Source organism: Paraburkholderia silvatlantica, assembly GCF_003096715.1.
Taxonomy (GTDB): Bacteria; Pseudomonadota; Gammaproteobacteria; order Burkholderiales; family Burkholderiaceae; genus Paraburkholderia; species Paraburkholderia silvatlantica.
This window is the reverse complement of the sequence record NZ_QEOL01000006.1, coordinates 227,115-283,564: the sequence shown is the minus strand read 5'-3', so window position 1 is coordinate 283,564 and position 56,450 is coordinate 227,115. Positions and strand designations below refer to the sequence as shown.

General features: G+C 63.5%; 52 protein-coding genes, 1 tRNA gene, 2 pseudogenes and 1 riboswitch (2 of these 56 cut by a window edge). Of the genes and pseudogenes, 24 read left to right on the top strand and 31 right to left on the bottom strand.

The annotated features are described in order from the left end of the window. The 3 genes in view from C7411_RS11255 to rsmA are tightly spaced (at most 21 nt apart) and all read left to right on the top strand, a layout consistent with a single transcriptional unit that may run on beyond the window. Positions 1–880: the 3' portion of a peptidylprolyl isomerase gene (locus tag C7411_RS11255; protein ID WP_110384381.1), read on the top strand. It extends 482 nt beyond the left edge of the window; the window shows 880 of its 1,362 coding nt (coding positions 483–1,362); the start codon falls outside the window, past its left edge; the stop codon is at positions 878–880. Positions 881–901: 21 nt separating this feature from the next. Beyond that, positions 902–1,924 (top strand): 4-hydroxythreonine-4-phosphate dehydrogenase PdxA, encoded by a 1,023-nt coding sequence (pdxA, locus tag C7411_RS11250; RefSeq protein ID WP_110384380.1) that lies wholly within the window; start codon positions 902–904, stop codon positions 1,922–1,924. Between the two features lie 15 nt (positions 1,925–1,939). Then, positions 1,940–2,767: a 16S rRNA (adenine(1518)-N(6)/adenine(1519)-N(6))-dimethyltransferase RsmA gene (gene rsmA, locus C7411_RS11245; RefSeq protein WP_110384379.1), complete on the top strand. Its 828-nt coding sequence runs from the start codon at positions 1,940–1,942 to the stop codon at positions 2,765–2,767. 42 nt (positions 2,768–2,809) lie between these two features. Here rsmA and panE read toward each other — a convergent pair whose 3' ends face one another. Continuing rightward, complete coding sequence (gene panE, locus C7411_RS11240; RefSeq protein WP_110384378.1) at positions 2,810–3,760, bottom strand: 2-dehydropantoate 2-reductase; 951 nt, start codon at positions 3,758–3,760, stop codon at positions 2,810–2,812. A gap of 197 nt (positions 3,761–3,957) precedes the next feature. On the opposite strand from panE, the gene gloA reads away from it, so the two are divergent. Continuing rightward, positions 3,958–4,344 (top strand): lactoylglutathione lyase, encoded by a 387-nt coding sequence (gloA, locus tag C7411_RS11235; RefSeq protein ID WP_042266363.1) that lies wholly within the window; start codon positions 3,958–3,960, stop codon positions 4,342–4,344. Positions 4,345–4,450: 106 nt separating this feature from the next. Here gloA and C7411_RS11230 read toward each other — a convergent pair whose 3' ends face one another. The 12 genes from C7411_RS11230 to C7411_RS11175 all read right to left on the bottom strand — a co-directional run bounded on the left by C7411_RS11230 (position 4,451) and on the right by C7411_RS11175 (position 18,307). Continuing rightward, the gene (locus tag C7411_RS11230) at positions 4,451–5,350 is read right to left on the bottom strand and encodes a M48 family metallopeptidase (RefSeq protein WP_110384420.1); all 900 of its coding nucleotides are present in this window, start codon (positions 5,348–5,350) and stop codon (positions 4,451–4,453) included. Positions 5,351–5,495: 145 nt separating this feature from the next. Next, positions 5,496–6,257 (bottom strand): lysophospholipid acyltransferase family protein, encoded by a 762-nt coding sequence (locus C7411_RS11225; RefSeq protein WP_110384377.1) that lies wholly within the window; start codon positions 6,255–6,257, stop codon positions 5,496–5,498. A gap of 41 nt (positions 6,258–6,298) precedes the next feature. Continuing rightward, the gene (gene gmhB, locus C7411_RS11220) at positions 6,299–6,862 is read right to left on the bottom strand and encodes a D-glycero-beta-D-manno-heptose 1,7-bisphosphate 7-phosphatase (protein ID WP_110384376.1); all 564 of its coding nucleotides are present in this window, start codon (positions 6,860–6,862) and stop codon (positions 6,299–6,301) included. Positions 6,863–6,902: 40 nt separating this feature from the next. Continuing rightward, a complete protein-coding gene (gene glyS, locus C7411_RS11215) occupies positions 6,903–9,002 on the bottom strand; it encodes a glycine--tRNA ligase subunit beta (RefSeq protein WP_110384375.1) in 2,100 nt (699 codons plus the stop codon). A gap of 16 nt (positions 9,003–9,018) precedes the next feature. Further along, positions 9,019–10,026, bottom strand: coding sequence for a glycine--tRNA ligase subunit alpha (gene glyQ / locus C7411_RS11210; protein ID WP_084068976.1), 1,008 nt, complete (start codon positions 10,024–10,026; stop codon positions 9,019–9,021). A 250-nt stretch (positions 10,027–10,276) separates the two neighbouring features. Next, on the bottom strand, positions 10,277–11,974 hold the full coding sequence (gene lnt, locus C7411_RS11205; protein WP_110384374.1) for an apolipoprotein N-acyltransferase: 1,698 nt from the start codon (positions 11,972–11,974) through the stop codon (positions 10,277–10,279). Between the two features lie 193 nt (positions 11,975–12,167). Then, complete coding sequence (locus C7411_RS11200) at positions 12,168–13,061, bottom strand: HlyC/CorC family transporter (protein WP_110384373.1); 894 nt, start codon at positions 13,059–13,061, stop codon at positions 12,168–12,170. Positions 13,062–13,252: 191 nt separating this feature from the next. Next, a complete protein-coding gene (locus C7411_RS11195; RefSeq protein ID WP_110384372.1) occupies positions 13,253–13,942 on the bottom strand; it encodes a gamma-glutamylcyclotransferase in 690 nt (229 codons plus the stop codon). 9 nt (positions 13,943–13,951) lie between these two features. Then, complete coding sequence (ybeY, locus tag C7411_RS11190) at positions 13,952–14,413, bottom strand: rRNA maturation RNase YbeY (RefSeq protein WP_110384371.1); 462 nt, start codon at positions 14,411–14,413, stop codon at positions 13,952–13,954. 35 nt (positions 14,414–14,448) lie between these two features. Continuing rightward, the gene (locus C7411_RS11185) at positions 14,449–15,579 is read right to left on the bottom strand and encodes a PhoH family protein (protein ID WP_110384370.1); all 1,131 of its coding nucleotides are present in this window, start codon (positions 15,577–15,579) and stop codon (positions 14,449–14,451) included. A 45-nt stretch (positions 15,580–15,624) separates the two neighbouring features. Beyond that, positions 15,625–17,010: a tRNA (N6-isopentenyl adenosine(37)-C2)-methylthiotransferase MiaB gene (gene miaB, locus C7411_RS11180; protein WP_110384369.1), complete on the bottom strand. Its 1,386-nt coding sequence runs from the start codon at positions 17,008–17,010 to the stop codon at positions 15,625–15,627. A gap of 301 nt (positions 17,011–17,311) precedes the next feature. Further along, positions 17,312–18,307 carry a LysR family transcriptional regulator gene (locus C7411_RS11175; protein WP_110384368.1) on the bottom strand — a complete coding sequence of 332 codons (996 nt, stop codon included), beginning with the start codon at positions 18,305–18,307 and terminating at the stop codon, positions 17,312–17,314. 113 nt (positions 18,308–18,420) lie between these two features. Here C7411_RS11175 and C7411_RS11170 point away from each other — a divergent pair, with 113 nt between their 5' ends. From C7411_RS11170 to ribB, 4 genes and pseudogenes are all read left to right on the top strand, one after another. Next, positions 18,421–18,825: a VOC family protein gene (locus C7411_RS11170; RefSeq protein ID WP_110384367.1), complete on the top strand. Its 405-nt coding sequence runs from the start codon at positions 18,421–18,423 to the stop codon at positions 18,823–18,825. Positions 18,826–18,882: 57 nt separating this feature from the next. Further along, positions 18,883–20,070, top strand: a complete 1,188-nt coding sequence (locus C7411_RS11165; protein ID WP_110384366.1) for an MFS transporter — start codon at positions 18,883–18,885, stop codon at positions 20,068–20,070. 178 nt (positions 20,071–20,248) lie between these two features. Further along, a pseudogene (locus C7411_RS11160) lies at positions 20,249–20,899 on the top strand (helix-turn-helix domain-containing protein); the annotation flags it as partial. Between the two features lie 212 nt (positions 20,900–21,111). Beyond that, positions 21,112–21,285: riboswitch (FMN riboswitch) on the top strand. A gap of 163 nt (positions 21,286–21,448) precedes the next feature. Continuing rightward, a complete protein-coding gene (ribB, locus tag C7411_RS11155; RefSeq protein ID WP_110384364.1) occupies positions 21,449–22,177 on the top strand; it encodes a 3,4-dihydroxy-2-butanone-4-phosphate synthase in 729 nt (242 codons plus the stop codon). A gap of 109 nt (positions 22,178–22,286) precedes the next feature. On the opposite strand, the gene C7411_RS11150 is transcribed toward ribB, so the two are convergent. Beyond that, positions 22,287–22,973, bottom strand: coding sequence for an HAD family hydrolase (locus C7411_RS11150; RefSeq protein ID WP_110384363.1), 687 nt, complete (start codon positions 22,971–22,973; stop codon positions 22,287–22,289). A gap of 136 nt (positions 22,974–23,109) precedes the next feature. After that, positions 23,110–24,645 carry a glycerol kinase GlpK gene (gene glpK, locus C7411_RS11145; protein ID WP_110384419.1) on the bottom strand — a complete coding sequence of 512 codons (1,536 nt, stop codon included), beginning with the start codon at positions 24,643–24,645 and terminating at the stop codon, positions 23,110–23,112. 227 nt (positions 24,646–24,872) lie between these two features. Here glpK and C7411_RS11140 point away from each other — a divergent pair, with 227 nt between their 5' ends. Next, the gene (locus tag C7411_RS11140) at positions 24,873–25,250 is read left to right on the top strand and encodes a hypothetical protein (RefSeq protein WP_165822780.1); all 378 of its coding nucleotides are present in this window, start codon (positions 24,873–24,875) and stop codon (positions 25,248–25,250) included. Positions 25,251–25,507: 257 nt separating this feature from the next. Here the strand turns inward: C7411_RS11140 and C7411_RS11135 are convergent, their stop codons facing one another. Beyond that, positions 25,508–25,705, bottom strand: coding sequence for a hypothetical protein (locus tag C7411_RS11135; RefSeq protein WP_028205977.1), 198 nt, complete (start codon positions 25,703–25,705; stop codon positions 25,508–25,510). A gap of 630 nt (positions 25,706–26,335) precedes the next feature. Here C7411_RS11135 and C7411_RS11125 point away from each other — a divergent pair. Further along, positions 26,336–27,169, top strand: a complete 834-nt coding sequence (locus C7411_RS11125) for a ferritin-like domain-containing protein (protein ID WP_309147578.1) — start codon at positions 26,336–26,338, stop codon at positions 27,167–27,169. A 66-nt stretch (positions 27,170–27,235) separates the two neighbouring features. Here the strand turns inward: C7411_RS11125 and C7411_RS11120 are convergent, their stop codons facing one another. The 4 genes from C7411_RS11120 to C7411_RS11105 form a co-directional block, all read right to left on the bottom strand. Next, on the bottom strand, positions 27,236–28,924 hold the full coding sequence (locus C7411_RS11120) for a DEAD/DEAH box helicase (protein ID WP_110384361.1): 1,689 nt from the start codon (positions 28,922–28,924) through the stop codon (positions 27,236–27,238). A 256-nt stretch (positions 28,925–29,180) separates the two neighbouring features. Continuing rightward, positions 29,181–29,801 carry a PAQR family membrane homeostasis protein TrhA gene (trhA, locus tag C7411_RS11115; protein WP_110384360.1) on the bottom strand — a complete coding sequence of 207 codons (621 nt, stop codon included), beginning with the start codon at positions 29,799–29,801 and terminating at the stop codon, positions 29,181–29,183. A gap of 218 nt (positions 29,802–30,019) precedes the next feature. Beyond that, on the bottom strand, positions 30,020–31,315 hold the full coding sequence (locus C7411_RS11110) for a c-type cytochrome (protein ID WP_110384359.1): 1,296 nt from the start codon (positions 31,313–31,315) through the stop codon (positions 30,020–30,022). A 22-nt stretch (positions 31,316–31,337) separates the two neighbouring features. Continuing rightward, complete coding sequence (locus C7411_RS11105; protein ID WP_110384358.1) at positions 31,338–32,105, bottom strand: c-type cytochrome; 768 nt, start codon at positions 32,103–32,105, stop codon at positions 31,338–31,340. A gap of 610 nt (positions 32,106–32,715) precedes the next feature. On the opposite strand from C7411_RS11105, the gene C7411_RS11100 reads away from it, so the two are divergent. Next, complete coding sequence (locus C7411_RS11100; protein ID WP_110384357.1) at positions 32,716–33,642, top strand: copper resistance D family protein; 927 nt, start codon at positions 32,716–32,718, stop codon at positions 33,640–33,642. Between the two features lie 17 nt (positions 33,643–33,659). Here the strand turns inward: C7411_RS11100 and C7411_RS11095 are convergent, their stop codons facing one another. After that, complete coding sequence (locus C7411_RS11095) at positions 33,660–33,959, bottom strand: hypothetical protein (RefSeq protein WP_110384356.1); 300 nt, start codon at positions 33,957–33,959, stop codon at positions 33,660–33,662. Positions 33,960–34,242: 283 nt separating this feature from the next. Beyond that, on the bottom strand, positions 34,243–35,391 hold the full coding sequence (dgoD, locus tag C7411_RS11090) for a galactonate dehydratase (RefSeq protein ID WP_110384355.1): 1,149 nt from the start codon (positions 35,389–35,391) through the stop codon (positions 34,243–34,245). Positions 35,392–35,505: 114 nt separating this feature from the next. On the opposite strand from dgoD, the gene C7411_RS11085 reads away from it, so the two are divergent. From C7411_RS11085 to C7411_RS11055, 7 genes are all read left to right on the top strand, one after another. Beyond that, complete coding sequence (locus C7411_RS11085; protein WP_243413123.1) at positions 35,506–36,219, top strand: FadR/GntR family transcriptional regulator; 714 nt, start codon at positions 35,506–35,508, stop codon at positions 36,217–36,219. A gap of 679 nt (positions 36,220–36,898) precedes the next feature. Beyond that, positions 36,899–37,270, top strand: coding sequence for a hypothetical protein (locus tag C7411_RS11080; protein WP_133253638.1), 372 nt, complete (start codon positions 36,899–36,901; stop codon positions 37,268–37,270). 184 nt (positions 37,271–37,454) lie between these two features. Further along, positions 37,455–39,185 carry an ATP-binding protein gene (locus tag C7411_RS11075; protein WP_110384352.1) on the top strand — a complete coding sequence of 577 codons (1,731 nt, stop codon included), beginning with the start codon at positions 37,455–37,457 and terminating at the stop codon, positions 39,183–39,185. After that, entirely contained in the window at positions 39,151–39,834 is a 684-nt protein-coding gene (locus tag C7411_RS11070) for a response regulator transcription factor (protein ID WP_110384351.1), read from the top strand. The genes C7411_RS11075 and C7411_RS11070 overlap by 35 nt, the downstream gene beginning before the upstream one ends. Before the next feature lie 99 nt (positions 39,835–39,933). Continuing rightward, complete coding sequence (locus tag C7411_RS11065; RefSeq protein ID WP_116603283.1) at positions 39,934–40,914, top strand: hypothetical protein; 981 nt, start codon at positions 39,934–39,936, stop codon at positions 40,912–40,914. A gap of 76 nt (positions 40,915–40,990) precedes the next feature. Then, positions 40,991–41,842 (top strand): hypothetical protein, encoded by an 852-nt coding sequence (locus C7411_RS11060; RefSeq protein ID WP_133253637.1) that lies wholly within the window; start codon positions 40,991–40,993, stop codon positions 41,840–41,842. 98 nt (positions 41,843–41,940) lie between these two features. Then, positions 41,941–42,663, top strand: coding sequence for a hypothetical protein (locus C7411_RS11055; protein WP_110384348.1), 723 nt, complete (start codon positions 41,941–41,943; stop codon positions 42,661–42,663). An 88-nt stretch (positions 42,664–42,751) separates the two neighbouring features. On the opposite strand, the gene C7411_RS11050 is transcribed toward C7411_RS11055, so the two are convergent. The 9 genes and pseudogenes from C7411_RS11050 to C7411_RS11015 all read right to left on the bottom strand — a co-directional run bounded on the left by C7411_RS11050 (position 42,752) and on the right by C7411_RS11015 (position 50,916). Further along, the gene (locus tag C7411_RS11050; RefSeq protein ID WP_110384347.1) at positions 42,752–44,152 is read right to left on the bottom strand and encodes a relaxase/mobilization nuclease domain-containing protein; all 1,401 of its coding nucleotides are present in this window, start codon (positions 44,150–44,152) and stop codon (positions 42,752–42,754) included. Continuing rightward, the gene (locus tag C7411_RS11045) at positions 44,149–44,529 is read right to left on the bottom strand and encodes a hypothetical protein (protein WP_110384346.1); all 381 of its coding nucleotides are present in this window, start codon (positions 44,527–44,529) and stop codon (positions 44,149–44,151) included. The genes C7411_RS11050 and C7411_RS11045 overlap by 4 nt, the downstream gene beginning before the upstream one ends. Before the next feature lie 108 nt (positions 44,530–44,637). Next, entirely contained in the window at positions 44,638–44,970 is a 333-nt protein-coding gene (locus C7411_RS11040; protein ID WP_133253636.1) for a hypothetical protein, read from the bottom strand. A 343-nt stretch (positions 44,971–45,313) separates the two neighbouring features. Continuing rightward, positions 45,314–46,096, bottom strand: coding sequence for a site-specific integrase (locus tag C7411_RS11035; RefSeq protein ID WP_110384344.1), 783 nt, complete (start codon positions 46,094–46,096; stop codon positions 45,314–45,316). 46 nt (positions 46,097–46,142) lie between these two features. Beyond that, positions 46,143–46,304, bottom strand: a pseudogene (locus tag C7411_RS38895) (DUF6538 domain-containing protein); the annotation flags it as partial. A gap of 75 nt (positions 46,305–46,379) precedes the next feature. Beyond that, positions 46,380–46,456 (bottom strand) — tRNA-Met (locus C7411_RS11030). Positions 46,457–46,567: 111 nt separating this feature from the next. Continuing rightward, positions 46,568–48,226: an MFS transporter gene (locus C7411_RS11025; protein WP_110384343.1), complete on the bottom strand. Its 1,659-nt coding sequence runs from the start codon at positions 48,224–48,226 to the stop codon at positions 46,568–46,570. Between the two features lie 275 nt (positions 48,227–48,501). After that, positions 48,502–50,139, bottom strand: coding sequence for a sensor histidine kinase (locus C7411_RS11020; RefSeq protein ID WP_110384342.1), 1,638 nt, complete (start codon positions 50,137–50,139; stop codon positions 48,502–48,504). A gap of 12 nt (positions 50,140–50,151) precedes the next feature. Continuing rightward, on the bottom strand, positions 50,152–50,916 hold the full coding sequence (locus C7411_RS11015) for a response regulator transcription factor (protein ID WP_110384341.1): 765 nt from the start codon (positions 50,914–50,916) through the stop codon (positions 50,152–50,154). 236 nt (positions 50,917–51,152) lie between these two features. Between C7411_RS11015 and recA the strand changes: the two genes are divergently transcribed. From recA to C7411_RS10985, 6 genes are all read left to right on the top strand, one after another. Next, entirely contained in the window at positions 51,153–52,229 is a 1,077-nt protein-coding gene (gene recA, locus C7411_RS11010; RefSeq protein ID WP_042266320.1) for a recombinase RecA, read from the top strand. A 32-nt stretch (positions 52,230–52,261) separates the two neighbouring features. Then, complete coding sequence (gene recX / locus C7411_RS11005; RefSeq protein ID WP_110384340.1) at positions 52,262–53,191, top strand: recombination regulator RecX; 930 nt, start codon at positions 52,262–52,264, stop codon at positions 53,189–53,191. Between the two features lie 119 nt (positions 53,192–53,310). Then, positions 53,311–54,006, top strand: a complete 696-nt coding sequence (locus C7411_RS11000; protein ID WP_110384339.1) for a DUF2889 domain-containing protein — start codon at positions 53,311–53,313, stop codon at positions 54,004–54,006. Positions 54,007–54,056: 50 nt separating this feature from the next. Further along, positions 54,057–55,223 (top strand): ADP-forming succinate--CoA ligase subunit beta, encoded by a 1,167-nt coding sequence (gene sucC, locus C7411_RS10995; RefSeq protein ID WP_042266318.1) that lies wholly within the window; start codon positions 54,057–54,059, stop codon positions 55,221–55,223. Positions 55,224–55,314: 91 nt separating this feature from the next. Further along, positions 55,315–56,196 (top strand): succinate--CoA ligase subunit alpha, encoded by an 882-nt coding sequence (sucD, locus tag C7411_RS10990; protein ID WP_028211771.1) that lies wholly within the window; start codon positions 55,315–55,317, stop codon positions 56,194–56,196. A 185-nt stretch (positions 56,197–56,381) separates the two neighbouring features. Further along, positions 56,382–56,450, top strand: the 5' portion of a protein-coding gene (locus tag C7411_RS10985; RefSeq protein WP_110384338.1) for a TerC family protein. Its footprint extends 654 nt past the window's final position; the window shows 69 of its 723 coding nt (coding positions 1–69); its start codon is at positions 56,382–56,384; its stop codon lies off the right edge, out of view.

Genomic DNA, 56,450 nt, shown 5'->3' with positions numbered 1-56,450 from the left:
CAGCAAGGTCACCGTGTCCGACGCCGAAGTCGCGAACTACATCGCGAGCCAGCGCGGACCGAACGCCGGCCAGTCGAGCGACCTGCATTTCCAGCACATCTTCATCAAGGCGCCGCTGAACGCCTCGGAAACCGACATCGAAGCCGCGCAGGCGAAGGCCAATGCGCTGCTCAAGGAAGCCCAGTCGGGCAGCAAGTTCGAGAGCCTCGCGAAGTCGAACTCGCAGGCGAGCGATGCGGGCAAGGGCGGCGACATGGGCTTCCTGGCGCAGTCGAAGCTGCCGCCCGAATTCGTGACCGCCGCTTCCACGCTGCGTCCGGGCGAGGTGAGCCCCTCGGTGATCCGCACCAACGACGGCTTCGAAATCGTGCGCCTCGTCGAGCGCCGTCAGGGCCAGGGCACAGCCGCCGACGCGCCCAAGCTCGTGCAAACGCACGTGCGCCACATCCTGCTGCGTGTGGGCGACGGCATGTCCGAGCCCCAGGCACGCCAGAAGCTGCTGGAAATCCGCCAGGAAATCGCGGCGGGCGGCGACTTCGCCAAGTTCGCGCGCACCTACTCGCAGGACGGCTCGGCCTCGCAGGGCGGCGACCTCGGCTGGATCAGCCCGGGTGAAACCGTGCCTGAATTCGAGCGCGCCATGAATACGCTGCAGGACGGCCAGTTGAGCGAGCCGGTACGCACCGAGTACGGCTACCACCTGATCCAGGTGCTGGGCCGCCGCGACGCCGAAGGCTCGGTCGCGCAGCAAATGGAACTCGCGCGCCAGGCCATCGGCCAGCGCAAGGCGGAGCAGGCCTACGCCGACTGGCTGCGTCAGCTGCGCGACAGCGCCTACGTCGATTACAAGATTGCGGGCATGACGCCGCCGCACAACTAAGCGTCATCGAGGGATCGAGCCATGAATGCCTCCGCATCGTCGTCGCCGGCTCCGCGGAGGGCGGGGCCGGTCCGCATTGCCATCACCACGGGTGAGCCGGCCGGCGTCGGCCCCGAGCTGACCGCCGCCGCGCTGGCGGGCGCTTCGGCGCACTGGCCCGACGCGCAGTTCGTCGTGCTCGGCGACAGCGCGCTGCTCGAAGCGCGCGCACAGGCCGCGAACGTCGACTGGGCTGCCGTGCTGGCGAACCAGCCCGTGCAGGTCGAACATGTCGCGCTCGCGACGCCCGCCAGGCCCGGCAAGCTCGACGCCGCCAACGGCCGCTATGTGCTGGCGCTGCTGGACCGCGCCATCGACGGCGCACTGGCTGGCGAATTCGACGCCATCGTCACCGCGCCGCTGCAAAAGAGCACCATCAACGACGCCGGCGTGCCCTTCACCGGCCACACCGAATACCTCGCCGAACGCACGCACACGCCGCGCGTGGTCATGATGCTGGCGGGCACTGGCGCGCGCCCGCTGCGCGTCGCGCTCGCCACCACGCATTTGCCGCTCAAGGACGTTGCGGCGGCGCTCACCGTCGAGGGGCTCGTCGAAACCCTGGGCATCATCGACCATGACTTGCGCCATCATTTCGGCGTGCCGCTGCCGCGCATCCTCGTGACCGGCCTGAACCCGCATGCGGGCGAGAATGGCTACCTGGGGCGCGAGGAGATCGACGTGATTGCGCCGGCGCTGGCCGCCGCCGCCGCGCAAGGCATCGACGCGCGCGGCCCGTATCCCGCCGACACGCTGTTCCAGCCGCGCTACCTCAAGGACGCCGACTGCGTGCTGGCGATGTTCCACGACCAGGGCCTGCCGGTCCTGAAATACGCGACGTTCGGCGAAGGCATCAACGTCACGCTCGGCTTGCCGATCGTGCGCACTTCGGTCGATCATGGCACCGCGCTCGACCTCGCCGGCACCGGCCGCGCGGACGCGGGCAGCCTGATCGCCGCCCTCGATACCGCCGTTTCGATGGCGCGCCACCGGCGCGCCATCTGATTGATTCCAGAGAAGATGTCCAACAGCAGCAGACAACACCAGGGCCACTTCGCGCGCAAGCGCTTCGGCCAGAACTTCCTCGTCGACACGGGCGTGATCGATTCGATCGTCGACGTCATCCGCCCACAGCGCGGCGAGCGCATGGTCGAGATCGGGCCGGGTCTCGGCGCGCTCACCGAGCCGCTCATCGACCGGCTCGCCACGCCCGAGTCGCCGCTGCACGCGGTCGAACTGGACCGCGACCTGATCGCGCGCCTCACGAAGAAGTTCGGCGCGCTGCTCGAACTGCACGCGGGCGACGCGCTCGCGTTCGACTTCGGCTCGCTCGCGGCGCCGGGCGAGAAGCCTTCGCTGCGCATTGTCGGCAACCTGCCGTACAACATTTCGAGCCCGCTGCTGTTTCACCTCGTGACGTTCGCCGAGCGCGTGATCGACCAGCACTTCATGCTGCAGAACGAGGTGGTCGAGCGCATGGTGGCGGAGCCCGGCAGCAAGGCGTTCGGCCGTCTCACAGTGATGCTGCAGTACCGCTACGTGATCGACAAGCTGATCGACGTGCCGCCCGAATCGTTCCAGCCGCCACCCAAGGTGGATTCGGCGATCGTGCGCATGATTCCCTACGCGCCGCACGAACTGCCGAAGGTGAACGACGCCTTGCTCGGCGAACTCGTGACGGCCGCCTTCTCGCAACGCCGCAAGATGCTGCGCAACACGCTCGGCGATTACCGCGAGCGCCTCGATTTCGACGCGCTAGGCTTCGATCTGGCGCGCCGTGCCGAGGAAGTGCCCGTCGAGGAATACGTGAGCCTCGCGCAGGCGCTGGAAGGGGCTGGCGGCGCTTGATGCGTGGGCGGTGCGCCGCCTTGCCGGTGCGCTGGCCGTCGCTTACGCCGCCTCGGCGCGCTGCGCCTCGTAGGCCTTGAGCTGGCTGTAGACGACGCGCAGCACCGAAAGCTCGTTCGACGCTTGCTGTGCCGCGCCGCCGCGCTCGATCAGGTCGCCGAGCACGTGATCGGCCTCGATGCGCGAACCGTTCTGCACGTCGCGCAACATCGACGCCGTGAGCGGCGAACCCTTGGCGAACAGCATCGCGCGCGAACGCTCGAGGAAGCTGTCGCGCACGGCGTGGCCGTGTCCGGCTGCGATCGCACGGCATTCGGCGAACAGCCGCTCGATGATCGCGGCGCCGTCGGGCGTGGCGAGAATCGCGCCAATGGGCGCGCGGAAAAGACACGTGCTGCCCGCAAGCGACGCGAGGAACACCCACTTCTCCCACATCTCCTGAAGGATGTGATCGCTCGCCTTCACATTGAAACCGGCATTGCCGAACTGATCCGCCACGGCTTGCATGCGCGCCGTGACGCCGCCGCCGAGTTCGCCGAACGTAATGGCCTGCACGTCGTTCAGTTGCACGATCTCGCGCTTGTCGTTGAGCGTGGACGCGATCAGGCACACGCCGCCCAGCACCGCCTGCGTGCCGAAGCGCGCCTGCAGGACTTCGAGATGACGCATGCCGTTGAGCAGCGGCAGGATCAGCGTGTCGGGGCCGACGGCCGCCGCAAACGAATCGATGGCGTTGTCGAGGTCGTAGGCCTTGCAGCTCAGCAGTACGAGATCGAACGGTTGGCCGCCTTGTGACTCGAGCGCTTCGCGCGTGATGGTCTTGAGCTCGCGCAGCGTGAGATCGCCCGCCGGACTGCGGATGACGAGGCCGGCTTCGCGCAGTTGCGCGGCGCGCGCCTCGCGTACCAGAAACGTCACGTCACGCCCCGCAGCGGCGAGCCGGCCGCCGAAATAGCCGCCCGTCGCACCCGCACCGACTACCAGAATTCGCATGTCTGCTCCTCGTTTCTCACGTTCATTGCTTGCGCGCTTTGCTTACGCGCTTTGCTTACACTTAGCTGGCGAAATTGCCGAAGCCATTTCGGGATGGCGTCCATGCTAGAGCAAATCGGCACATCTTGCCGGCGCCGGCAGGGCCGGCGCGTTTTTGGTACAGTCCGTTTTTTGACGACGGCAAAACGGAGTACACCATGCGCCTGCTGCACACGATGATCCGGGTCGGCGACCTCGATCGCTCGATCAAGTTCTATACCGAACTGCTCGGCATGAAACTGCTGCGCCGCGAGGACTATCCCGACGGCAAGTTCACGCTGGCCTTCGTCGGGTATACGGACGAGCGCGACGGCACCGTGATCGAACTGACGCATAACTGGGATACGGCTTCGTACGATCTCGGGACGGGCTTCGGCCATCTGGCGGTCGAGGTGGAGGATGCCTACGCTGCCTGCGCGAAGATCAAGGAGCAGGGCGGCACGGTGGTGCGCGAAGCCGGCCCGATGAAGCATGGGACGACGGTGATCGCGTTCGTGACCGATCCGGACGGATACAAGATCGAGTTTATTCAGCGCAAGCAGTAAGGACGCGGCACAGGCTGGCGAAATCCGGCCTGTTGCTTCGGGGAATTGTTTCGAACTGCGAATGAACTGGAGTGCGGCTGATATTCGCGGACTCGCAATGGGGATATCACATCCCCGGCACCATCTCGGGCGGATGCTGCTTGAGCTGCTTCCTCGCCTCGCGGAACTCCGGAAAAATCGACTCCACCGTCTGCCAGAACCTTGGGCTGTGATTCATCTCCCGCAAGTGCGCGAGCTCATGAGCGACCACATAGTCGACGACAGAGAGCGGAAAATGAATCAACCGCCAGTTCAGGCGAATTCTCCCTTCGCTTGAACAGCTGCCCCAGCGCGTCGCCGCCGAAGAAAGCGCATAAGACCGGAACGAGACACCGAGCTTGCCGGCATACGCCTCGAGCCGCTCACCGAATATCCGCGTCGCTTCCCCCTGGAGCCATCCAGTCACGCGGTCCTTGATCTGCTGCGCGTCGGCATGCGGCGGCAGCGGCAACGCAAGCACACGCGTCTCCTGATCGAACGCGAGCAAGGAAGCCCCCAGCTTCACCGTAACCGGCTTGCCAAGAAAGGGCAGCTCGGCCCCATCGCGCCATTGCACGCGCGGCAAGGCGCGCTGTTCCGTGCGCGTCTGCCATTCTGCGAGCTTGGCGAAGATCCACCGCTGCTTCTCGGCGATCGCCGTCTCGATATCGGCGATCGTGACCCACCTGGGCGCCGTGATGCCAAGCCCGCTGCCGTCGATCACGAACCCGATCGATTTGCGCGACGAGCGCTTGAGCCGGTAATGCAGCGTGCGCGCACCCAGCACGACAATACGCAGCCGCGTGCCGTCGGGCGCAAGCGGCGCCCTGCCGGGCTTTGCAGGCGAGGGCGGAGTCGCCGGCTGCGGTGTGAGAGAGGGGGAGGAAGCATCAGGCGCCACGGCAGGCGCCGGTTCAGCAAAGAGCGGCAAGTCGAGTTGCCGGTTGTCGAGTGCCGCGTTGGGGCGCGGCGTGGGGGACTTCTGCATCGTCAGGCCTGGTGCGGATGGGCGTGCGCGGCGTGTGCGCGGGGCTTCTGGCGCCATGTTGCGCGGCGCGTCCAGCCGTGCGGCGAGCAGCGCCCACAGCCGCGCTGCAACGCTTCGCGCGCGCCCGAAGAGCACGCTCTGCGCCTCAAATCCGTGCCGCTTTCGCCGCTGCGCCATCCGTTTCGCGATACGCCTCAGGATCGATCCGCCGCATTTCCGTTTCGATCCACGTTTGCACGCGCGTGTTCACTTCGTCGGGCGTGAGTCCGGTCGTCTCGATCGGCTTGCCGATCGACACCGTGACTATACCCGGATATTTGATGAACGAGTTTCGAGGCCAGACGCGGCCCGCGTTGTGTGCGATCGGCACCACGGGCGCACCCGTTTCGATGGCGAAGCGCGGGCCACCGGTCTTGTACTTGCCCTGCTTGCCCACCGGTATGCGCGTGCCTTCGGGGAACATGATCACCCATGCGCCTTCGGCCATGCGCTGCTTGCCCTGGCGGATCACCGAGGTGAACGCGTTCTTGCCTTCCTTGCGGTTGATGTGAACCATCTTCAGCATGCCGAGCGCCCAGCCGAAGAACGGCACGAACAGCAGTTCGCGCTTGAACACGTAGCACAGCGGCTGCGGCATGAGCGCGGGGAACGCCAGCGTCTCCCATGCCGACTGGTGCTTCGCGAGGAGCACGGCTGGCCCGTTGGGCAGGTTCTCCATGCCCTCGATGCGGTAGCGAATGCCATTGAGGTGGCGCGCAACGAAGAGGGTGGAGCGGCACCAGCCCACGGCCATCCAGTAGCGCCGCGTTGCGTTCATGAACGGGAACGCGATAAAGCACGCCGTCGCGTACGGCATGGTGTAGACGATGAAGTAGATGAACAGCAGCAGGGAGCGGAGAAAGCGCATCGGTCGAGCCGGTTGAATGTTCGCGTGTACCGCCTGCGCCTTCACGCAGGGGCGTTCGCGAGAAAGTCGAGCGCGAAAGCGCGCAGGTCGTCGTGGATCATCGTGCCTTCGGGCAAGCCGCCGGCCGCAAGCGTCTTCTCGCCCTTGCCCGAACGCACGAGGTGCGTGCGAAAGCCGAGCGCCGCGCCTGCCTGCAGGTCGCGCAGCGAGTCGCCCACGACCGGGGTATCGGCCGGTTCGATCTCGAAGCGTTCCGCGATCATCTTGAGCATGCCCGGCTGCGGCTTGCGGCACTCGCAGTGGTCCTGCGCCGTGTGCGGGCAGAAGAACACGGCGTCGATGCGGCCGCCCACGGCTGCTGCCTGGCGGTGCATCTTCGCGTGCATGGCGTTGAGCGCGGCCATGTCGAACAGTCCGCGACCGATGCCCGACTGGTTCGACGCCACCGCGACGCGATAGCCCGCCTGGTTCAGGCGCGCGATGGCTTCGAGGCTGCCGGGTATCGCGACCCATTCGTCCGGCGACTTGATGAACGCGTCGGAGTCGACGTTGATCACGCCGTCGCGGTCGAGGATCACGAGTTTTCTGGTGGTGCTGGTCGGCATGGCGTTTCGCTCAGTTCCGCTTCTTTCCGCTTGTTTGCGCTTATGCAGCCAGCCGCGAGATGTCCGCGACGCTGTTCATCTGGCGATGCAGCGCCTTGAGCAGCGCGAGGCGGTTCGCACGCAGCGCCGGGTCTTCGGCGTTGACCATCACGTCGTTGAAGAACGTGTCCACGGTTTCGCGCAGCGCCGCGAGCGCGGTGAGCGCGCCCGTGTACTCGCGCGCGGCGAGTTGCGTTTCCACGCGCGGCGCGACCTGCTCGAGCTGCGCGAAGAGCGCCTTCTCGGCGGATTCGACGAAAAGGGCGATCTGCACGCCGGCGTCTTGCGCACCTTCGGACTTCTTGAGGATGTTCGAGATGCGCTTGTTGGCCGCCGCGAGCGAGGCCGCTTCCGCGAGCGCTGCGAATTCGCGCACCGCGTCCAGACGCGAGACGATGTCGTCGAACCGCGTGGGATTCAGCGCGAGCACTGCGTCGACTTCGGTGGCCGCGAAGCCGCGTTCGCGCAGCATGCCGCGCAGGCGGTCCATGCAGAACTCGTAGATGGCCTGGGTCGATTCCGTCACGGCCTCGATGCCTGCGAATTGCGCGTAGGTGGCGCGCAGCAGCTCGACGAGGTCGAGCGGCAGTTGCTTCTCGACGAGAATGCGCAGCACGCCCAGCGCGTGACGGCGCAGCGCGAACGGATCCTTTTCGCCGGTGGGCGCGAGGCCGATGCCCCAGATCCCGACGAGCGTTTCCAGCTTGTCCGCGAGCGCGACGATCGTGCCCGTCGTGGTGGCGGGCAGGGCGTCGCCGGAGAAGCGCGGCTGATAGTGCTCCGAGCACGCAATCGCCACTTCTTCGGGCTCGCCGTCGTGGCGCGCGTAGTAGGTGCCCATCGTGCCTTGCAGCTCGGGGAACTCGCCCACCATGTCGGTCAGGAGGTCGGCCTTCGCGAGGCGCGCACCGCGTTGCGCGAGCGCGATATTGGCGCTGCACATCAAGGCGATCTGGCCGGCGAGCGCTTCGAGACGCTCCACGCGCTGCAGCTGCGAGCCGAGCTTGTTGTGATACACCACGTTCGCGAGCAGCGGCACCCGGTCGGCCAGCGGCTTCTTCTTGTCCTGCTCGAAGAAGAACTTCGCGTCGGCCAGACGCGGGCGCACCACGCGCTCGTTGCCCTCGACGATCTCGCTCGGCGTTTGCGTCGCGATGTTCGAGACGATCAGGAAGCGCGAGCGCAGGCGGCCCTGGTCGTCGGTGAGCGCGAAGTACTTCTGGTTCGTCTGCATCGTGAGGATCAGGCATTCCTGCGGCACTTGCAGGAATTCGTCCTCGAACCTGCACGCGTAGACGACCGGCCATTCGACGAGCGAATTCACTTCGTCGAGCAGCGGCTCGGGCATGACGACCTTGTCGCTGCCGGCCTGTTCGACGAGTTGCGCGCGAATCGACTCGCGGCGGTCGGCGTAGCTCGCGATCACAAAACCCCTGTGCTGCAGCGTGTGCGCGTACTCGTCGGCGTGCTGGATGGCGATCAGGCCTTCGGAAAGGAAGCGATGGCCGCGCGTGGTGTCGTCGGCGTCGACGCCGAATGCCGTGACCGGCACGATCTGGTCGCCGTGCAGCACCGTCAGGCGATGCACTGGGCGCACGAACTGGACGTTGCTGCCGTCCGGACGCTGGTAAGTCATGACCTTCGGGATCGGCAGCTTGCCGAGCGCTTCGTCGAGCACGGCTTGCAGGCCATCGGCGAGCGTGGCGCCCGGCGCCGCGTAGCGCAGGAAGAACGCTTCGTTCTTGCCGTCGCTTGCGCGCTCGAGGTCGCTCACGGGGAAGTCGGGGAAGCCGAGCGCCGCGAGCTTCTTCGCGAGCGGCGCGGTGGGCTGGCCGCTCGCGTCGAGCGCGACCGACACGGGCAGCACTTTTTCGCGCACCTGCTTTTCGGGCGCGACGCTGCGCACGTTCCTGATCGTGACGGCGAGGCGGCGCGGCGTCGCGTAACGTTCGAACGAGAGATCGCCTTCGATCAGGTCGCGCGCGGCGAGGCGCTGCGCGATGCCTTCGGCGAACGCGTCGCCGAGGCGCGCGAGGGCCTTCGGCGGCAGTTCCTCGGTCAGCAGTTCGACGAGGAGAGTGGCGTGATGAGCTTGCGTCATTGTTCTTGAGATCCGGTCATGCCTCGTCGAACTTGCGTTCGACCTTCAGCGGCGGCGCCCAGGCGGGCATCGCGGCGTCCTGTTCGTCGGTGGTGAGGCCCGGCACGCCGTGCACGGGGTTGCCGAGCATCGGGAAGCCGAGCTTCTCGCGCGAGTCGTAGTACGACTGCGCCACGCTGCGCGAAAGCGCGCGAATGCGGCCGATGTACGCCGCGCGCTCCGTCACGGAGATCGCGCCGCGCGCGTCGAGCAGGTTGAACGTGTGGCCGGCCTTGAGCACGAGCTCGTAGGCGGGCAGCGCGAGCTGCAGATCGATCATGCGCTTCGCTTCGGCTTCGTACGCGTTGAAGAACGTGAACAGCAGGTCGACGTTCGCGTGCTCGAAGTTGTAGGTCGATTGCTCGACTTCGTTCTGGTGGTAGACGTCGCCATAGGTGAGGCGGCGCATTTCCGGGCCGTTCGGGCCCGGCTCTTCCCACTCGGTCCAGACGAGGTCGTAGACGTTCTCGACCTTCTGCAGATACATCGCGAGACGCTCGAGACCGTAGGTGATTTCGCCGAGCACCGGCTTGCAGTCGAGGCCGCCCACCTGCTGGAAGTAAGTGAACTGCGTGACTTCCATGCCGTTGAGCCACACTTCCCAGCCGAGGCCCCAGGCGCCGAGCGTGGGGTTCTCCCAGTCGTCTTCGACGAAGCGCACGTCGTTCTGCTTCAGGTCGAAGCCGAGCGCCTCGAGCGAGCCGAGGTACAGGTCGAGAATGTTCTCCGGCGCGGGCTTGAGCACCACCTGGTACTGGTAGTAGTGCTGCAGACGGTTCGGGTTCTCGCCGTAGCGGCCGTCTTTCGGGCGGCGCGAGGGCTGCACGTAGGCCGCGCGCCACGGCTCGGGGCCGATTGCGCGCAGGAAGGTGTGGACGTGCGAGGTGCCGGCGCCGACTTCCATGTCGATCGGCTGGAGCAGTGCGCAGCCCTGCTTGTCCCAGTAAGACTGGAGCGTCAGGATGATTTGCTGAAACGTGAGCATGTGTGCCTGCAGTGTCTTTCGGGCTTTCGGGGGCGGAATGCGGCGGCCGGAGCCAGACGAGCGCGCCGGCGCGGCGGCCACAGCCTGGCGGTTCTCCGCCTTGCCCCTTGCCCTTGTGTGGCCCGGGCCGTGAGGCGGCCAGGTGCTAAAACGTCGAATTTTACCGGATTGCCGGAGCCTTGAGACCTGGACGGGGTTCGGGCGGCCGGCAGCGGGGGGGTTGCGTCGTTGGCGCGACGTCGCGCATGGCTTACTTTCCGTTCGTCCGCTTGCGCGCTTTCGCGCCCTTGAAGGCCGGTCCGAACGCAAAGCCGAGCGCCAGCAGCAGCAACGAAACGGCGATCACCGTATTGTTGCCGCTCGTGACGTAGGGCGTGAAGCCGCTCGTGCCTTCCACTTTCACGTCGAGCGAGCCCACCGTGAACGTGGGCAAACGCGCGATCACGCGGCCTTTTGCGTCGATGGCGGCGGTGGCGCCCGTGTTGGTCGCGCGCAGCATCGGGCGGCCGGTTTCGAGCGAGCGCATGCGTGCGATCTGCAGGTGCTGGTCGAGCGCGATCGTGTCGCCGAACCACGCGAGGTTCGTCGAGTTGATGAGGATGCCCGGCGAGGCCGGACTCTCGCGCACGGTGCGCGCGATTTCCTCGCCAAAGATGTCCTCGTAGCAGATGTTCACGGCCACCAGTTCGCCATGCACGCGCAAGGGCGGCTGCACGGGCGCCCCGCGCGCGAAGTCGCCGAGCGGGATGTTCATGAGATTGACGAACCAGCGGAAGCCCCACGGCACGAATTCGCCAAAGGGCACGAGATGGTGCTTGTCGTAGCGATAGAGGCCGTTCTGGCCCGGCGTGATGCCGAAGAGGCTGTTGGTGTAGTCGACCACGCGGCCGTCGGACGTGATCGTGCCGCCCACGGCGCCAAACAGGATGGCCGTGTGGGTGCCGTCGGCGAAGGCGCGGATATCGCGGCCGAACTTCTGGGGAATTTCCTGCACGAGCACCGGCACCGCGGTTTCGGGCGTGACGACGAGATCGGCGGGTTTTTCGGTGATCAGCTTCTGGAACTCGTTGAGGGCGTCGATCATGCCCTGCTCGGAAAACTTCATGTCCTGCTTGACGTTGCCTTGCAGGAGCCGCACGTCGAGCGGCGTGCCGGAGGGTTGCGTCCACGAGACGAGCGAGAGCAGCAGGCCGGCGGCGATCACGGCGAGCGCGAGCAGCGCGGGTGTTGCCACCGCGCCGCGCCGCGGCGACGCGCCGTGCCCCTTCGTGCCGCCTGCACGCAAAACCGCCTGTGCGACGAGTGCCGCGACGAGCGCGAGCACCCAGCCCACGCCATACACGCCCACGATCGGCGCAAAACCGGCGAGCGGACCGTCCACTTGTGCGTAGCCGCTCGCAAGCCAGGGAAAGCCGGTGAACACATAGCCGCGCGCCCATTCGCCGAGCGCCCACGCACTCGCGAATGCGAACGCGCCGTGCCACGTCGGCGAGAACGGCAGCTCGCCGCTGCTTCCCTGCTTCGCGTGTCCCGCGCAAAACGACCAGACGAGTGCGGCGAGCGCCGGATACAGGCCGAGGTAAAGCGAGAACAGCACGAGCGCGGCGCCCGCGAGCACCGCGGGCATGCCGCCGTAGAAGTGCATGCTCACGTAGAGCCACCACACGCCGCTCACGAAGTTGCCGAAGCCGAACGCCCAGCCCGTGAAGAGCGCGCTCTTCCAGCCGGTGGTGCGCGTGAGCCAGAAGTAGAACAGCGCAAAGATCGCAATGGCGAGCCAGCCGCCGTGCGGCGTGGGCGCGAACGACAGCGTGTTGAGCGCGCCCAGCGCGGCGGCGGCGAGATAGTGCCAGAAGGGCAGCGCGCGGCGCGCGGCGCCGTTGGTGGCGTGGGTGGTTTCCGTCGCGCGCGTCTCGGTGTGCGTGCGGTTATCGATCGGTTCGGCCATGCGGTGCTGTGGAATGCGATGGAAAGCGCGCTGAACAGCGCGAGCGCGAATTGCGCGACGAGCGCAACGATAGCACTTTCGTGCGACGGTACCGGGATGCTCTCCTGGGGACGGATCGAAGCTTCGGCGCGCTCGAAGCAAAAACGCCAGCCCGGAGGCTGGCGTCGTCTGCACGCAGGTGCGTCAGGTTGCCTCAGGTGCCCGGCGGCTGCAGCGCGGCTTCGCGCTGGCCGGCCAACGGGTCGCGCCGCACCAGCAGCATGTGAACCTGGCGCGCGTCGGCGCGCAGCACCTCGAAGATCAGGTCGTCGATGCGCACCTTCTCCCCGCGATGCGGCACGTGCCCGAAGTGATTCGTGACGAAGCCGCCGATCGTGTCGACTTCCTCGTCGGAGTAATGGGTGCCGAACGCCTCGTTGAACTGCTCGATTTCGGTGAGTGCGCGCACGCGGAAGCGCCCGTCGGGCGACGCGATGATGTTGCCGCTTTCCTCGTCGAAGTCGTACTCGTCCTCGATGTCGCCCACGATCTGCTCCAGCACGTCCTCGATCGTGATGAGACCGGCCACGCCGCCGTATTCGTCCACGACGATGGCGATGTGATTGCGGTTCTGGCGAAAGTCGTGCAGCAGCACATTCAGGCGCTTGGACTCGGGGATGAACACGGCCGGGCGCAGCATGCCGCGCACGTCGAATTCCTCTTCGGCGTAGTAGCGCAGCAGATCTTTGGCGAGCAGCACGCCGATCACGTTGTCGCGGTTGCCGTCGTACACCGGGTAGCGCGAGTGCGCTTTCTCCAGCACGAACGGAATGAATTCGTCAGGACTTTCGGCGATGTTGAGCGCGTCCATCTGGGCGCGCGGGATCATGATGTCGCGCGCGCATAGCTCGGATACCTGGAACACGCCTTCGATCATCGAAAGCGAATCGGCGTCGATCAGGTTGCGCGCGTGCGCGTCCTGGAGGATTTCGAGAAGCTCGCTGCGAGAGTCGGGCTCGGGCGAGATGAAGTCGGTCAGCCGCTCGAGCAGGGAGCGCTTTTCCTGCGGTTTGTCGGTCTGGCGTCGACTGGGATAAGAGTCGTTCATGGTGGTGCGCCCTTTGCCGCTGGGGGGCAGGGCGCGCTGTTGCGGAGAGTTAAGGATACAACATGCTTGTGGCGCGACCGTGTAATGCCACACGCAGGGCACACGCGGGACACACAGCGGCAGATCAATCCTAACGCAGATGCGGCGTGGCCGCCCGGTGGACGAAAAAGCCGCTCGCCGTGAGTCCGGACTCAAGCGCAGCGCGCAAGCAGCCGCTCCAGCGCGCGGTCGCGCATCCCGCTCTCGCGCAGTGCATCGACGGTACGGCGCACGTAGTCGAGCGTCGTGCCGTAGCGGCCCGACGCGCAGCCGAACACGGTGCGCACCGTGGCTTCGGAAAGCTTGCCGGTGTAAGACGCCACATCGCGCCGCATGACGAATGCGAGCGCCGCGACGCGGCGCCCGTCTGCGAGCACGCAAGGCAGCCAGGCGGGGCGGTACGAGCCCATCGGCATTTCGCGCTGCCAAAGCGCTTCGAGGTGCGGCATCACGCCCTCGGCCGCAAGACGGAACGCGACGCCCGCGCACGAGCCGCCGCGGTCGAGCGCGAGCACGAGTCCGGGCTGCTCGGGCGTGCCGCGGTTCACGCGCGACCACAGGTAAAGCCCGCGATGGTAGCCGTGCACACGCGAACGTACGTTCTCCACCGTGGGCAGCCCGGGGTTCCAGATCAGCGAGCCATAGCCGAACAGCCAGATGTCGCTCGCGCCGTCCCAGCCTCGCGCTTTCAGCGTGCAGGCGAGCGAGGCCTGCAACTCGTCGTCGCTCAGGAGCCGCGACTCGCCGAGCGCCGGCGGGTAGCCGGGGCAGGGCACGCCCGCATCGCCCGCCTCGGGCGGTGCTGAGGGTTCGGCGAAACCGGGCGTGCGTTTGTCGTTCATGGCGTGGGCTTACTTGTACGGATCGGGAAAGCCTAGCGAGTTGAGCACCTCGGTCTCGATGCCTTCCATCTCTTCGGCTTCGGCCTCGTCTTCGTGATCGTAGCCCTGCGCGTGCAGCGCGCCGTGCACGAGCAGATGCGCGTAGTGCGCGGCGAGCGGCTTGCCCTGCTCGGCGGCTTCCTTTTCCACCACGGGGCAGCAGAGGATCAGGTCGCCCGTGACCGGGTCGTCCTCGCTCTCCGCATAGGCGAAGGTGAGCACGTTGGTCGCGTAGTCCTTGCCGCGATAAGTGCGGTTGAGCGTGCGGCCTTCCTCGGCGTCGACGAAGCGCACGGCCAGTTCCGCGTCCGCGAAGAGCGCGGCCTTGAGCCACGCCGCCACGGTGGCGCGCGGCAGCGCGGCCTTGTGCTCGGGGAACGCCTTCGCGGCGGGGAACTGCACGGTCAGTTTGAGTTTTGGTGCGCGGGGCATGGGGCTGAAGCTATGAAACGACGCAGGCGGCGGCGTCAGCGCGCGTCGCCAGCGCCTTCGTCCTTTTTCGAATGCGCGTCATAAGCCTCGACGATACGCGCGACGAGCGGATGGCGCACGACGTCCGCACTCGTGAAGTGCGTGACGGCGATGCCGCGCACGTCCTTCAGCACATGCTGCGCCTCGATCAGGCCGCTCTTGTGGCCGCGCGGCAAGTCGATCTGCGTGGTGTCGCCGGTCACGACCGCCTTCGAGCCGAAGCCGATACGCGTGAGGAACATCTTCATCTGCTCGGGCGTGGTGTTCTGCGCCTCGTCGAGAATGATGAACGCGTGATTGAGCGTGCGCCCGCGCATGTAGGCGAGCGGCGCGATTTCGATCATCTGGCGCTCGAACATCTTCGCCGTCTTGTCGAAGCCGAGCAGATCGTAAAGCGCATCGTAGAGCGGGCGCAGATACGGATCGACCTTCTGCGACAGATCGCCGGGCAGGAAGCCCAGACGCTCGCCCGCTTCCACGGCCGGACGCGTGAGCACGATGCGCTTGACCTGGTCGCGCTCGAGCGCGTCCACGGCGCAGGCCACGGCGAGATAGGTCTTGCCCGTGCCCGCGGGCCCGATGCCGAACGTCACGTCGTGCGAGACGATCTGCTTCAGGTATTCGCGCTGCGCGGGCGTGCGGCCGCGCAGGTCGGCGCGCCGCGTGTAGAGCTTCGGGCCCAGTTCCTCGACATCGGCGCCTTCGCGTGCGGGCTCGTCGAACGGATGATCGGGGTCGCCGCGGAATCTCACATCCCGCGCGTCGATCCCGGCGGCGTCGTTGCCGCCGTCCACATTGCCGCGCACGCCGCCGTTGCCATTGCCGCGCGGATCGTTCGCCGAATTGCCGCTGAAGTTCGCAGGGTGCCGGGCTTCGACGAGCGCGAGCTGAATGTCGTCGACGGAGAGCGGATCGCGCGCCTGGTTGTAGAAGTTCTCGAGCGCTGCGAGCGCGAGCCTCGCGCCACGCCCGCGAATGGTGATGCGATGGCCGCGCCGCGCGAGTGTCACGTCGAGCGCTTGCTCGATCTGGCGCAGGTTTTCGTCGAGCGGGCCGCAGAGGTTGGCGAGCCGCGCGTTGTCATCGCGCGGCGCGGTGAATTCCAGATGCTGCTGATTAGGCTTCAAGGTGTCTTTGAGCTCCTGAATTCCTGGCTGGGTGCGCCGAGCCGATTAATGCGCGAGCGTCGAAGCGTCTTCGTGCGCGAGCACGAGTTCGCCGCGCAGCGAATGCGGGTACGCGTGGTTGATCTTCACGTCGATCATCTGGCCGATCAGGCGAGCGTGCGAGGCGAGCGGCGCCGGGAAGTTCACCACGCGGTTGTTCTGCGTGCGGCCCGAGAGTTCGCCCGGGTCCTTGCGCGAAGGGCCTTCCACGAGAATGCGCTCGACCCGGCCGACCATCGACTGGCTGATGCGCGCCACGTTCTCTTCGATCGTGGCCTGCAGATGCTGCAGGCGCTTGAGCTTCACCTCGCGCGGCGTGTCGTCTTCGAGATTCGCGGCGGGCGTGCCCGGGCGCGGGCTGTAGATGAACGAGAAACTCGTGTCGTAGCTCATCTCCTCGACGAGCGCCATCATCTTCTGGAAGTCCTCTTCGGTCTCGCCGGGGAAGCCGACGATGAAGTCGGTGGAGAGCGACAGGTCCGGGCGGATCGCGCGCAGCTTGCGAATGATCGACTTGTACTCGAGCACGGTGTAGCCGCGCTTCATGGCCATGAGCACGCGGTCCGAGCCGTGCTGCACCGGCAGGTGCAGGTGGCTCACGAGCTTGGGCACCTTCGCGTAGGTGTCGATCAGGCGCTGCGTGAATTCCTTCGGGTGCGAAGTCGTGTAGCGGATGCGCTCGATGCCGGGGATTTCGGCGACGTATTCGATCAACGTGGCGAAGTCGGCCATATCGTGTGCGCCAGCCGTCGACGCGCCGCCGAATTTGCCACGGTAAGCGTTCACGTTCTGGCCGAGCAGCGTGACTTCACGCACGCCCTGGTCGGCGAGACCGGCGATTTCGGTGAGCACGTCGTCGAGCGGCCGCGAGACTTCCTCGCCGCGCGTGTAGGGCACGACGCAGTAGCTGCAGTATTTCGAGCAGCCTTCCATGATCGAGACGAATGCGCTCGGGCCTTCCACGCGCGCGGGCGGCAGATGGTCGAACTTCTCGATTTCGGGGAAGGTGATGTCCACCTGCGCGCGGCCCGAGGCGCGGCGCGCGTCGATCATCTGCGGCAGGCGGTGCAGCGTTTGCGGGCCGAACACGAGGTCCACATACGGCGCGCGCGCGACGATCGCCGCGCCTTCCTGGCTCGCCACACAGCCGCCCACGCCGATCAGCAGGTTCGGGTTCGCCTCCTTCAGTTCGCGCACGCGGCCGAGATCGGAGAAGACCTTTTCCTGCGCCTTCTCGCGCACCGAGCAGGTGTTGAAGAGAATGACGTCCGCGTCTTCGGGGGTGTCGGTCTTCACGAGACCTTCGGCGGCGCCGAGTACGTCGACCATCTTGTCGGAGTCGTACTCGTTCATCTGGCAGCCAAAGGTCTTTACATAAACTTTCTTGGTCATCGGGTTTCGCCGTTCGCAGTGGTTGACCTGGGGGCGTCGTCCGCTTGATGCACGCGCGTGATGCACGGTCTGCACGTCAGGACTACGGTGTGTTATGGGGGCCGAATCGGGATGCGCAGGGACCGGTCATGAGACCGGCGTTGGCACCCTTTTCTGGCGATGCGCGCTTTGCAATCCGTTTTGCAACCCTGGACGTTCCGCGTTGCCTTTCACTTCTTTTTCGCTTTTTTCTTGCCGGCGCATTTGCCAATGCATTGCCAATGCGGACGCGGCTGCGGATCGCTTTCTGCGCAATCCGACATTATATCCGTTTGCGTCTACGGCTTTGTGGCGCGACGGCTGGATCCGTGCAGGGGACGAGCGCCTCCAGTTCGCCCGAAGTCTGCGCGAAGCGCTCGGTGAGGAAATCGAGCAAGACCCGCACGCGCGGCGCGAGAAAGCGGTTGCGGTGATAGAGCGCGTGCAGCGGCGCGTCGGGGTAGCGCCACTCGGGCATCACCGTCTTGAGCCGCCCGGCGCGCAGATCGTCGGCGACATCCCAGATCGACTTCACGGCGAGTCCGTACCCGCACAGCGCCCACTGGCGCGCCACTTCGCCATCCGTGGATTCGAGCGCGCCGTCGAGCGGCACCGTGTAGGTCTGCGTTTCGGCGTGCGTTCCGGTCTGCGATCCGTCGCCGCGCGTGAAGCGCCATTCGTTCACCGGCCCCGCCGCCGAACCGATCACGATGCAGTCGAAACGGGCCAGATCGTTCGGCTCACGCGGCTCGCCGCAGCGCGCGAGGTACTCGGGCGAGGCGCACAGCACGCGGCGGTTCGGCGCGAGCCAGCGCGCCACGAGCGAGCTGTCCTGCGGCGTGCCGAAGCGGATCGCGAGGTCGATGTCTTCGAGCACGAGATTCGAGAGCGAGTCGGTCAGCATCAGCGCGAAACGCACGTCGGGATAGAGGCCGCGGAATTCGTCGAGCCAGGTCATCAGCATGTTGCGGCCGAAATCGGAGGTTGCCGAAATGCGCACCTTGCCGCGCACCGCGTTCTGGCCCTCCTGCAAGGCCGCTTTGGCGTCGTCGAGCGAGCGCAGCGCGTGCTCGCTGCAGGTGAGATAGAGGCGGCCTTCGTCGGTGAGGCGCAGCTGCCGCGTGGTGCGGTCGAAAAGACGCGCACGCAGCTCCGCTTCGAGCCGCGCGAGCCGGGCGCTTGCCGCCGCGGGCGTGAGGGCGAGCTTGCGGCCCGCCGCGGAAAGGCTGCCGAGGCGGGCCGCCTCCACGAACAGGCGCACATCACCGAGGTTGTCCATCGCGATTATTAGAAAACAATTGAAAATGATTCAAATGCTACGCCAATTATCAAATTCGAGCGTAGCCGCGACAATGCGCGTGTTTTCAGGATAACGGTCCCGGCCCGCGCGCCATGCAACTCGATCACGTCACCCTCGTCACGCCCGATCTCGAAGGCGCATGCCGTTTCTTTCGCGACGTCGTCGGCCTCGAAGAGGGGGCGCGTCCGCCGTTTCGCGTGGACGGCCACTGGCTCTACGCGAACGGCCGGCCGGTCATCCATCTGGTCGATGCGACCGGGCCCGCCCGGTTGCGAGGCGCAGCGTCAGCGCTCGTGGCGCCGCGCATCGACCACGTGGCGTTTCGCGTGGAGCCGGGAGCCGAGTGGCGCGCGCTCGTCGAGCGGCTGGCCGCGCACCGCGTGCCGTACCAGCTGGCGGAGGTGCCCGCGAGCGCGGAACTGCAGCTGTTCGTTGCGCTCGCGCCGGGTGTCGTCGTCGAGTTCGTGACGTCGCCGGCGGCTGGCGCGGCGGCTTGACGGTCGCTGGATGCCACTGAAGCCCGTTTGAATCCAGGCTGATTTTCGGAGATTTCGATGCCTATCCCCTTGCTCGCGCTGGCCATCAGCGCCTTTGCCATCGGTACGACCGAGTTCCTCATCATGGGGCTGTTGCCCGATGTGGCGCGCGATCTGCACGTGACGATCCCAGCCGCGGGACTGCTCGTGACCGGTTATGCGCTCGGCGTGGCGGCCGGCGCGCCGCTGCTTGCCGCGCTGACGAGCCGCATGCCGCGCAAGCTCGCGCTGCAACTGCTGATGGCCGTGTTCATCGTCGGCAATGTGATGTGCGCGGTCGCGTCGAACTATTCACTCCTGATGGTCGCGCGCGTCGTCGCGTCGTTCGCGCACGGCTCGTTCTTCGGCATCGGCGCCGTCGTGGCCGCCTCGCTCGTGCCGCAGGAGAAGCGGGCGAGCGCCATCGCGCTGATGTTCACAGGGCTCACGCTCGCCACGGTGCTGGGCGTGCCGTTCGGCACAGCCATTGGCCAGCAGTTCGGCTGGCGCGTGGCGTTCTGGATCGTGAGCGGCCTTGGCGTGATTTCGCTCGCCGGCGTGACGGCTCTGGTGCCCAACCATCACGACAGCGGCCCGGCCGGGCTCGGCCACGAAGTGCGCGTGCTGCGCGACCCGCAGGTGTGGCTCGCGCTCGGCATGACGGTGCTGGGCTTTGGCGGCGTGTTCGTCGTGTTCACCTACATCGCGCCGATTCTCGAACAGGTGGGCGGCTTCTCGCCGCGCGGTGTGACGCTGATGCTCGTGTTGTTCGGCGTGGGCCTGACGCTTGGCAACACCCTGGGCGGCAAGCTCGCGGACCGCGCGCTGATGCCTTCGCTCATGGGCATTCTCGTGATGCTCGCCGTGGTCATGGCCATCTTCACGAAGACGAGCCACGCCATGTGGCCCGCCGCGATCACCGTATTCGTGTGGGGCATCGCCGCGTTCGCGACCGTGCCGCCGCTGCAGATGCGCGTGGTCGCGAAGGCGGCGGCGGCGCCGAATCTCGCTTCGACGCTGAACATCGGCGCATTCAACGTGGGTAACGCAATGGGCGCGTGGATGGGCGGTCTCGCCATTGCGCGCGGCGTGGCGCTCGACTCGCTGCCGTGGGTGGCCGCGGCCGTCTCGGTGGCGGCGCTCGTGCTCACCTGGGCGGCGGCGCGGCTCGACACGCGCGCCGTACGGCTGCGCGATGCGCGCGTGGCGGCGCGGCAGAATACGTGAGTGTCCGACGAGGGCAATGTTCCTTATGCGCAGCGCGCGAAAGCAATCCAGGATTTGCGCTCTGCAATACTGATAACAGTGTGAAGATAACTTCGTTGGGCGCGGCAAAAGCCGATGCTAGTCTTGCCTCCATTCATGCTCTTGCGCCGCAATGACGCGGCGCTGCCTGGAGGCAGCCATGCATTCATCTCTCGCGCTCGTACGCGATGCACAGCCCAATATTGCGCACACCGAAGGATCTTGCGAGACGCTGGAGTTTCTCGTAGGTGTGAACCTCGCCCGGCTGCGCGCCGAACGCCAGCTTTCGCTCGATGCGCTTGCACGCGCCTCGGGCGTCTCGCGCGCGATGCTTGCTCAAGTCGAGTCGGCGCGCAGCGTGCCGTCGATCAAGGTGCTGTGCAAGGTGGCGGCGGCGCTCAAGGTCTCGGTTTCGGCGTTCCTGCGGCGGCATGCCGTGAACGGCTTCGAGCATTTGCCCGCCGAGCGGGCGTCGCGTCTCGTTTCCGCCGACGGGCGTTATTCGACGCGCGCGCTCTATCCGGAAGGGGAGCCCGCCGCCGCCGAGTTCCATGAACTGCGCATCGCGCCTCTGCACACCGAGCCCGGCGTGCGTCGCCCGCCCGGCACGACGGTGAACCTCGTGGTGAGCGAGGGGACGCTCGAAGTGAGCGTGCACGATCGGCGCCAGTTGCTCGCAACCGGCGACGCGATCGTATTCGACGCCGACCAGCCGTACAGCCTGCGCAACCCGGGCGATACCGGGGCGCGCGTGTTTCGCGTGACACTCAATGCCGAGACGCCGCCGCGCTGGTACGTGCCGGCCGGGGCAGCAGGCGGGGAAGCGACATCGGCAGCCGGAGCGGTCGGAACGGCCGAGGCGGTCGAGACGGTCGAGACGGCGGCCGGGACGGCCGCAACCGCGGCGGCGCAGCCGGCATGAGCCGCGTCGCATCGCCGGGAAAATTCTCTAGTCGTACTTTTTCGCGCTGCACAGTTGCGCAGCCTGTTGTATCCTTTGCCCGCCGGTTGATCCGGTAATCAGTGCGTCTTCAGGGCGGGGCGAAATTCCCCACCGGCGGTATGCCGGCCGCGCCGCAAGGCAAGGCCGACGAGCCCGCGAGCGCCTGCGCGAGCCTCATGATGTGATGCGCAGGGTCAGCAGATCTGGTGCGAAGCCAGAGCCGACGGTCATAGTCCGGATGAAAGAAGATGTGCAGATGGTCATGTTTGCCCATCCGCCGCGGCGTTTGCGCCGATGTGCGTGCGTCCCCATGTTGGGGCGCGCCGCCTGTCTGCCGAATGACGCGTGCCGGGGATTCCTGTCTGTTTGCAATGCCCTGAAACGTTTTTCGCCTAACTCTCGCGAGGAGCGTTTCATATGTCCCTTACCGCCAGTACCACTCCCGCTTCATCCCGGGGCGCGCCGCTCGACGCCGCCGCCGATCTCCCGTTCATCGATTCCGGGCCGGTGCCGCCGCGCATCGCCGCCGCGTTGCAAGCCATGCGCGAAGGCCGCCCGGTTGTGCTGCAGGACGACCACGACCGCGAGGACGAGGCCGACCTGATCGTCGCCGCCGAACGCCTCACGCCCGAAACGATGGCGCTTTTCATCCGCGAATGCAGCGGCATCGTGTGCCTGTGCCTGTCTGACGAAAAGGTGCGCGCGCTCGACCTGCCGCCGATGGTGGCACACAACGAGAGCCGCAACCGCACCGCGTTCACGGTCTCGATCGAAGCGCGCGATGGCGTGAGCACGGGCGTTTCGGCCGCCGACCGCGTGATGACGATCCGCGCGGCGATCGCGCCCGACGCGAAGCCTGCCGATATCGTGCGCCCCGGCCACGTGTTCCCGCTGCGCGCGCAAAAGGGCGGCGTGCTGGCGCGCCGCGGCCATACCGAAGGCACCGTCGATCTGGCGGTGCTCGCGGGCCTCGCGCCCGCCGGCGTGTTGTGCGAGCTGATGAACCCGGATGGCACGATGGCGCGCGGCAAGCAGGTCGACGACTTCGCGAAGCTGCACAATCTGCCGGTGCTTTCGATTGCCGAGCTGGTGGCGTTTCGCGAGTCGCTCGCGGTGGCGCGCGAGCGCTGCGCCGAGCCGGCCTGAGGCGCTGAAGGCAGCGGGGTGGGGGACGTGGCGCCGACGGATGCCGCGTTCCGTTTTCATTGCCGCGTGCGCGGCTGTTGCGGCCGGCGCGCCGATGGGGCGCGCAGCCTTACGACTGCACGTCGCCGAATTCGCCGCGCATGCCGGCTTCGACGAGCGCCGGCAGTTCGTCCATGTGCGCCATGATGCGCGTGATGCCCATCTCGCGCAGCACGTCGGCGTAACCCGAAGGAATGTGGCTCGCGCCCACGAACGCAATCGTCTTCATGCCTGCCGCGCGCGCGGCGTTCAAACCCGAAATGCTGTCTTCGACCACGATGCAGCGCGCCGGCTCCACGCCCAGTTGTTGCGCCGCGTGCAGGTACACATCCGGATAAGGCTTGGGCCGCGCGACCTGCTCGGCGCTGAAGATACGCTCACCGAAGATCGTGTCGAGCCCGGCGCGCCGCACCGAAGCGTGCACGCGCGTGAGCCGGCTGTTCGAGACGACGGCGGCAGGCAGCGTCACCTGGCGCAGGGCGTCGCGCACGCCGTTGATCGGGCTCACCGATTCGGCAATGGCGGCTTCGCAACGATGTTCGATGGTCTCGAGAAAGTCGGCGGGCATCGTGAGGTCGAAGCGCGCGGCGACGTCGGCGAGAAAGCGCGAGGTCTGCTGGCCGAACGCGGCATTCACGGCGGCGTGAAAATCGATGCCGGGAAAGGTGCTGGTGAGCGTATCGAACAGAACGCGGTCGGCGATGACTTCGCTGTCGACGAGCACGCCGTCACAGTCGCAGATGAGATGGTCGATCATGCGTGAAACGAGAGGCCGGGCAGCGCGCGGCCAGCGGCCGGTGCGCGCGCCTTGAGCCAGGCAGGCGGGAAGGTGGAAACCTCCCATCATACGTGCTTTTGCTTTTTGCTCGCAGCGCTCACGCGGCGTGCGATGCTTAGGCATCGTCCGTTGCGTCTGCGCAGCCGGCGTCGGCCCACGCTTTTGCCGCGACGATCGCGCGCTGCCAGCCGGCCAGGCACCTGGCCGCATCGCCGCGCGGCAACGAGGGTGTGAAGCGGCGCTCGAGGCTCCAGTGCTGCTGGAGTTCGCCGATATCGCGCCAGAACCCCACCGCGAGCCCGGCCAGATATCCCGCGCCCAGCGCGGTGCTTTCGCTCGAGCGAGGCCGCAGCACGTTCACGCCCAGCAGGTCGGCCTGGAACTGCATGAGCAGATCGTTCGCGCTGGCGCCTCCATCCACGCGCAGCTCGCTCACGTGCATGCCGGAATCGGCCTCCATGGCGGCGAGCACGTCGAACGATTGATAAGCGATCGAGTCGAGCGCCGCGCGGGCGATATGCGCCGCGGTCGTGCCGCGCGTGAGCCCGAACAGCGTGCCGCGCGCGTGTGGGTTCCAGTGCGGCGCGCCAAGGCCGGCGAACGCGGGCACGAGGTACACGCCGTCGCTGTTCGGAACGCTGGCCGCGAGCGGTTCGATCTCCGCTGCGCTGCGGACGATGCCGAGCCCGTCGCGCAGCCACTGCACCACCGCGCCCGCGATAAAGATGCTGCCCTCCAGCGCGTATTGCGTTTGCCCGAGCGCTTGCCACGCGACGGTCGTGACCAGGTTGTGGCTCGACTCGACGGGCTGCGCACCGGTATTCATCACGAGAAAGCAGCCGGTGCCGTAGGTGTTCTTCACCATGCCGGGGCGCATGCACATCTGCCCGAACAGCGCCGCATGCTGGTCGCCCGCAACACCGGCAAGCGGGATTTCGGCTGCGAAGAGCGACGCTGCCGTGCGCGCGTAGACCTCCGACGACGAACGCACCTGGGGCAGCATGCTGTCCGGGATCTCGAAGAGCGCGAGCAGGTCGTCGTCCCAGCGCAGCCTGTGGATGTCGAAGAGCATCGTGCGCGCGGCGTTGGTGACGTCGGTGGCGTGCAGCGCGCCGCGTGTGAAGTGCCACAGCAGCCAGCTGTCCACGGTGCCGAACGCGAGCCGGCCTGCGCGCGCTTTTTCGCGTGCGCCCTCGACGTGATCGAGAATCCAGCGGATTTTCGTGGCCGAAAAGTACGCGTCGATCGGCAGGCCGGTTTTCGCGCGCACCATCGGCGCGAGGCCGCGCGCTTTCAGTTCGTCGCAATAGCCGGCGGTGCGGCGGTCCTGCCAGACGATGGCGTTGTACACGGGCTGACCCGTTGCACGATCCCATACGATGGTCGTTTCGCGCTGGTTCGTGATGCCGATGCCCGCAATCGCGGCGGCCCCCACGCCCGCGCGCGTCAGCGCCTCGGCCGCGACGCCCGCCTGGCTCGACCAGATGTCGCGCGGATCATGCTCGACCCAGCCGGGCCGCGGGTAAAGTTGCGCGAACTCCTTCTGCGCGAGCGCGACGATTGCGCCGCCGCGCTCGAGCAGCAGGGCACGCGAACTCGTCGTGCCCTGGTCCAGCGCGAGGATGTAAGACCCGGCGTGCGATTGAGGCATCGTGCAGTCCCCCTGGAAGGTGCGCGGCGGTAAGCGCGTCGACCGGCCGTCGACCCGCGCAACGAGGCGCGCGGCATCGAACCCAGCATAGCCCGAAAGCGATTTGCGCTCGATGCGGCGGCACGCAACGGCCAGCGTGTCGCTTGCGCGGCGCGGTGCGACCGGTGCGACAATACCTGACCGGGATGCAATCGTTCCAACCAGTCGAAAACGATAACGAGGCAATCATGCGTGCAATTGCAATGATCGGTGCGGCCGTGCTGCTCGCGGGGTGCGTGGGCGCGCCGCCGGGCCCGGAGGGCGGGGGGCGCGCGCCCTCGCTCGCCGCTTTGCAGCAGATGTGCGGCGGCCAGGCGGTCGATTTCGGTGCGTACGCGCCGGGCGTCTACGCGGCCATTTTCGACGCGTGGGTCGCCAATCGGCGCGGCAGGCTCCCCCAGGACCAGTTTTGCGGCTTCCAGGCCCAGCTCGCGCAGCAATACACCGCGCTCGGCAAGAGCGGCAATGGCGAGGCGCGGGGTGAATGGGTGAATTTCCTCAACGCGCAGCGCGCGCAGGCGCTGAGCTGGCGCGCAGCGGCCGACCCCACGCTGCGAGCCGGGTAGGCGACCAGGCGATTCGTGCCGCGGCAGGGTGCGCGCCTGTGCGCGCGCAAGGAGGCATGCGTAAAAAAATGGTCACGCGGGCATGAAGCGCGCGGGTCCGCGTGACCATGCACTGCAGGCGCGTACGTCTACTGCCGTGCGCCTGCATCGGGGACGTGCCCGACAAGTCGGGCTGGCGGACGATCCATGCGTCCGCGCAAATCGAAAAAGGGCAATGGAGCCTGTGGCTGCGCGGGCACTCGGTCCGCGGAATCAGGCTACGAACATCGTTTGATGGCGCGTAACGCAGAATCGCCGATTTCGGTTAGTCGCCATTGCTGAAGGCCGGATGCAAGGCGCTCCAGTTGGACGAGCTGTCGTTCGAGCAAGGCGTCCAGTTCTTCTCGCTCCATGTCGAGCTGGTTGGGGGCGTCCTGTACTAGCAGCAGGGTGGCGAATTCATGCGGACTCAGCATCGTTCTCTCCGTGTTGCCGCATCAGAGGTCGCCGGTTGCGGCCCGCGGGGCGGCGCAGCGACAGGAATGCGGTGGTGTGAGCGAAAGCCTGCGACCGGGGAGAATCGACTGGCCGGTGGGACCGGCCGTCCGGACCGCCTGTGCGCGGCCAAAACGGCATCCAGCCCGGGATCTACCTCGGGGAACTGGAGTGTAGTCAACGCCGCTGCGTTGTACAAACCACGCCCCGAAAATTTTCCCTTTGACATTCGAGCCCGCAGAGAGCGGTGGTGCGAGCCGCCCAGATTCGCGAAATCACTTGAAGTTCGTACCGCACCGCGGCACGCAGCGAGCGCGTTCGCTTCAATACGCTGCGCATCAAAACACGGTATGCCCGCGGGTATTCCGTTTGCGCCTCGGCAAGAGATCGTTACATGACGTAATCCGGAGAGGTCGCGCATTCCCGGAACTGTGGCAACCGGGCCCGGTCTGTGCTTTGTGACTGCAGCTATGCGAAAGTACAGCTAAGATGGAAATAGGGATGGCTTGTAACGTTCGCCGCGCGTGACTGGCGCAGTTCGCCGGGCCTCGGGCTTCCGGCCGGGCGCCGCGCGTCGTGGGCGTAAAACGCCACTTCGGGAGTAGGACACAATGCGTAACGACAATGAGCCTCGCCATGTGATGCCCTGGCGCATCGAAGACATCGATCTCACACGTATCGACCGTGAACGTGCCGCCGCCAACGAAGACCTGATGTTGCTCCTCGCCGCCTCTTCGTTCATTGAAAGCGGTTCCGACCTTTACACGAGCAACCTGAACGTGTTCTTCAACGGCGACCCCGAGGTCTCCGAATGGCTCAACCGCGAATGGGAGCCCGAGGAGCTTCAGCATGGGCGCGCGCTGAAGACGTACATCCAGTACGTGTGGCCCGAGTTCGACTGGGACGCGGCGTTTCAGACCTTCATCGAAGAGTATTCGAAGACCTGTTCGTTCGAGGAGTTCGAGAAAACGCGAGCACTCGAAATGGTCGCGCGCTGCGTCGTCGAAACCGGCACCGCCACGCTCTACCGCGCGATCAGCGAATGTTCGGATGAGCCCGTGCTCAAGGAAATCACCGACAACATTCGCAGCGACGAAGTACGCCACTACAAGCACTTTTTCAGCTACTTCAAGAAGTACAACCAGATAGAAGGGCACGGGCGTCTCGCCGTGCTCGGCGCGCTCATGCGCCGCGTGATGGAAATCAAGAACGAGGATTCCGAGATCGCGCTGCGCCACGTGTACGCGGGCCGCTACCCCGAGCGCGTGCGCGACGAGGCCTATAGCCGCGAACTCACCGCGCGCGTGAACAAGCTGGTGCGCCACAATCTTTCCGCCGACATGTGCGTAAAGATGCTGCTCAAGCCGCTCAACCTGCCCGCGAAGATCCGGCCCGGCGTGCACTATCCGCTCGCGAAGATCACGCAACACGTCTTCTTCCGCTAGGACATCATCGGCCCGCGAAAACAAAAAGCCCGCTGGAGCGGGCTTTTTCGTTTCTGGACGCGAAGATCAGCGATCGCGCTGGCCGTTGCCGTCGCGACGCGAATTGCCGCCTGGGCGGCCGCCGAGCAGTGCGCCCGGGTTGCCTTGCGGCTTGCGTTGTTGCGGGCGGCCCAGTGCGCTCTCGTGCGAAACGCCGCGCTGGCTTTCGCGACGCGTATGCTCGCCGCGCGCGCCTTGTGCGCCGTGATTGGCGCCTTGCTGCTTCACGGGCTTGGCGGTGCGCACGCCGCTGCCGTTCGAGGCCGGCTTGGCCGGGCGCTGGCCGCCGTTGCCGCCACCGTTGGCTGCATGCGCGCGGTTGCTGTCACGGCCGCCTTCCCGGTTGCCTTCGCGACTACCGCCGCGCGGCTCACGCGGCTCACGCGGTTCACGCGGTTCACGCGGTTCACGCGGTTCACGCGGTTCACGCGGTTCGCGCGGTTCGCGCGCCTGCGCGGGGCGGCCGCCATTCGCGCCATTTGCGCCATTCGACGCACCGCGGCCCTGGCCTTGCCCCTGGCGCGGCGAGCGGCCTTGTGGCTGGCTGCGGCGCTGGATCGGCTCAGGCTTCGCGTTCGGGTCCGGCTCGAAGCCCGCAATGACCTCCTGGGGCACCGCGCGCTTGATGAGCTTCTCGATGTCCTTGAGCAGTTGATGCTCGTCCACGCACACGAGCGACACGGCTTCACCCGTCGCGCCCGCGCGGCCGGTGCGGCCGATGCGGTGCACGTAGTCCTCGGGCACGTTCGGCAGATCGTAGTTGACGACATGCGGAAGCTGATCGATATCGATCCCGCGCGCGGCGATGTCGGTGGCGACGAGCACCTGGAGCGTGCCGTCCTTGAACTCGCTCAAGGCGCGCGTGCGTGCCGACTGGCTCTTGTTGCCGTGAATCGCGAGGGCACTGATGCCGTCCTTCGTGAGCTGTTCGGCGAGGCGGTTCGCGCCGTGCTTGGTGCGCGTGAACACAAGCACCTGAAACCAGTTGTGCTGGCGGATCAGATGCGTGAGCAGGTCGCGCTTGCGGTCGCGGTCGACGGGGTGGATCTTCTGCGCCACGGTTTCGGCCGTGGTATTGCGGCGCGCGACTTCGATGAGCGCGGGCGAGTCGAGCAGGCTGTCGGCGAGCGCCTTGATCTCATCGGCGAAGGTGGCCGAGAAGAGCAGGTTCTGGCGCTTGGGCGGGAGCTTCGCGAGCACGCGCTTGATGTCGTGGATGAAGCCCATGTCGAGCATGCGGTCGGCTTCGTCGAGCACGAGAATTTCGAGCTGCGAAAGATCGATCGTCTTTTGCTGCATGTGATCGAGCAGGCGACCCGGCGTCGCGACCACGATATCCACGCCGCGCCTGAGCGCGTCGATCTGCGGATGGATGCCGACGCCGCCGAACATCACTGTGGACTTGAGCTTCAGATACTTGCCATAGGCGCGCACGCTCTCTTCGACCTGCGCGGCGAGCTCGCGCGTGGGCGTGAGGATCAGCGCGCGCACCACGCGTTTGCCACCCGCTGCCGGCGGCATGTCCGTCAAGCGTTGCAGGATCGGCAGCGTGAAGCCAGCGGTTTTGCCGGTGCCGGTTTGCGCGCCGGCGAGCAGGTCGCCGCCGCCGAGCACGGCGGGAATCGCTTGCGCCTGGATAGGCGTGGGCGTGCTGTATCCCAGTTCGTTGACTGCGCGGACGAGCGGTTCGGACAAGCCGAGAGAATCGAAAGACATAAACACCTGTTGTATTGCAGTAGCGCGGGCGTCGCTTCGCGGCCCGAAGGCGCGCTGCGCAGCCAGGCGGTGTTGCCGGGTTCGAATGCGCCCGGTGAAGCCGCCTTTTCGCGTTGTTCGGACGGCGCGCCAGTGCGCGCGCCGCGTTTTTTCTTCATGGAACGGACGGCTCTATCGAGACCCGTCGTCTGGCGTCAAGTTGCATCGTGCAGCCGCGGACACTGCGGCGGCCATACGATGTCTTCGCATTGACGCGTCACGCGACGTAGCGCGCGACGCTCACGAATTGACAGACGCTCCCGGCGAGCACGAACAGATGCCAGATTCCATGTCCGTGCCGGATGCGCTCGTCATTGACGAAAAAATAAATACCGGCGCTGTAAATGACGCCACCGGCCAGCAGCCACGCCGTGCCCGCGGCCGGCAAGGCTTCGACGAGCGGGCGAACCGCCACCACCGCGAGCCAGCCCATCACCACGTAGAGCACCATCGAAAGTGCTCTCGTGCGCCGCCCGAGCGTGAGTTCCTGAACGATGCCAAGGACCGCGAGCCCCCAGCTCACGCCGAAGAGCGACCAGCCCCAGGGCCCACGCAGCGTCACCAGCGTGAACGGAGTATAGCTGCCCGCGATGAGCAGATAGATCGCGGCATGGTCGCACTTTTGCAGCACTGCTTTCACGCGGATGCCGCGCACGCCGTGATACAGCGTCGAGATCGTGTACAGCGCGCACAACATCGCCCCGTATACCGCAAAGCTCACGACCTTCCAGGCATCGTGATCCAGCGCCGCGAGCGTCACGAGCGAGACGAGCCCCGCTACCGACAACATCGCGCCCACGAGGTGAGTAATGCTGTTCAGACGCTCACCGGCGTGCATGACGACCACTCCTTGTTCTTCTTGAGCGCAACGCGCGCTGGCGGAAGCGTGTTCCGCCGCTGTGCGGCGCCGTGCTCGAGCGCAGCGTTCAAAACCAGGCCTGACGGGCCACGGAGCCGTTTTCACCATACGGCCCCGGCGCCAAATAGCGAAGGGCGCAGCCCGCGCGTTCGCGGACTGCGCCCTTATCAGGCAACCGCCACTATAACAAAGGAGCGTCAGTCGAGCGGAGACGAGCGCAGGTCTGCGACTTGCTGCGGGGACACCGGCGTGCCCTTGTTGCCCCAGGACATGCGGATGAACGTTACCACCGCCGCAACCTCCTGGTTCGAGAGCGACTGCGCGAACGGCGGCATGCCGTACGGGCGCGGATTGCCCCCCGTGCTCGGCGGATAGCCGCCGTTGAGCACCATGCGGATCGGGTTCACGGCCGAATGCATCTGGATCGACTGGTTGTTCGCAAGCGGCGGGAAGTTCGGCGGCATGCCGAGACCGTTCTCCGCGTGGCACTTCGCACACTGGTCATGGTAGATCTTCTGACCTTGCTGCAAGAGTTCGCCGCCGAACGCTTCGGACGTCTCCATCTGCATCGTTTCGGGCGCTTCCTTCTTCTGCGGGATGGTCTTGAGGTACGAGGCCATCGCGTGGATGTCGTCATCCGAGAGGTATTGCAGGCTGTTGTGGATCACATCCGCCATCGGGCCGAACACGGCGCCGCGCTCGGAAACGCCGGTCTTCAGGATGCTCGCGATGTCCTTGATGTCCCAGTCGCCGAGGCCGCCTTCGCTCGACGTGAGCGAAGGCGCGTACCAGTTCTGCAGCGGGATCAGGCCGCCCGCGAAGGCCGCCGAGTTGACCGGGCCGCCCACCGCGTTGATGGACGTGTGGCACATGCCGCAGTGGCCGAGGCCTTCCACGAGATATGCGCCGCGGTTCCATTCGACCGACTTGGTCGGATCGGGCTTGTATTCGCCCTCGCGGAAGAACAGCGTGCGCCAGCCGATCAGCAGGTTGCGGTTGTTGAACGGGAACTTGAGTTCGTGCGGGCGGCTGGGCACGTTGACCGGCGGGACCGAGCGCAAATAGGCGAAGATCGCGTCGGCGTCGGCGCGCGTGACCTTGGTGTAGCTCGCGAACGGGAACGCCGGATAGAGCAGGCTGCCGTCCTTCGAGCGGCCCGTGTGCATGGCGCGATAGAAGTCGTCGGCGCTCCACTTGCCGATGCCGTACTGGTCGTCGGGCGTGATGTTGGGCGTGTAGAGCGTGCCGAACGGCGTGGCCATCGGCAGGCCGCCCGCGAACATCTGGCCGCCGCGCACGGTGTGGCAGGCGATACAGTCGCCGGCGCGCGCGAGGTACTCGCCCTTCTTGATGAGATCGGCCTGGTCGACGGGCGTTGCGGCCTGCGCGGCGCCATTGTGCAGATAGTGGGTGCCCGACCAGAGCACCGGTACGAGGGCCGCGGCGGCGGCCACGATGACGGCGGAAAGTGCGAACAGGGACTTGCGGTTCATATTGGCTGTCTCCCCCGGCGCCTTACTGCGGTTCGCTGCCGCAGGCAAGCGGCGTCTTGAGTGAGCCAGCCGGCGCCGGCACGGGGTTCTGCGGCGCGCTCTGCGTGGAGAGCCAGGCCGCAACCGCGTTCACGTCTTCGTCGGTGAGACGCGTGGCGATCTCATGCATGCAGTCGGGCGCCTTCGCATGGCGCGAGCCCGAGCGCCATGCGCCGATCTGCGCGCTGATGTAATCCATGTGCAGGCCGACCAGACCCGGAATGGCCGGCTCCATGCCGGTAAGCTTCGCACCGTGGCAGGCCGCGCAGGCAGGCACCTGCCTGGCCGTGTCGCCGTGCAGGACGATCTGCTGACCGCGCGCGAGCGTGTCGCTGCCGACCGAAGGTTTCGCGGGCGGCGGGTAGGGCGGCCGCTGCTGCGAGAAGAACGTCGCGATCTCGTGCAGGTAGTCGTCGGAGAGATAGGTGACCAGATAATTCATCGGGGGGTACTTGCGGCGCCCCTCGCGGAAGTTCATTAGCTGGTTGAACAGGTACTCGGCCGGTTTGCCGGCGAGACGCGGGAAATAGTCGTTGTCGGTGCCCTGCCCATGCGCGCCGTGGCACGCGGTGCAGCCCTGCACGCGTGCGGCGATCGTGTCGGGGGCTTTGGGCTGCGGCGCGGAGGCCGCCGTCTGGGCATGTGCCGCGCTGAGAACGCCGGTCGTCCCGAGCAAAAGTGCTGCTGCCAAAGGCGCGACGAGCGGAATGAGTGGCCGGAAGATACGTCTTGGGGACACGCGTAACTCCATCTTTATCGTGGACCTGACCAGGCTTCGAACGGCCCGGCTTCCAGGCTGCGCGCGATGAAAACAGAAGACCGGGCGCGCTGCGGCGACGCAGCAGATTCTAGCATCGGGAACTCATAGTGACCATTTGCCACATGCGCCACAAGCGCTCTCCGATGCGTTCGAGGCGCCACCGCGACAGGCTTGCGGCCGATCGTCGCGTCGGTGCCGGTTATGATTCTGCACCTGTTCGCCGATCGGTGACACGGGGTTGTCCCGCACCCGCGCCACACTCGGCGAGCCGTTTGCTGCTGGGCGCATGCATGACCTGATGCCGGGCGCATGCCGCCGCCGCTTGCGCTCTCGTGCGCCGGCTCGATGCTCGCGCATGCAATGCGCGTCGACGCCGCATCGAGCCGGCATTGAACCGAACGGCGCGGCGGCTATCGAAGCAGGCACCCTGGCGGGACGCGCGAGGTGAAGCGTCTGCGTGCTGCTGTTGCCGTTTTCATGTTGTTTCCTTGCCACTTGTCTCGATGATTCCAATTGCACTTTCCCTATCGTTGCATCAAGCCGACCGATCCACTTCGCGCGCAGTCCGTGCGACCCGCGCCACGCGGGAGGGCGAGGTCCGATGAAAGCTGACTGGCTCTGGATCGGGCAGGTCGCCATGGCGGCCATGGTCAACATTGCCTACGCGTTCGCGCTCGGCTCGGCGTTCTACAGCGCGTGGCTCGACAAGGACGGCCGCACGGCCGTCGCGCCCGCACGCCTCGCATGGCTGCGTGCGCAACGCTCGCTGCGCGCCTCGGCATTCGTGCTCGTCGCCGCGCTCATCATGTGGATGCTGTACGAGAGCGCGTCGGTCAGCGGCGAGTCGTTGCCCAGCGCGTTCGGCGTGGTCGGCACGGTGCTCTCGCAAACGCACGTCGGCCACGCGTGGACCGTCGCGTTCGTCGGCGCGCTCGTGCTGCTCGGCTGCGCGTTCGCGCCTTCGAGCATGGCGCGCGACGGCGTACTGTGGCTTGCGCTCGTCGCCGTCGCCGCGGGGCGCGCGGGGCTCGGCCATGCCGCCGATGCGGGCTTCGCCTCGGCCGCGCTCGGGCTGCATACCCTCCATTTGCTCAGCGCGAGCGCGTGGAGCGGCATCGTCATGGCGGGGGGACTTGCCGTGCTGCCGGCGCTCGGCGCATCGACGGCACGCGGCGTGCTGATCCGCACCGCGGGCCAGATTTCGAACGTGGCGTTCTTCGCGGTGGGCTTCGTGATCGCGACGGGCGTGTTCGACGCGCTGCGCGGCAGCGGCGGCTCGATCGACGCCATCGTCGGCAGCACGTGGGGCCGCGTGCTGATGCTCAAGGCTGTGCTCGTTGCGCTCGCGCTGGCGATGGGCGGCTTCAACCGGCTCGTGGCGATGCCCGAGTTGCGGCGCGCGGCGTCGACAGCGGCGGCGCGCCGTTTCGTCAACGTGATCCATCTCGAAGCGATCGTGATGATCGGCGTGCTCGTGACCGCGGCCGCGCTTGCGCACAGCGTGCCGGCCTACGTGTTGCAGGGTTGAAACGTCGTCGCTGCACCTTATTCGTAGCCGAGCCGGTGACTCAGGATCGGTGTGAAGAAGAGGGCGAGGGCGCAGCCCGTGGCATTGCCTTCGAGTTCCGCGAGCGCGGCCACGGACGTTGGATTGGCGATGAGCGCGATCAGTTGCGGCGCGCACCACAGCGCCGCGGCGCCGATCGCGGCGTACTCGACCCAGCGAATGCGCCAGCCGCGCGTGAAGGCGATGGCGGCGGCAAGCACGCGCAGGAAGCCGAAGGCGACGAGCGAGCCGACTGCGGCTTGTTCGCGGATCAGATAGTCGGGAAGCGACGCGTCCATGGAATCTTTTGCAACACCGAGGTTGGATTGCAAAGGATTCAGCAAGGAGCAGACCAGCGGGCGGCGCTTACTGGCGGCGCGTGCGTTCGATAAGGGCCGCGCCTTGCGCGGCGCGGCCCTCCATGAACTGGCTGTGTGCGCAAACGACATAAGCCGTGCGCGCGTCTCGCGAGCGCGCGCCCCATGGCGCGCAAAGCCGTGCGAAACGTTGCGTCGCCGAAACACGCGACGCCCGGCGCGTCACGATACGCTGCGCGGCGCGCGACCGGCGTTCATGTGCACATCACCATTCGGCGACGCTGCCGTCTTCGTGACGCCACACCGGATTGCGCCAGCGGTGACCGGTCCTGGCCATCTCGCGCACCTTCTCCTCGTTCACGTCGATGCCGAGACCCGGGCCCTGCGGAATCGAGACGAAGCCGTCTTCGTACTTGAAGACTTCGGGATTCCTGATGTAGTCGAGCAGATCGTTGCCCTTGTTGTAGTGGATGCCGAGGCTCTGCTCCTGGATGAATGCGTTGTAGCTCACCGCATCGATCTGCAGGCAGGTGGCGAGCGCGATGGGGCCGAGCGGGCAATGCAGCGCGAGTGCGACATCATAGGCTTCGGCCATCGCCGCGATCTTGCGGCACTCGGTGATGCCGCCCGCGTGCGAGGCGTCGGGCTGGATGATGTCCACGTAGCCGCCCGCGAGAATGTGCTTGAAATCCCAGCGCGAATACAGGCGTTCGCCCAGCGCGATCGGCGTGCTGGTCTGGTTGACGATGTCGCGCAGTGCTTCGACGTTCTCCGAGAGCACGGGCTCTTCGATGAACATCAGCTTGAACGGATCGAGTTCCTTCGCGAGCACCTTGGCCATGGGCTTGTGCACGCGGCCATGGAAGTCCACGCCGATGCCGACGTTCGGGCCCACGGCCTCGCGCACGGCCGCGACGTTGTTGATGACGCCCTGGACCTTGTCGAAGGTGTCGATGATCTGCAGTTCTTCCGAGCCGTTCATCTTCACGGCCTTGAAGCCGCGTTCGACCACGGCGCGCGCGTTGTTGGCGACGTCGCTCGGGCGGTCGCCGCCGATCCACGAATACACCTTGATCCTGTCGCGCACCTGGCCGCCGAGCAGCGCGTGCACGGGTACGCCATGATGCTTGCCCTTGATGTCCCAGAGCGCCTGATCGACGCCCGCAATGGCGCTCATCGAGATCGGGCCGCCGCGGTAGAAGCCCGCGCGATACATCACCTGCCAGTGGTCCTCGATGAGGAGCGGATCCTTGCCGATCAGATAGTCGGCAAGTTCATCGACGGCGGCGGCCACCGTATGCGCGCGCCCTTCGACGATCGGCTCGCCCCAGCCGACGATTCCCTCGTCCGTTTCGATCTTCAGAAAAAGCCAGCGCGGCGGGACGACGAAGGTTTCGAGCCTGGTGATTTTCATGCGGTGTCTCCATGATCTTAAGCGGTAGGGCGGCGCTCGCGCCACGCGCGAGCGGCAACGTCTTCAGGCGCACATGCTACTGCAAACTCGCCTTTAAGTGCTATTAATAGTATTATTTCACAACGCTTCCCAATATCCAGGAGAACGGCGATTCAACGCGATCTGCACGGCACCGTGGCCTACGAACTCGGCAGCGCGATCCTGCGCGGCGACTACCCGCCCGCGACGGTCCTGCCGCGCGAGGCCGAACTGATGGCCACGTTCGACGTGAGCCGCACGGTGCTGCGCGAGGCGCTGCGCACGCTCACCTCGAAAGGACTCGTGGAGTCGCGCCCGCGCGTGGGCACGCGGGTGCGGGCGCGCGAAGCGTGGAATCTGCTCGATGCCGACGTGCTCGACTGGTACGCGCGCGTGGCGCCGCCGCTCGCGTTCGCGCTCAAGCTGCAGGAAATGCGTGAGATGATCGAGCCGTTTGCGGCAGGGCTCGCCGCGAACGCGCGCGACGCCGATGCACTGGCTTCGATCGCCGCCGCGCACGAGGCCATGGCCGAGGCGCGCAATGTGGACGAATGGGTGCGCGCGGACCTGCGCTTTCATCTCGCAGTGCTCGGCGCTTGCCGCAACGAATTGCTGGTGCCGCTCGGCACGCTGATCGAGCGTACGCTCGAAGGCCAGTTGCGCGTGAATGCGAAGCGCGCCGACGTGTTCAACGCCGCGCTGCCCGACCATACCCTCGTGTATGACGCGATCGCGCAACGCGACGCCCATGCGGCGAGCCGCGCGATGGCAGCGCTGCTGCGCGTGACGCGCGAGCGCATCGAACGCTGAAGGGGTATGGCCGATGGGTGTCTTCGCAACGAGTCGCAGAAGGTGCGGTCGGACGCTGGGCCCGCGGAAATGAAGAAAGCCGCTGTCCTTGCGGAACAGCGGCTTTCTCTTTTGCAACTGGTGGCGAATCAGGGAATTTCCCCGATTGCCCTGTCTCACAGGCTGTTTCCTTGTAAATCAATGGGTTAGGCTGATTTTCGCCGGTCACAGACGTAGAGTTAGTGGTGGAGTAACTGTACCATCTGGCCCCGTTAATCGCAATCAAGATTCAGCTATCTGTATTTCGTGGCTGACTGGCTGTCGTGCGAAGCAGCGAGGAGACGTGGGAAGGAGTCGTCGGTGTGCCGCAGAACGGCCAGTAGCCGGGTATTCACCAATGATCGCAGTAGGCAAACTGATCCAATCTCGCCGATCTCTGGTTCGCAGGTTGGTGCCACTGGCGTAAGCTAGTGTGGTTCGTCAAATCTGTTCAAGGCCAACGCACGCCCATGGACAGCTAGACTGACCCATGCGTCAATGAAAAAATACCTCCATCAATTGCACGGGGAATTCTGTGTACAAGAAAAATCATCATCCCCATGAAACCCCTCTAGTGGTTCATGATTCTCAGGGAAAGAAGACGCGAAATCCGAATGAAATAACGATAAACCAGCATGTCATCCCGTGCAAGTGATGCACCTTGAAAAAGAATTGGGGTGCTGCGAAAGCACGAGTCAAGCAGTCATTCAGATCAAGCTTAGCCATTGCTTTTCTTGAAGCTTTTGCCAAGCACTGCAAGATTGAGTTTTCTTATGGTGTAGCCATGAGACTATCCGCAGAATTGGGAGCCGCGGTTTCATCCGCCTCGATCGCAAGGCATCTAGGACAATTCGATAAAAAAAAATCCGGTCGAAACAAGGCTGGCATCGAGCTAGAGCGGCTCGGCAAGGCTGAGCTTGCTGTGATGGTGGATGTGTACGGAAAGGCACTGGAAAAGCTAAATTTGACCTTTGGTATGAGTCAGCCAAGACAAGCTGAGAAAGAGGAAGTGAAGAAGGTCAGAAAGATTTGATGCACTTCAATACGCACAAAAAAAGCACCCTAAGGTGCTTTGAGCTACATACTGGAAGCACTTCGAAATGAAATTGATTTCACATAGCGCCGCATGATTTTTGTTTTAGATTGTTCACGGGTAGAGATAAATGCTACACTCAAACATCAATAGCAATAACATCAGATAACCTAAAAAATCGATTATGTTTAAACGTATCATCGATTTTCCTCTTGTTGTAACGCTAGTGCTTCTCTGCGCATTGCTCACGCTTACTCATCTGATAGTTCTTCAATTAGACGAACGAGCCGCATCTGCTACGCGTGATCGATTTAGCCGCTTTACGACTGACGCAAGCAACAAGATTGAAACCCAACTGCTGCGCTACATTGATATTCTGCCTGGCATGAGGGGATTGTGGGATGTAACCGGCTTTGCCACAAAAGAAGAGTTTCACGCATATGTCGAATCTCTTAATCTCAAGCAGCGATTTCCATCTTTAGTAACTCTTAATTTTTGTGACTATATTCAAACTAGCAAAACAAAGCAATACGAAGAATATGTAAGGAAAGAAGATTCGCGCCCCTACTTTAAGGTTTTCCCGACAAAAACCTCCAATGATCATAGGTTAGTGGTTCGCTTCATTGAACCCGTGAATAAAATTTATCTTGGGCGCGACATTGCGACGAACTTTTCCTTTGACGTAATTAAGACGACAATTCAAAAGCCTGAACCTTACACTTCAGGCGAGGCAATTCCTCAACTAGATGGTCACAAGGGAGCCGGGCTGGGTATCCGTCTAGCGTTTTACAGAGGAAAGGACGTCGTCGCTGCCGCTGACCGGGAATCTCGCTTCATTGGATCTAGCGGTCTCTTTGTGGATGTTCCGTCGCTGGTCCATGAAGCTGTACCTGGGCAAGACTGGAAGTTTTTGTCGCTTACATTGCGCACGCTTCCTAACGCAGGAGAAGCGGCAGATCCAGCTAGACGCCAACTATTTTCCTTTGCTGCCCCCAGTGCCGCAGATGAAAGCACAATACGGGAAGAGCGTTCGTTTACCGTCGCAGGTCGCCAGTTCGTACTTGATTTCGCAGCGCCAAAAAGCTATTTCAATGACCCTATCGGCAGCAACATCAGAGTAATTGGCTACCTTGCAGGTTCGGTTATCAGCTTTGCTGCTTGCACAATTTTGTATTTGCTATTGGCATCCCGAAAGCGCCTAGCATCAGAGGTCTCACGAAAAACTAAATCACTCGCCTCTACCCAAGGGCAAGTGTCAAAGCTTCTCGAAGAAAGGCTGCAAGCCGAGCAAGAAATCACGCGTCAAGGTGAGCAAGAGCGCCAACGAATTGGTCGAGAATTGCATGATGATTTGGGACAAAAACTAACCGGTGCGTCATTATTGCTAGGTAGCCTATCTCAAATGAAAGCAAGAGAGGGTGATCCGGAGCACGAGGTTGTGATTGAACGGGTGTCAGCGATCTTGGACGAGGGGATAAACGCGATTCGCACTTTGTCTCGCGGGCTAACCCCTTTCGACGGTTCGGTTCGAGATCTAGATGCAGCATTACGTGAACTGTGTTCAGAGGTTGGCAAACTCCTGCCCAACGGATGCCATCTCTCGAATGCCTATGATACTGAGCTTCTTACACCGGAAGCTTCGCTACACTTGTACCGCATTGTTCAAGAATCGGTTTCCAATGCACTTAGACATGGCCAAGCGACTCGCATCGATGTTAGCGTTGAAGACCAAAAAGGCGCTGTGCTGCTGCGCGTGCGTGACAATGGAGTTGGATTTTCCCCTGACATTGACATCAATGCATATAAGTCAACCGGTCTTGGACTACGAAGTATTCGTTCTCGCGCTCAGCTTCTTGGCATGAAGCTGCGGATTTTTAGAAATGGTGACGGTGGCACCACCCTTGAGATCAATTAGAAAGATGATAAAAACAATTGTCCTCATTGATGATCATCCGATTGTGCGCGAAGGTCTTGCAAACCTATTGAACGCAGTTGGTAGCTACAAAGTTGTGGGGGAATCTGGAACTGCACCAGAGGGACTTGAAGCTATTCGCGCTCTCAAGCCAGACGTAGCATTAGTTGACTTAATGCTCAACAACTCGCTGGCTCTGGGTCTCATTGAGCAATCCACACAAGAATGTCCCAACACCAAGGTTATCTGTGTATCAATGCACTCCGATGCTGCATATGCACAACCCGTCGCTCTTGCTGGCGCATCCGGCTACATCAACAAAGCAAATGCGAGCAAAACAATTCTTGATGCCATTGATGTTGTGCTCCGTGGAGAGCTTTACTTTCCCAAGGAAGTTCATCAAAATTTTCTCGACTCTGTGCGCGGCGTGAAATCAGCTAGCACGCAGCTTATGGCCCTGTCGTCTCGGGAAATCGAAATACTTCAGTGGATTGGGCACGGCTTAACAAAACATCAAATCGCAGAACGAATTAACCGTAGCGCCAATACGGTTGAAGCTCATCGCTCTAACATCAAACGAAAGCTCGGCTTGCAATCAAACGCTGAGCTAATTCGCTTTGCGGCTCTGAATTTACCATCCGCAAGCGTCTGAACTGCTTCACTTCACCACTCAGACACGCGATATAGCTTCCGGGTTGATGCACTTTAAACCCGCAAGCTATAGATAAAAAGCCATTTCCCCCGATACGATTTGTCTTACAAAAAACTCGGGGAAGATGGCACGCACGCCTTCTGGTTACAGCACACCAACCGCATTCGTTGCCTCGCACACACCGATTCTTTTGACCATACACAAATCCGAACACTCGGTGACGTCATGAATCAGTCTCGTTTTGCGCAGTTCGCACTTTCCTCTATCTTCTTCGCATTCATGGCTGGCTGTGGTGGAGGTGGAGGTGATGACGGCAGCCCCGCAACCAACGCCAATGGTGTGCAACCCTTCACCACGAGCTACATCGACTACAACGCTAGTGCTGGCATTACTGGCGCGGCATGGAACGGGGCAAGCATTGTCGATAACAACCCCACCAAAACGAGCACTGAAACCCTGACTCAAAGCGGCTGGACCGGGCAAATCACCTACGGCCTTTCAAGCGCTCCTATTGTCTTGCCGGTGAACAACACAGCAGTTGCCAATACAAGCCCGATCGGCGTCGCAGCATCGGCCACCACCAAGATTTTTGACCCGTATGGGGTAACTGGCACTCCTCTTGGCACGACGGCTGAACCCAACTTGGATGGCGCCTATGAAATCTGTGGCGCAGCTCCTAGCGGGAGCATCAGCGACAATGGTTTTGCTGCTTCAGACATCCTGATTACGGGCAGTGCTACCCAAGTCACCAATGTCACTGAACTGGCAGGCAAGTCGTTCACCTTCAACCAGTATTGCGACCCGGCCAACCAAGCCAACCCGCAAACGCTGAGCTTTGATGCGACCGGCAATGCCACGTTTGAGCTTTACACTGGCTCGACGAACTCGGGACCTTTGACGGCGGTTCAGGTTTCCGCTGCTTCGTTTCAGAGTGCGATGAATGGTACGCCTTATGTCGACTCGCAGCAGGGGCAAACTCTCTGGACGGTGTACCGCTTCGTCACCGCGACGAATACATTGAAGTACGTCGTAGTGGAGCGCGGAACCGCGGACGGCAACTATATCGGCATGTGGTACTGATTTTTGGGGCATGAGGGCGCAAACGTGTCCTCGCGTCTGTCTGTTGGACGTTCTGGGGTGATGTGTTGGGACAATCATGAAAACCAAATTCATTTCTATTCTGCCGGTCGTCGTGTTGATGGCTGCTTGCAATAAGCATGCGGAAAACCCGCGTCAATTGGCCGCCGCGACTTCTGCCCCCGCACCGACCACGACTGCTGCAAGCCCGTCAGTCGCGACGCTGTCGAGTGCGGACAAGGCAACGTACACACGCGAGCTAAACCTGAGCCTGAACAGCATGACCGAGGCAGACTGGAAGACCTACTATCAAACGACCGTGGACGCGATCGCGAACTCGAGTACCACGACACCGGATCAATTGGCCGCAGTGAAATTTCCAGGCTACGCGAGCATTCGGAATCCGTTCGACAAGCAACAATTTCAGGACGCCCACAAGTCGGATCTGGCCATGACGGCGAAGGAGCCTGCGAAGGTCAAACTGGTGTTCGATGGCCGCGGATTCTACCCAGTGTCTCTGAGCGCGGGCGATCCGTTGAAAGGACACTACGAGTGGCAGGGCTCGTTTCAGCAGATCATGGTCGGATATAGCTGGCAGGACGTCGCCCGTACAGTGGACAACAAGGGCGTCATGCACGAAAAGAGCGTGACCACGACGATTCGCTATCACCTGAATTCATTTGCGCCGCGTATCAACCGCAAATATGAGCGAGACGTGCCGACCGATGCCGCGAAGCAGATTGAATTTGAACTGAGCCGAGATAACGGCGGTAACGAGAATCTGCCGGCGATCGTCTATGCGACGGTTCAGTCGGTGCAGGTGACGGGAAGCGAAGATCAATCGACGCACGCAATCGATGTGAATCTTGCCGTGGACGGGTTCGATGTGGCGGTGGGTAAGGGCAAGGATATCAAGCCGTTGTTCAACTGATTGCATCAAGGCGCAGTCCTCATGGCGCACGGCCGACGTCGCCGACTATGCACAGCTCGTAACTCCTCAGGATTCTAGGTCTATACAGGTATCTATCCATGAGCAACGATTCCAACGGCTCGGCCCATGAGCGGGGCCCACAGGGCACCTTTAGCGACAACGCCAGCGGGAGCATGTGGTCTGGTGGGCGACTTCACACCACCGCCGAACAGATTGCAGCCGGCATCAATGCAACGACCGATCGCACGACTGCAGAGATCATCATGGGGACAACCCTGGCCGGCGGAGATGAAACCGGCGGCGTGATCAATCTGAAGGGCGCTGCGATTGTCTTTTTCATTTATCTGTCCGCGCTTCTTATCACGCTGTCTCTCTTTCTCATCGGCGTTCCAGACACCCGTTCGATTTCGTTCCAGTACGTGGCGGTTGTGTCAGTCGGTTTGTTTATCTTCGGCGCGGTAGAAAGCGACTCGAACAGCTTGCGGACGAAGCTCGCAATCGTGGGTAGTCTGATCATCGCTCAATCGGTATTCGCGATTTACCACCTGTCCTCCACTGCATTTGCCGCGACGGCATTGACGGGGCTTGTGATGAATACCATCCGGATTGCAATCGGTGTCGGCATCATCCGCGGCTACGCAGCCGCCCGCCTCGCATTCGTTGCAGTGGTGATCGTCTCTGCGCTGATGAGCTTGTTCGCTGCGAAATTCTCCGCCGTGTGGTCGTACGTGCTGCTGTTCCGGTCGCCGCTGGGTTTTCCTTCGGCGGTTTTCCTTGCGTTTCTGCTTTTCCGTAGGGAGCTGCGGTCCACCTTCAAGTAATTTCCTGAGCTGGCTAACACTGCATTTATCGGGGGTGGAACATCATCGGACATCTAGTCGAGATATGTAAAAACGAATGATCCCGTATTCAAAATTTCAACGATGCCCGAGGTTGTGATGCGTTTAACTTGGCCAGACGCCGCTCTTGTTCGTTGATGCCGGCTCGCCTCCTGATCTCCGCAATTTGTGCGTGTAGGGCCACGATTTGTCGTTGAAGTTTGCTGGCGCGCTCGGCGTCACCTTTCGCGCCTGCAACGGCCAGCTGCGTTTCGAGCCGCCCGATTTCAATTTCAATCGAGGCGGTGTCAGTTAATGCGCTGGATGGTGCGCCCGCAGCAGGACCGGCCGACTCTGACACAGACGGTGCGCGATGTGGTCGGGTACTAGATGCCATCGAAGCGTCGTTGTTGACGGCTGGTGTTTGTGGTCGCGTGCCGATACGGGACGTGGAGGGCGTCTCGCCAATCCGATGCTCAGTATATGGCGCTAGGATTTCGGCCGATTTTTGCTGGACGATCTGACCTAGCATCGGGCGAGACAAAGCAATACGACTATGTATCGCTTGCCCCGAAATCCTGCGAAATGTGGTTCGTCTGCTGTGCGCGAGCGTTGATCTATTGAACTGCGCCCGCTCCGCAGTGAATTTGTCGAGCTTAGCGCGTAGCAAGTTCGCGTGCTGGGGCGTGAGGATCGCGTTGCCAACACAATCGAGCTGATAGTTCTTCCCGCCGTTGTCCTCGTAGATATATCCGCGAAATCGGATGGCTCGGCCATTTTTCTTGTTCTTGATGCTGACGTAATCCGAGCCGATGCGCGAAAACTCACATCCATGCTCACGCAGATATTCGATAAGTTCGGGGCGATTCCTGATCTTCCCTCCGTGGATCTTGCGCACAAGATTTGCATGCCATTTGAGCTTCGAGGCGTAGGTGCCTGAATCGATGTCCACGTTGTCACGGATGGCCTGCGCATTGATCTTGCTGATATGTTCGCTTTCGCGCAGTCGAGTGGGATTAGGCACCACCTGCTCATAGCCAAACTCATTGTTCATGATGGCGACGAACGCATTGTAGAAGGCCAAATTCTTTGCGCCAGGCGGATGAATGTTCATCGATTTGTGGGTGCTCAACTCAACACGAGGCACGACAAAATTGAGCTCGATGCGCCCCTTGTCCCGATGCTCGACCCAGAGGATGTTGTACCGGTCAGGCGTGAGACCTGCCAGAAAGCACTGCTCGAAGCGGGCCATTGCATGGTGTTTCTGTTCGTCGGTCGGCTGTTCGTTGGGTCGGAAAGCGAGACAGCCCGCAACATAGCGATGCTTGAAAGGCAAACTCTCAATCAGGCAGTCTGTGACAGCAGGATCGCCCGCCAAGATTTCAGGCTTGACCGAGCGAACGGCTTTCGTGTGGTCACGGTCACTCAATAGGTATTGGACGGGGCCAACGGCACTGAGTTTCTGCGAGCGATGAAAAATCTTGATCATCATGACGCGTCCTCCTCGGTTTCAGGTGCACCACGCTGGAAGAAGTAATTCCGATGGGCCGCCAGTTCCGCCCGTATGCTCCGCAAGGCGTCGATAGTCTGCTCGCGCTCCGGTCCTTGTTGATTGCAATGCGACGCGATTGCGTCAAGACTGATTGCGAGCTGTTGAATATGCAAGACATACTGCGGCACCCAATTTGGGGCGAAGACATTTCGCACGCGCGATCGCTGTACGCCATCCAGTGCCATTTGCTTGACGTAAGCCCCTGGAGATTTGGATGCCGCACGAGCGGTAAGCTCCTGCAGTCGTGAAAATTCGTCGGCGCTGAATTGGATTTCGATGCGGTTTCGACGCTTCGGTGTGGATGACATTTCGGCCATAGTTCCTCCTTTCTTGTTGTTCTTGTTGTGGTCGAAGCGGGTATCAGGGCAGCGCCCTGACATGGTTCGGATTCTGGCGATAGCCGGAATCCGAGTAACCTTGCTGTTTTAGATTTTCAGCTTTGTGCGAGTGCGCCCACTGCCTTCCTGGGTGTCGCCAATGCCAAGCTTTTCACGCGCAGCGAATATCTTGCCAAGTACGCTAGGGGCCTGATAAGTCTCTGGCTCGATGTCTGAAAAATCGACCACCAGCACATCAATTTCGGCCAGGCGAGCAAGCAACGCGGCCGAATACAGAAAGACACGCTTGACGTTATCAACGACGAGCGCGATGCACTTCTGGTTGCCAAGCATGATGATTGAAGCGTGGCTGACGCTTCCTCTATTAAGGATGGTAGGACTGCATAATTTTTTGGATTCCTGATTTATATTTGTTGTCATAAGACCCCTCCGTTTTATTCAGGCTAACGGAAAAAATACGGAAGTCAAGGCCGCGCCGATCAGATTTTCGATTTCGCCCGTTTTTGTTTTCTTGTTTTTGGGGTTTTCAGGCGGATGGGTTGTCCCGATTCCGAGCAGGCTTGCAGATGGTGGATTTCCCTTCTGCTGGCAAGGGGTTTGCACATGAGTTGCAGAAAGGCACAGCTTCGCTGATTACCTGACACACCGTCGTGACACGAAAATTCTTGCAAAAAAACTCGTACCAATCACAGGCCACGATTCAGGCGGCGAACAAGGTCCCAGTATTTTTTCACGGTGTTTCGGGACAAACCTGATACCTCGATCACGCTGCTCTGATCAACCACGTGACCTTGCTCTTACGAACAATGCCATCGTTATCTGGGTCTTCATCGAATTTGACATACCAAACCCCTGTTTCCCCGTCTTGGAGCACATCGGTATGAAGGTTGATCTGTGCCAGTTCTTCGATGCGGCATCCGAAAAATGCCGCTACAAGCGTAGTCCAGAATTTATGCGGCTCGGTGGTTTTGAATTTGGCTGCGTATTTGAACAGTTCTTCCAGTTGAACAAGTGAGTAAGCATCGCGATCGAGTGATGCGGGTTTGTCGCGCTTGGGTTTCAGGGTTGCAGCAGTGATCTGGGGCAGGCCCTTCCGAATGCGGTGCCAGTTAATGAATCCGCCAATGATCGTGATGTAGTCGCCGTTCGTTTTATCCTCGCGGCTATCGTCTGCGGCAATTTCTTCTGCCAGCGCGGAGAAACGGGCTTGGTCGATGCTGGCGAATGGGGTATCTGCTCCGAGCTTGCTAACGAGGAATGTGAGCTTCGTCTTGTAGCTCTTGCGGCTTGTGGGCTTGACCTCGACCTTTTCCAGATACTCGGTGACGGCTTCTTGCAGGGTGGGGCCACTGACAGCTTCTGGAGGCGAGGCAGGACTAGGAATAGGCTGTTTTGCAATGACAGTGACAGCTTCCTTGAACCTGCCAATGTGCTCGATGGCTTGCAGGGCCAGTGCGTGATCTTCTGGGCCATTGGCTTCGATTTCGAGCGAACCGTCGCCACCTCGGACGATGATAGTGGTCCAGGCTGCGTTGCACCAGGTCAAAGTCAGTGATTTTCGGTTTGCTCATCCCCATGCTCTCGATCTGCGTATTGAAATGGAGCGCCAGCAACTTGGCTTGCTGGAAGTCTTTGGTCCCGAGGGACTTTCTGAACTCTACCTGTTTTGAGGTGCCGTGCAGAAACTTGGGGACAACAACACGCAGGTAGTAGGTACCAAAGCGGTTGCGAATCAGGCGGGGAATTTTGATCATCTGGGTCACATGCTGTGACACCGGACAAAAGAAAAAGCCTTGCAAACCATTGATTTGCAAGGCTTTTTGACATGCTGGTGGCGAATCAGGGATTCGAACCCCGGACCTGCGGATTATGATTCCGTCGCTCTAACCGACTGAGCTAATTCGCCGAAGAAGGAAATTATCGCGATGCAGCCCGAAGCTGTCAACCCCCTTCGTCATCTTTTTTGCAGGGAAGGCGGCCGCCGGGCGAGAAGCCTTGCCCGGCGGCGCTCCCAGCCTCAATCCTGCGCGTAGATATCCGAATCCTTGGTTTCCTTCACGAACAGCATGCCGATCACGAAGGTGCCCAGCGCGATGATGATCGGATACCAGAGGCCCGAGTAGATATCGCCGCGCGCCGCCACGATCGCGAATGCCGTCGCCGGCAGGAAGCCGCCGAACCAGCCGTTGCCGATGTGATAGGGCAGCGACATCGAGGTGTAGCGGATGCGGGTCGGGAACATCTCCACCAGCATCGCTGCGATCGGCCCGTACACCATGGTCACGAAGATCACGAGGATCGTCAGCATCACCACCGTCATCGGCCAGTTGAGCTGCGCGGGGTCGGCCTTCTGCGGATAGCCCGCCGCTTTCAGCGTGGCCGCGAGCGTCTTGTCGAACAGCGCGCCGGCTTCCTTGGCGTCAGGCGCACGGCCGTCAAATGTGTCGATGGTCGTGTCGCCCACCTTGATCTGCGCGCGCGTGCCTGCCGGGGCGGCCACGTTGTCGTAGTTCAGGCCAGCCTTCGAAAGTGCGCTTTTGGCGATGTCGCACGAACTCGTGAACTTCGAGGTGCCGACCGGGTTGAACTGGAACGAGCATTCGGCCGGATCCGCGATCACGACGATCGGCGCGCGCTGCGTGGCGGCTTCGAGCGCCGGGTTCGCGTAGTGCGTGATCGCCTTGAAGATCGGGAAGTAGGTGAGCGCCGCAATCAGGCAGCCAGCCATGATGATGGGTTTGCGGCCGATCTTGTCCGACAGCGCGCCGAAGAACAGGAAGAACGGCGTGCCGATCAGCAGCGCCACCGCGATCAGGATGTTGGCGCTGGCGCCGTCCACCTTGAGCGTCTGCGTAAGGAAGAAGAGCGCGTAGAACTGGCCCGTGTACCAGACCACGGCCTGGCCGGCCGTGACGCCGAAGAGGGCGAGCAGCACGACCTTGAGGTTCTTCCACTGGCCGAATGCTTCCGTGAGCGGCGCTTTCGAGACCTTGCCTTCCGCCTTGATGCGCTTGAACGCCGGCGATTCGTCGAGCTGCAGACGGATCCACACCGAAACGGCGAGCAGCAGGATCGAGGCGATGAACGGAATGCGCCATGCCCATGCGGCGAACTGTTCCTCGCCGGTGAAGGTGCGCACGCCGAGGATCACGAGCAGCGAGAGAAACAGGCCAAGCGTGGCCGTCGTCTGGATCCACGAGGTGTAGAAGCCGCGGCGTCCGGCCGGCGCGTGTTCCGCGACGTAGGTCGCCGCGCCGCCATACTCGCCGCCGAGCGCGAGACCCTGCAGCAGACGCATGGCGATGAAGATCACCGGCGACGCGATGCCGATCGACGCGTAGCCGGGCAGGAAACCGACCACGAAGGTCGAGATGCCCATGATGACGATCGTGACTAGGAACGTGTGCTTGCGGCCCACGAGGTCGCCGAGGCGACCGAACACGATCGCGCCGAACGGACGCACGGCAAAGCCGGCGGCGAAGCCGAGCAGCGTGAAGATGAAGCCGGCGGTGGGATTGACGCCGGAAAAGAAGCTCTTGCTGATGAAGGCCGCAAGCGATCCGGCCAGGTAGAAGTCGTACCACTCGAACACGGTGCCGAGCGACGACGCGAAAATCACGCGTTTTTCGTCGCTGGTCATCGGCGCATGCGAGACTTGTCCGCCAACGGTTGCCATAGATGTCTCCAGTATTGATATGCGTGTGGTCCGTCGGGCAGGCGACTCGTAGACCCGCGGTCCTGCGGAGCATTATTGGAATGGAAACTTACGGGCTTCTGACGCGCGTGTGGGTTTCTGAATGATGTGCCGGGGTGGGGTAATTGGCCATGTTCTCTGAACGCACGATTAAAATCGCGCATTCTGATTCGAACGTCTTCTAACGTGGCAATCGCGACTCGCGTGTCGCGGATCGGATAAGGGTAAGTCCCATCCCGGTTTTCCGACGCGATCCGTCAGTTTCGCGCGCGCAGCCGCAGTGTCACGCGCACGAGCGTGCCGGCGAGCCGCGGCGTGTCCTGATAGACGTGATCGTCGATGGCGAGCGTGCCGCCGTGCATCGTCGCGATTTCGCGCACGATCGCAAGCCCGAGCCCGCTGCCTTCGCCGTCGCGCCCGAGAATGCGGTAGAAGCGCTCGAGCACGCGCTCGCGCTCGGCGCCCGGAATGCCGATGCCCGTGTCTTCCACCTCGAGATGGACCACGCCCGCCGCGGGCTCGGGCCGTACGCGCACGGTGATGCGTCCGCCTGCGGGCGTATAGCGGATCGCGTTGTCGATGAGGTTCGAGAGCATCTCGCGCAGCATCACCGGGTTGCCGTCCACTTCGACGCGCGCGGCTTCGCCATCGTCTTCCTCGCTGTCACAGGCCGTTTCGGGGCCTTCGTAGCCGAGGTCCATCTGTTTGGCGAGCGCCGGCTGCACCCAGTCGCGCACGGCGTGGCGCGCCACATCGGCCACGTCCACCGCCGTGAAGACTTGCCCGGACATGCGGTTTTCCGCGCGCGCGAGTGCGAGCAACTGCGTGACGAGACGCGCGGCGTGCTCGGAGCTCGTCGCGATCTGCTCGAGCGAGCGGTGCACTTCGGCGGGCGCGTTCTGGCGCAGCGCGAGTTCGGCCTGGGTGCGCAAGCCCGCCAGCGGCGTTTTCATCTGATGCGCGGCGTCGGCGATGAAGCGCTTCTGCAGCTCCATGTTCTGTTCGAGCCGCGTGAGCAGGTCGTTGAACGAGGTGACGAGCGGCTCGATTTCGGGCGGCGCGCGGCGCGCTTCGAGCGGCGAAAGATCGTCGGGGCGACGCATGCGGATGTTCGACTGCAGCGCGTGCAAGGGCGCGAGGCCCCGCGAGAGGCCGAACCACACGAGCAGGATCGCGAGCGGCAAGATCACGAACTGCGGCAGGATCACGCCCTTGATGATGTCGTTGGCGAGCTGCCGGCGCTTGTCGAGCGTTTCCGCGACCTGCACGAGCACGGGCTGGCCTTGTCGGTCGCCGGCGCTGAGGTGCGTCGGGTCCACGGTCGTATAGGCGACGCGGATGTCGATGCCATGCAGCGTGTCGTCGCGGAATTCGACGAGGCCCGGCGGCGGGCGGTCGTCGTCGTGCGGCAGCGGCATGTCGCGATCGCCGCCGATCAGCTCGCCGCGGCTGCCGAGCACCTGGTAGAACACGCTGTCGACGTTATCGGCGCGCAGGAAGTCGCGCGTGGAGGCGGGCAGTGTCAGCTCGGCCACGCCGTTGACGGGCTGGATCTGGCGCGCGAGCACATAGGCGTCGGTTTCGAGCGCGCGGTCGAAGGGGCCGTTGGCGATCGACTTCGCCACGAGATACGTGACCGCGATGCTCATCGGCCAGAGCAGCAGCAACGGCGCGAGCATCCAGTCGAGAATCTCGCCGAAGAGCGAGCGCGGGCGCGCCTCGGCGGCGGCTTCGGCTTCGTCGGGCGGGGCGAACGGATTGGCATAACGGGCGTCGCGCGCATCGTCGTCGAGGGCGTCGGCCGCGAATGCGGACGCGTCCCGCGCGGTTTCGCCGGCCGCGCCCGCGGCGCCCTTGGGCGGCGCGTCGCGCGCGATGGGAGGACGCCCGGCCATCGTCGACCCCGTCTACTTGAAGTAGTGGCTGGCGGGCATCGCCGGCGCGGCGTCGGGCGCGCCGGACCCGGTCCGGGCGGGCGGCTGGCCTGCGCTGGTCTGCGCTTCCTTTGCCTCCTTTTCGAGGCAGTAGCCGAGCCCGCGCACGGTCACGATGCGCACGCCGCCTGCTTCGATTTTCTTGCGCAGCCGATGAACGTAGACTTCGATGGCGTTGTTGCTGACTTCCTCGCCCCATTCGCACAGATGGTCGACGAGCTGCTCCTTCGAGACGAGCCGCCCGAGCCGCTGCAGCAGCACTTCGAGCACGCCCAGTTCGCGCGCGGAAAGATCGAGCACCTGGTCGTTGATGCGCGCAATGCGCCCCACCTGGTCGAACGCAAGCGCGCCGTGCCGCACGACGGTCGGGCCGCCGCCCGCACCGCGCCGCGTGAGCGCCCGCACGCGCGCTTCGAGCTCGTTGAGCGCGAAGGGCTTGGCCATGTAGTCGTCGGCGCCGAGGTCGAGGCCTTTTACGCGCTCGTCCACGCTGTCGGCGGCGGTGAGGATCAGCACGGGCAGGTTGGAGTTGCGCGCGCGCAAACGGCGCAGCACCTCGAGGCCCGGCATTTTCGGCAGGCCCAGATCGAGGATCAGGAGGTCGAACGACTGCATCGACAAGGCGGTATCGGCATCCACGCCGCTACGCACGTGATCAACGGCATAGCCCGACTGGCGGAGTGATCTGACGAGCCCGTCCGCGAGTATGCTGTCGTCTTCGGCAATGAGGATTCGCATGTTGCGCCAGCGTCGTCTTCGAGGCTTTTTGACCTCGTAGCACCCGCGCCGCGCCGCGTCCTTGAAGGCGCGGTCAGGCGACGCGCGGCGGTCTCCCGAAATTCACGGTTCTGGATAGCCAGAAAGGCTTGCCAAAACCACTGTTTTTTTATACAGTGTCTGCGTTCGTGTGCATTAGCCCGAATGAGGCGTGCGCATGGTCACGAGATGCCGTTCATCATAGCAAAGGACGATTCATGGAAGATAGCAAGAAAGGCTCGGCTGGGCTGACTGCTGAAAAGAGCAAGGCGCTGGCCGCCGCGCTCGCGCAGATCGAAAAGCAGTTCGGCAAGGGGTCGATCATGCGACTCGGCGACGGCGAGGCGGTCGAGGACATCCAGGTCGTCTCCACCGGTTCGCTCGGCCTCGACATCGCACTCGGCGTGGGCGGTTTGCCGCGTGGCCGGGTGGTCGAGATCTACGGTCCGGAATCGTCGGGCAAGACCACGCTCACGCTGCAGGTGATCGCCGAAATGCAGAAGCTCGGCGGCACGGCGGCGTTCATCGACGCGGAACACGCGCTCGACGTGCAATACGCCGCCAAGCTCGGCGTGAACGTGCCCGAACTGCTCATCTCGCAGCCGGACACGGGCGAGCAGGCGCTCGAAATCACCGACGCGCTGGTGCGCTCGGGCTCGATCGACATGATCGTGATCGACTCGGTCGCGGCGCTCGTGCCGAAGGCCGAAATCGAAGGTGAAATGGGCGACTCGCTGCCGGGTCTGCAGGCGCGCCTGATGTCGCAGGCGCTGCGCAAGCTCACCGGCACGATCAAGAAGACGAACTGCATGGTGATCTTCATCAACCAGATCCGCATGAAGATCGGCGTGATGTTCGGCAACCCGGAAACCACCACGGGCGGCAACGCGCTCAAGTTCTACTCGTCGGTGCGTCTGGACATTCGCCGCATCGGTTCGATCAAGAAGAACGACGAAGTGATCGGCAGCGAAACGCGTGTGAAGGTCGTGAAGAACAAGGTTTCGCCGCCGTTCCGCGAAGCCGTGTTCGACATTCTCTACGGCGAGGGCATCTCGCGTCAGGGCGAAATCGTCGACCTCGGCGTGCAGGCCAAGATCGTCGACAAGGCGGGTGCGTGGTACAGCTATAACGGCGAGCGCATTGGCCAGGGCAAGGACAACGCACGCGAATTCCTGCGCGAGAACGCGGACATTGCTCGTGAGATCGAAAACCGTATCCGCGAATCGCTTGGCGTGAGCACGATGCCGGACGGCGTCAACGACTCCGGCGAAGTCGAAGTCGCTGACGAAGAGTAAGTCCACCAGGCTCTCGTAGATAAGGCAAGCTGATGCGCAAGGGCGGGTCACATACGTCCTCGCCTTCCGGCGAGCAGGCTAACCCGGGTGCGGGTTCGCCTGCGGACAGGAACGCCGAGCGGCGCTCCGCCGTGAAGCCTGCCGACTCGCGCGCGAACCGCTCAAGCTATTTGAGCCGCGACGCCCAGGCGGGCGATCGCGGCTTTGTGCATTCTGGCGCCGCGTATTCCTCGCCCGCCGATCTCAGCGACGATGGCGGCGCCGTCTTCGAAGTCCCGTTCGAGGCTTTCTTCGGCGGGGCTGACGAGGCGGCGGCAAACGCGCCGCCAGAGCCGCTGTCCGGGACATCATTCAAGCGATCGTCTTCATACCCGTCGCGCGCGCCTGGCGGAACAGCGCGTGAATCCAGCGCGCCGCCAGCCGACCACGCTGACCAATACGAGCGCAGCTCGGCCAGCCGCGCCGCACGCGCCAGCGAGCGAGAAAAAACGTCCAGGGCGAAAGAGCGCCCCGAGCGCTCTCTCAAGGGCCGCGCGCTCGGCTATCTTTCGCGCCGCGAATACAGCCGCGCCGAACTCTCGCGCAAGCTCATGCCGTACACAGAGGACGCCGACGCACTCGAAGTGCTGCTCGATTCGCTCGAACGCGAAGGCTGGCTCTCCGATGCGCGCTTCGCCGAAAGTGTCGTGCACCGGCGCGCGTCGCGCGTTGGGGCAGGGCGTATCGTCAGCGAACTCAAGCGCCACGCGGTGGGCGAAGCGCTCATCGAAGAGGTGAGTTCGCAACTGCGCGAGACCGAGCTCGTGCGTGCCCGCACGGTCTGGCAGAAGAAGTACGGCCAGCTGCCCGAGACGCCTGCCGAACGCGCGCGCCAGGCGCGCTTTCTCGCGGCGCGCGGCTTCTCGATGTCGATCATCGGCAAGATCCTCAAGGGAATCGGCGAAGACTGCTCCGACAACTGAGCCGGTCGTCTCGAAAAATCCGCGCGGGCAAGTCCCCGTCCGGCCTGTGTGTTCGCGGCTGTCTCAAATACCCGGTATGTTAAAATCGCGAGGTTTTCCAATCCGGTCTTACCTTTAGCATGCCGCTCTCTCCGCCCGTGCCCCGCCAGTTGCGCCATCAGCGCGCCATCCGGGCGGTTGCCTATGAGCGCGAAGACGGCCTGTGGGACATCGACGCGTGCCTGACCGACCACAAGCCACGCGACGTGCCGCTTGCCGCCGGTGTCCGGCCCAATGGTCTGCCGATCCATGAACTCTGGCTGCGCATTACGATCGATCGCAAGTTCAACGTTGTCGACGCCGAAGCGTCGTCCGACTGGGTGCCTTACGACGGTCAGTGCCAGAACGCCAATCCCGCCTATCGGGCCCTTATCGGGCTCAATCTCCTCGACAACTTCCGCCGTGAAGCGGGCCGGCTCCTCGCCGGCACGGCCGGCTGCACGCACCTTACAGAAATGTTGGGCGTTTTGCCGACCGCTGCGATCCAGGCGTTCGTCGGGGCAGTGTGGGACACATCGAATGGCTCGCCGGGTGAAGCGCCCGGACCGGAACTCGGCAAGACCGCCGGAGGCAATGAGGCCGCCGGTGAAAAGCCGCCCTTCCAGCTTGGCCGCTGCCACGCGCTGCGGTTCGACGGGGAGGCGGTGAAGCAGTTTTATCCGCGCTGGTATGGCCATGTGCCGCGTTCAACAGCACGCGGCGCGGAAACCGCCGGCGTGCGCGACAGCCGGAGCCCGGGCCAGGAGGGCAGGGCCGACGCCGTCTCGCATGAATAACAACAGCGGAATCGAAGTTCACTCCAACTCTCAGACTGAAGGAATCACGCATGAAGATTCACGAGTACCAGGGTAAGGAAATCCTGCGGAAATTCGGAGTCGCGGTCCCGCGCGGCATCCCGGTATTTTCGGTGGATGACGCGGTCAAGGCCGCTCAAGAGCTGGGCGGTCCGGTTTGGGTCGTCAAGGCGCAGATCCACGCGGGTGGGCGCGGCAAGGGCGGTGGCGTGAAGGTTGCCAAGACGCTCGAGCAAGTGCGCGAATACGCGAACCAGATCCTCGGCATGCAGCTCGTCACGCACCAGACCGGTCCGGAAGGCCAGAAGGTCAACCGTCTGCTGATCGAAGAAGGCGCCGACATCAAGCAGGAACTGTATGTCAGCCTCGTCGTCGACCGCGTGTCGCAGAAGATCGTCCTGATGGGTTCGAGCGAAGGCGGCATGGACATCGAAGAAGTGGCCGAAAAGCACCCGGAACTGATCCACAAGGTCATCGTCGAGCCGTCGACGGGGCTGCTCGACGCCCAGGCCGACGACCTCGCCGCGAAGATCGGCGTGCCGGCTGCTTCGATTCCGCAAGCTCGCGCGATCCTGCAAGGCCTGTACAAGGCATTCTGGGAAACCGACGCGTCGCTGGCTGAAATCAACCCGCTGAACGTCTCCGGCGACGGCAAGGTCATCGCGCTCGACGCGAAGTTCAACTTCGACTCCAACGCGCTGGCCCGTCATCCGGAAATCGTCGCATACCGCGACCTGGACGAAGAAGATCCGGCTGAAATCGAAGCCTCGAAGTTCGACCTCGCGTACATCTCGCTCGACGGCAACATCGGCTGTCTGGTGAACGGCGCAGGCCTCGCAATGGCGACGATGGACACCATCAAGCTGTTCGGCGGCGAGCCGGCCAACTTCCTCGACGTGGGCGGCGGCGCCACGACCGAGAAGGTCACGGAAGCGTTCAAGCTCATGCTCAAGAACCCGGGCCTGAAGGCGATCCTCGTGAACATCTTCGGCGGCATCATGCGCTGCGACGTGATCGCAGAAGGCGTGATCGCCGGTTCGAAGGCCGTGAACCTGAACGTGCCGCTCGTCGTGCGCATGAAGGGCACGAACGAGGACCTCGGCAAGAAGATGCTGGCCGAATCGGGCCTGCCGATCATCTCGGCAGACAGCATGGAAGAAGCCGCGCAGAAGGTCGTCGCGGCTGCCGAAGGCAAGTAATTTTCACCGGACACGAATGGCGCGGTGCCGGCGCGGCCACTGTAATGAATGTGGCAGTGCGACATGACGCCAGACGAACAGAGGTCAATACATGTCGATTCTGATCAACAAAGACACCAAGGTCATCACGCAGGGCATCACCGGCAAGACCGGTCAGTTCCATACCCGCGCTTGCCGTGAGTACGCGAACGGCCGTGAAGCGTTCGTTGCTGGCGTGAACCCGAAGAAGGCCGGCGAAGATTTCGAAGGCATTCCTATCTACGCAAACGTGCGTGAAGCGAAGGAAGCCACCGGCGCGACCGTTTCGGTCATCTACGTGCCGCCGGCAGGCGCTGCTGCTGCGATCTGGGAAGCCGTCGAGGCCGACCTCGATCTCGCAATCTGTATCACGGAAGGCATTCCCGTGCGCGACATGATCGAAGTCAAGGACCGTATGCGCCGCGAAGGCCGCAAGACGCTGCTCCTCGGCCCGAACTGCCCCGGCACGATCACGCCGGACGAGCTGAAGATCGGCATCATGCCGGGTCACATCCACCGCAAGGGCCGCATCGGCGTCGTGTCGCGTTCGGGCACGCTGACCTATGAAGCGGTTGCGCAGCTGACCGCGCTTGGCCTCGGCCAGTCGTCGGCAGTCGGTATCGGCGGCGACCCGATCAATGGTCTGAAGCACATCGACGTCATGAAGATGTTCAACGACGATCCGGATACGGACGCTGTCATCATGATCGGCGAGATCGGCGGTCCGGACGAAGCGAACGCCGCTTACTGGATCAAGGACAACATGAAGAAGCCGGTGGTTGGCTTCATCGCGGGCGTCACGGCGCCTCCGGGCAAGCGCATGGGCCACGCCGGCGCGCTGATCTCGGGCGGTGCGGATACGGCCGACGCGAAGCTGGAAATCATGGACGGCTGCGGCATCAAGGTGACGCGCAACCCGTCGGAAATGGGCCGTCTGCTGAAGTCGGTGCTGTAATACGCAAGAATCGCCACTCCCGCGCAGCACGTATGCGCGGAAGAGCGGCGTTTTTTGATATGCTTGCGGAATCCTTTCACGAGGTTTCCGAACAAGAGCGAGGGAGCCAGTCATGGCCCCTCGCTTTTTTATTTGGCTCGCCGTATGAGCCGCCCATCCTGAGTCACGGCTGAGTCTTCGTCTCCATGCTCGAGTTTTTCGCGTCGCTCCACTGGGGCGCTGTCATTCAGATCATCGTCATCGACATCCTGCTC

Coding starts and splice junctions, on each gene's coding strand:
- pdxA (WP_110384380.1), top strand. CDS start 902: ATGAATGCCTCCGCATCGTCGTCGCCGGCTCCGCGGAGGGCGGGGCCG.
- rsmA (WP_110384379.1), top strand. CDS start 1,940: ATGTCCAACAGCAGCAGACAACACCAGGGCCACTTCGCGCGCAAGCGC.
- panE (WP_110384378.1), bottom strand. CDS start 3,760: ATGCGAATTCTGGTAGTCGGTGCGGGTGCGACGGGCGGCTATTTCGGC.
- gloA (WP_042266363.1), top strand. CDS start 3,958: ATGCGCCTGCTGCACACGATGATCCGGGTCGGCGACCTCGATCGCTCG.
- C7411_RS11230 (WP_110384420.1), bottom strand. CDS start 5,350: ATGCAGAAGTCCCCCACGCCGCGCCCCAACGCGGCACTCGACAACCGG.
- C7411_RS11225 (WP_110384377.1), bottom strand. CDS start 6,257: ATGCGCTTTCTCCGCTCCCTGCTGCTGTTCATCTACTTCATCGTCTAC.
- gmhB (WP_110384376.1), bottom strand. CDS start 6,862: ATGCCGACCAGCACCACCAGAAAACTCGTGATCCTCGACCGCGACGGC.
- glyS (WP_110384375.1), bottom strand. CDS start 9,002: ATGACGCAAGCTCATCACGCCACTCTCCTCGTCGAACTGCTGACCGAG.
- glyQ (WP_084068976.1), bottom strand. CDS start 10,026: ATGCTCACGTTTCAGCAAATCATCCTGACGCTCCAGTCTTACTGGGAC.
- lnt (WP_110384374.1), bottom strand. CDS start 11,974: ATGGCCGAACCGATCGATAACCGCACGCACACCGAGACGCGCGCGACG.
- C7411_RS11200 (WP_110384373.1), bottom strand. CDS start 13,061: ATGAACGACTCTTATCCCAGTCGACGCCAGACCGACAAACCGCAGGAA.
- C7411_RS11195 (WP_110384372.1), bottom strand. CDS start 13,942: ATGAACGACAAACGCACGCCCGGTTTCGCCGAACCCTCAGCACCGCCC.
- ybeY (WP_110384371.1), bottom strand. CDS start 14,413: ATGCCCCGCGCACCAAAACTCAAACTGACCGTGCAGTTCCCCGCCGCG.
- miaB (WP_110384369.1), bottom strand. CDS start 17,010: ATGACCAAGAAAGTTTATGTAAAGACCTTTGGCTGCCAGATGAACGAG.
- C7411_RS11175 (WP_110384368.1), bottom strand. CDS start 18,307: ATGGACAACCTCGGTGATGTGCGCCTGTTCGTGGAGGCGGCCCGCCTC.
- C7411_RS11170 (WP_110384367.1), top strand. CDS start 18,421: ATGCAACTCGATCACGTCACCCTCGTCACGCCCGATCTCGAAGGCGCA.
- C7411_RS11165 (WP_110384366.1), top strand. CDS start 18,883: ATGCCTATCCCCTTGCTCGCGCTGGCCATCAGCGCCTTTGCCATCGGT.
- ribB (WP_110384364.1), top strand. CDS start 21,449: ATGTCCCTTACCGCCAGTACCACTCCCGCTTCATCCCGGGGCGCGCCG.
- C7411_RS11150 (WP_110384363.1), bottom strand. CDS start 22,973: ATGATCGACCATCTCATCTGCGACTGTGACGGCGTGCTCGTCGACAGC.
- glpK (WP_110384419.1), bottom strand. CDS start 24,645: ATGCCTCAATCGCACGCCGGGTCTTACATCCTCGCGCTGGACCAGGGC.
- C7411_RS11140 (WP_165822780.1), top strand. CDS start 24,873: ATGCGTGCAATTGCAATGATCGGTGCGGCCGTGCTGCTCGCGGGGTGC.
- C7411_RS11135 (WP_028205977.1), bottom strand. CDS start 25,705: ATGCTGAGTCCGCATGAATTCGCCACCCTGCTGCTAGTACAGGACGCC.
- C7411_RS11125 (WP_309147578.1), top strand. CDS start 26,336: ATGCGTAACGACAATGAGCCTCGCCATGTGATGCCCTGGCGCATCGAA.
- C7411_RS11120 (WP_110384361.1), bottom strand. CDS start 28,924: ATGTCTTTCGATTCTCTCGGCTTGTCCGAACCGCTCGTCCGCGCAGTC.
- trhA (WP_110384360.1), bottom strand. CDS start 29,801: ATGCACGCCGGTGAGCGTCTGAACAGCATTACTCACCTCGTGGGCGCG.
- C7411_RS11110 (WP_110384359.1), bottom strand. CDS start 31,315: ATGAACCGCAAGTCCCTGTTCGCACTTTCCGCCGTCATCGTGGCCGCC.
- C7411_RS11105 (WP_110384358.1), bottom strand. CDS start 32,105: ATGGAGTTACGCGTGTCCCCAAGACGTATCTTCCGGCCACTCATTCCG.
- C7411_RS11100 (WP_110384357.1), top strand. CDS start 32,716: ATGAAAGCTGACTGGCTCTGGATCGGGCAGGTCGCCATGGCGGCCATG.
- C7411_RS11095 (WP_110384356.1), bottom strand. CDS start 33,959: ATGGACGCGTCGCTTCCCGACTATCTGATCCGCGAACAAGCCGCAGTC.
- dgoD (WP_110384355.1), bottom strand. CDS start 35,391: ATGAAAATCACCAGGCTCGAAACCTTCGTCGTCCCGCCGCGCTGGCTT.
- C7411_RS11075 (WP_110384352.1), top strand. CDS start 37,455: ATGTTTAAACGTATCATCGATTTTCCTCTTGTTGTAACGCTAGTGCTT.
- C7411_RS11070 (WP_110384351.1), top strand. CDS start 39,151: ATGGTGACGGTGGCACCACCCTTGAGATCAATTAGAAAGATGATAAAA.
- C7411_RS11060 (WP_133253637.1), top strand. CDS start 40,991: ATGAAAACCAAATTCATTTCTATTCTGCCGGTCGTCGTGTTGATGGCT.
- C7411_RS11055 (WP_110384348.1), top strand. CDS start 41,941: ATGAGCAACGATTCCAACGGCTCGGCCCATGAGCGGGGCCCACAGGGC.
- C7411_RS11050 (WP_110384347.1), bottom strand. CDS start 44,152: ATGATGATCAAGATTTTTCATCGCTCGCAGAAACTCAGTGCCGTTGGC.
- C7411_RS11045 (WP_110384346.1), bottom strand. CDS start 44,529: ATGGCCGAAATGTCATCCACACCGAAGCGTCGAAACCGCATCGAAATC.
- C7411_RS11040 (WP_133253636.1), bottom strand. CDS start 44,970: ATGACAACAAATATAAATCAGGAATCCAAAAAATTATGCAGTCCTACC.
- C7411_RS11025 (WP_110384343.1), bottom strand. CDS start 48,226: ATGGCAACCGTTGGCGGACAAGTCTCGCATGCGCCGATGACCAGCGAC.
- C7411_RS11020 (WP_110384342.1), bottom strand. CDS start 50,139: ATGGCCGGGCGTCCTCCCATCGCGCGCGACGCGCCGCCCAAGGGCGCC.
- C7411_RS11015 (WP_110384341.1), bottom strand. CDS start 50,916: ATGCGAATCCTCATTGCCGAAGACGACAGCATACTCGCGGACGGGCTC.
- recA (WP_042266320.1), top strand. CDS start 51,153: ATGGAAGATAGCAAGAAAGGCTCGGCTGGGCTGACTGCTGAAAAGAGC.
- recX (WP_110384340.1), top strand. CDS start 52,262: ATGCGCAAGGGCGGGTCACATACGTCCTCGCCTTCCGGCGAGCAGGCT.
- C7411_RS11000 (WP_110384339.1), top strand. CDS start 53,311: ATGCCGCTCTCTCCGCCCGTGCCCCGCCAGTTGCGCCATCAGCGCGCC.
- sucC (WP_042266318.1), top strand. CDS start 54,057: ATGAAGATTCACGAGTACCAGGGTAAGGAAATCCTGCGGAAATTCGGA.
- sucD (WP_028211771.1), top strand. CDS start 55,315: ATGTCGATTCTGATCAACAAAGACACCAAGGTCATCACGCAGGGCATC.